The 54772-nt window shown below is 69.8% G+C and carries 56 protein-coding genes, 4 tRNA genes and 4 pseudogenes (2 of these 64 cut by a window edge); 31 read left to right on the top strand and 33 right to left on the bottom strand.

Annotated elements, in window-relative coordinates; genetic code table 11:
• The 3 genes from pcaH to MTAB308_RS06110 all read right to left on the bottom strand — a co-directional run.
• On the bottom strand, positions 1 to 715 hold the 5' portion of the coding sequence (gene pcaH / locus MTAB308_RS06120) for a protocatechuate 3,4-dioxygenase subunit beta (protein ID WP_077098611.1). The gene continues 41 nt to the left of window position 1, outside the view; 715 of the gene's 756 nt are visible here — the first part of the coding sequence; it begins with the start codon at positions 713 to 715; its stop codon lies beyond the left edge, outside the window.
• Between the two features lie 165 nt (positions 716 to 880).
• On the bottom strand, positions 881 to 1366 hold the full coding sequence (locus MTAB308_RS06115) for a hemerythrin domain-containing protein (protein ID WP_077098610.1): 486 nt from the start codon (positions 1364 to 1366) through the stop codon (positions 881 to 883).
• Complete coding sequence (locus tag MTAB308_RS06110; RefSeq protein ID WP_077098609.1) at positions 1363 to 2301, bottom strand: Rieske (2Fe-2S) protein; 939 nt, start codon at positions 2299 to 2301, stop codon at positions 1363 to 1365. Before MTAB308_RS06110 ends, MTAB308_RS06115 begins: the two co-directional genes overlap by 4 nt.
• A gap of 245 nt (positions 2302 to 2546) precedes the next feature.
• Between MTAB308_RS06110 and MTAB308_RS06105 the strand changes: the two genes are divergently transcribed.
• Genes MTAB308_RS06105 through phtC form a run of 5 tightly spaced genes read left to right on the top strand, consistent with a single transcriptional unit; the run spans position 2547 to position 6141 of the window.
• Positions 2547 to 3884: an aromatic ring-hydroxylating dioxygenase subunit alpha gene (locus tag MTAB308_RS06105; RefSeq protein WP_425436197.1), complete on the top strand. Its 1338-nt coding sequence runs from the start codon at positions 2547 to 2549 to the stop codon at positions 3882 to 3884.
• A complete protein-coding gene (locus MTAB308_RS06100) occupies positions 3881 to 4399 on the top strand; it encodes a 3-phenylpropionate/cinnamic acid dioxygenase subunit beta (protein WP_077098607.1) in 519 nt (172 codons plus the stop codon). Before MTAB308_RS06105 ends, MTAB308_RS06100 begins: the two co-directional genes overlap by 4 nt.
• Positions 4396 to 4638, top strand: coding sequence for a dihydrodiol dehydrogenase (locus tag MTAB308_RS06095; RefSeq protein WP_077098606.1), 243 nt, complete (start codon positions 4396 to 4398; stop codon positions 4636 to 4638). Before MTAB308_RS06100 ends, MTAB308_RS06095 begins: the two co-directional genes overlap by 4 nt.
• Positions 4622 to 5416: a 3-(cis-5,6-dihydroxycyclohexa-1,3-dien-1-yl)propanoate dehydrogenase gene (gene hcaB / locus MTAB308_RS06090; protein WP_077098605.1), complete on the top strand. Its 795-nt coding sequence runs from the start codon at positions 4622 to 4624 to the stop codon at positions 5414 to 5416. Before MTAB308_RS06095 ends, hcaB begins: the two co-directional genes overlap by 17 nt.
• Entirely contained in the window at positions 5413 to 6141 is a 729-nt protein-coding gene (gene phtC, locus MTAB308_RS06085; RefSeq protein ID WP_077098604.1) for a 3,4-dihydroxyphthalate decarboxylase, read from the top strand. Before hcaB ends, phtC begins: the two co-directional genes overlap by 4 nt.
• Here phtC and MTAB308_RS06080 read toward each other — a convergent pair.
• The gene (locus tag MTAB308_RS06080; RefSeq protein WP_077098603.1) at positions 6129 to 6704 is read right to left on the bottom strand and encodes a hypothetical protein; all 576 of its coding nucleotides are present in this window, start codon (positions 6702 to 6704) and stop codon (positions 6129 to 6131) included. The genes phtC and MTAB308_RS06080 overlap by 13 nt on opposite strands.
• Positions 6705 to 6821: 117 nt before the next feature.
• On the opposite strand from MTAB308_RS06080, the gene MTAB308_RS06075 reads away from it, so the two are divergent.
• Positions 6822 to 7658, top strand: a complete 837-nt coding sequence (locus MTAB308_RS06075) for a polysaccharide deacetylase family protein (protein ID WP_077098944.1) — start codon at positions 6822 to 6824, stop codon at positions 7656 to 7658.
• On the opposite strand, the gene MTAB308_RS06070 is transcribed toward MTAB308_RS06075, so the two are convergent.
• The 3 genes from MTAB308_RS06070 to MTAB308_RS06060 all read right to left on the bottom strand — a co-directional run bounded on the left by MTAB308_RS06070 (position 7646) and on the right by MTAB308_RS06060 (position 11270).
• On the bottom strand, positions 7646 to 8437 hold the full coding sequence (locus tag MTAB308_RS06070; protein WP_077098602.1) for an IclR family transcriptional regulator: 792 nt from the start codon (positions 8435 to 8437) through the stop codon (positions 7646 to 7648). The genes MTAB308_RS06075 and MTAB308_RS06070 overlap by 13 nt on opposite strands.
• A gap of 19 nt (positions 8438 to 8456) precedes the next feature.
• Entirely contained in the window at positions 8457 to 9530 is a 1074-nt protein-coding gene (locus tag MTAB308_RS06065) for a permease (RefSeq protein WP_077098943.1), read from the bottom strand.
• A gap of 102 nt (positions 9531 to 9632) precedes the next feature.
• The gene (locus MTAB308_RS06060) at positions 9633 to 11270 is read right to left on the bottom strand and encodes an acyl-CoA synthetase (RefSeq protein ID WP_077098601.1); all 1638 of its coding nucleotides are present in this window, start codon (positions 11268 to 11270) and stop codon (positions 9633 to 9635) included.
• A gap of 71 nt (positions 11271 to 11341) precedes the next feature.
• Here MTAB308_RS06060 and MTAB308_RS06055 point away from each other — a divergent pair, with 71 nt between their 5' ends.
• Both MTAB308_RS06055 and MTAB308_RS06050 read left to right on the top strand, forming a co-directional pair.
• Complete coding sequence (locus tag MTAB308_RS06055; RefSeq protein WP_077098600.1) at positions 11342 to 12181, top strand: SGNH/GDSL hydrolase family protein; 840 nt, start codon at positions 11342 to 11344, stop codon at positions 12179 to 12181.
• A complete protein-coding gene (locus MTAB308_RS06050; RefSeq protein WP_077098599.1) occupies positions 12178 to 12843 on the top strand; it encodes a DedA family protein in 666 nt (221 codons plus the stop codon). The genes MTAB308_RS06055 and MTAB308_RS06050 overlap by 4 nt, the downstream gene beginning before the upstream one ends.
• A gap of 11 nt (positions 12844 to 12854) precedes the next feature.
• Here MTAB308_RS06050 and MTAB308_RS06045 read toward each other — a convergent pair whose 3' ends face one another.
• Complete coding sequence (locus MTAB308_RS06045; protein ID WP_077098598.1) at positions 12855 to 13466, bottom strand: TetR/AcrR family transcriptional regulator; 612 nt, start codon at positions 13464 to 13466, stop codon at positions 12855 to 12857.
• Positions 13467 to 13618: 152 nt separating this feature from the next.
• Here MTAB308_RS06045 and MTAB308_RS06040 point away from each other — a divergent pair, with 152 nt between their 5' ends.
• Both MTAB308_RS06040 and MTAB308_RS06035 read left to right on the top strand, forming a co-directional pair.
• Entirely contained in the window at positions 13619 to 14062 is a 444-nt protein-coding gene (locus MTAB308_RS06040; RefSeq protein WP_077098597.1) for an anti-sigma factor antagonist, read from the top strand.
• Position 14063: 1 nt separating this feature from the next.
• Positions 14064 to 15179, top strand: coding sequence for a glutamate--cysteine ligase 2 (locus MTAB308_RS06035; protein WP_077098596.1), 1116 nt, complete (start codon positions 14064 to 14066; stop codon positions 15177 to 15179).
• On the opposite strand, the gene MTAB308_RS06030 is transcribed toward MTAB308_RS06035, so the two are convergent.
• Genes MTAB308_RS06030 through MTAB308_RS06020 form a run of 3 tightly spaced genes read right to left on the bottom strand, consistent with a single transcriptional unit; the run spans position 15166 to position 17714 of the window.
• Positions 15166 to 15936 carry a sulfite exporter TauE/SafE family protein gene (locus tag MTAB308_RS06030; protein ID WP_077098942.1) on the bottom strand — a complete coding sequence of 257 codons (771 nt, stop codon included), beginning with the start codon at positions 15934 to 15936 and terminating at the stop codon, positions 15166 to 15168. The two genes, MTAB308_RS06035 and MTAB308_RS06030, sit on opposite strands and share 14 nt — an antisense overlap.
• A gap of 36 nt (positions 15937 to 15972) precedes the next feature.
• On the bottom strand, positions 15973 to 16899 hold the full coding sequence (locus MTAB308_RS06025; protein WP_077098595.1) for a catalase family peroxidase: 927 nt from the start codon (positions 16897 to 16899) through the stop codon (positions 15973 to 15975).
• A gap of 17 nt (positions 16900 to 16916) precedes the next feature.
• Positions 16917 to 17714, bottom strand: a complete 798-nt coding sequence (locus MTAB308_RS06020) for an SDR family NAD(P)-dependent oxidoreductase (RefSeq protein WP_173842126.1) — start codon at positions 17712 to 17714, stop codon at positions 16917 to 16919.
• A 115-nt stretch (positions 17715 to 17829) separates the two neighbouring features.
• Here MTAB308_RS06020 and MTAB308_RS06015 point away from each other — a divergent pair, with 115 nt between their 5' ends.
• Both MTAB308_RS06015 and MTAB308_RS06010 read left to right on the top strand, forming a co-directional pair.
• A complete protein-coding gene (locus MTAB308_RS06015) occupies positions 17830 to 19371 on the top strand; it encodes a long-chain-fatty-acid--CoA ligase (protein ID WP_077098593.1) in 1542 nt (513 codons plus the stop codon).
• Positions 19364 to 20152 carry an MBL fold metallo-hydrolase gene (locus MTAB308_RS06010; protein WP_077098592.1) on the top strand — a complete coding sequence of 263 codons (789 nt, stop codon included), beginning with the start codon at positions 19364 to 19366 and terminating at the stop codon, positions 20150 to 20152. The genes MTAB308_RS06015 and MTAB308_RS06010 overlap by 8 nt, the downstream gene beginning before the upstream one ends.
• On the opposite strand, the gene MTAB308_RS06005 is transcribed toward MTAB308_RS06010, so the two are convergent.
• From MTAB308_RS06005 to MTAB308_RS05995, 3 genes are all read right to left on the bottom strand, one after another.
• A complete protein-coding gene (locus MTAB308_RS06005; RefSeq protein WP_425436194.1) occupies positions 20147 to 20974 on the bottom strand; it encodes an enoyl-CoA hydratase/isomerase family protein in 828 nt (275 codons plus the stop codon). The two genes, MTAB308_RS06010 and MTAB308_RS06005, sit on opposite strands and share 6 nt — an antisense overlap.
• Before the next feature lie 47 nt (positions 20975 to 21021).
• The gene (locus tag MTAB308_RS06000) at positions 21022 to 21315 is read right to left on the bottom strand and encodes a hypothetical protein (protein WP_077098590.1); all 294 of its coding nucleotides are present in this window, start codon (positions 21313 to 21315) and stop codon (positions 21022 to 21024) included.
• Between the two features lie 133 nt (positions 21316 to 21448).
• Positions 21449 to 21520, bottom strand: a tRNA-Val gene (locus tag MTAB308_RS05995).
• 176 nt (positions 21521 to 21696) lie between these two features.
• On the opposite strand from MTAB308_RS05995, the gene MTAB308_RS05990 reads away from it, so the two are divergent.
• From MTAB308_RS05990 to MTAB308_RS05980, 3 genes are all read left to right on the top strand, one after another.
• Positions 21697 to 21769, top strand: a tRNA-Gly gene (locus MTAB308_RS05990).
• Positions 21770 to 21798: 29 nt separating this feature from the next.
• Positions 21799 to 21872: transfer RNA gene (locus MTAB308_RS05985), tRNA-Cys, on the top strand.
• Positions 21873 to 21886: 14 nt separating this feature from the next.
• Positions 21887 to 21961, top strand: a tRNA-Val gene (locus MTAB308_RS05980).
• Between the two features lie 43 nt (positions 21962 to 22004).
• On the opposite strand, the gene MTAB308_RS29200 is transcribed toward MTAB308_RS05980, so the two are convergent.
• The 3 genes from MTAB308_RS29200 to MTAB308_RS05970 all read right to left on the bottom strand — a co-directional run bounded on the left by MTAB308_RS29200 (position 22005) and on the right by MTAB308_RS05970 (position 23233).
• Positions 22005 to 22148 (bottom strand): hypothetical protein, encoded by a 144-nt coding sequence (locus tag MTAB308_RS29200; protein ID WP_173842124.1) that lies wholly within the window; start codon positions 22146 to 22148, stop codon positions 22005 to 22007.
• Between the two features lie 123 nt (positions 22149 to 22271).
• Positions 22272 to 22580 (bottom strand): hypothetical protein, encoded by a 309-nt coding sequence (locus MTAB308_RS05975; protein WP_077098589.1) that lies wholly within the window; start codon positions 22578 to 22580, stop codon positions 22272 to 22274.
• A 152-nt stretch (positions 22581 to 22732) separates the two neighbouring features.
• Positions 22733 to 23233, bottom strand: coding sequence for an Rv2253 family sensor-like surface protein (locus MTAB308_RS05970; protein ID WP_077098588.1), 501 nt, complete (start codon positions 23231 to 23233; stop codon positions 22733 to 22735).
• 220 nt (positions 23234 to 23453) lie between these two features.
• Between MTAB308_RS05970 and MTAB308_RS05965 the strand changes: the two genes are divergently transcribed.
• Positions 23454 to 23732 carry a hypothetical protein gene (locus MTAB308_RS05965; RefSeq protein ID WP_077098587.1) on the top strand — a complete coding sequence of 93 codons (279 nt, stop codon included), beginning with the start codon at positions 23454 to 23456 and terminating at the stop codon, positions 23730 to 23732.
• A 6-nt stretch (positions 23733 to 23738) separates the two neighbouring features.
• Here the strand turns inward: MTAB308_RS05965 and MTAB308_RS05960 are convergent, their stop codons facing one another.
• Entirely contained in the window at positions 23739 to 24908 is a 1170-nt protein-coding gene (locus MTAB308_RS05960) for a glycosyltransferase (protein ID WP_077098586.1), read from the bottom strand.
• 89 nt (positions 24909 to 24997) lie between these two features.
• Between MTAB308_RS05960 and MTAB308_RS05955 the strand changes: the two genes are divergently transcribed.
• A complete protein-coding gene (locus MTAB308_RS05955) occupies positions 24998 to 25924 on the top strand; it encodes a cation diffusion facilitator family transporter (protein WP_077098585.1) in 927 nt (308 codons plus the stop codon).
• Here MTAB308_RS05955 and MTAB308_RS05950 read toward each other — a convergent pair.
• Both MTAB308_RS05950 and MTAB308_RS05945 read right to left on the bottom strand, forming a co-directional pair.
• Positions 25918 to 26796, bottom strand: a complete 879-nt coding sequence (locus tag MTAB308_RS05950; RefSeq protein ID WP_245831286.1) for an alpha/beta fold hydrolase — start codon at positions 26794 to 26796, stop codon at positions 25918 to 25920. The two genes, MTAB308_RS05955 and MTAB308_RS05950, sit on opposite strands and share 7 nt — an antisense overlap.
• A 56-nt stretch (positions 26797 to 26852) precedes the next feature.
• Entirely contained in the window at positions 26853 to 27479 is a 627-nt protein-coding gene (locus MTAB308_RS05945) for a hypothetical protein (RefSeq protein WP_077098941.1), read from the bottom strand.
• 105 nt (positions 27480 to 27584) lie between these two features.
• Between MTAB308_RS05945 and MTAB308_RS05940 the strand changes: the two genes are divergently transcribed.
• Complete coding sequence (locus tag MTAB308_RS05940; protein WP_083746442.1) at positions 27585 to 28607, top strand: methyltransferase; 1023 nt, start codon at positions 27585 to 27587, stop codon at positions 28605 to 28607.
• Between the two features lie 6 nt (positions 28608 to 28613).
• Here MTAB308_RS05940 and MTAB308_RS28830 read toward each other — a convergent pair.
• The 4 genes and pseudogenes from MTAB308_RS28830 to MTAB308_RS05920 form a co-directional block, all read right to left on the bottom strand.
• Positions 28614 to 28865 (bottom strand): annotated as a pseudogene (locus tag MTAB308_RS28830) (DUF732 domain-containing protein); the annotation flags it as partial.
• 121 nt (positions 28866 to 28986) lie between these two features.
• On the bottom strand, positions 28987 to 29925 hold the full coding sequence (locus MTAB308_RS05930; RefSeq protein ID WP_077098583.1) for a cytochrome c oxidase assembly protein: 939 nt from the start codon (positions 29923 to 29925) through the stop codon (positions 28987 to 28989).
• Positions 29926 to 30403: 478 nt separating this feature from the next.
• Positions 30404 to 31888 (bottom strand): alanine/glycine:cation symporter family protein, encoded by a 1485-nt coding sequence (locus MTAB308_RS05925; protein ID WP_077098582.1) that lies wholly within the window; start codon positions 31886 to 31888, stop codon positions 30404 to 30406.
• 114 nt (positions 31889 to 32002) lie between these two features.
• A complete protein-coding gene (locus MTAB308_RS05920; protein ID WP_425436193.1) occupies positions 32003 to 32335 on the bottom strand; it encodes a DUF732 domain-containing protein in 333 nt (110 codons plus the stop codon).
• Positions 32336 to 32433: 98 nt separating this feature from the next.
• Between MTAB308_RS05920 and MTAB308_RS05915 the strand changes: the two genes are divergently transcribed.
• The 3 genes and pseudogenes from MTAB308_RS05915 to MTAB308_RS05905 form a co-directional block, all read left to right on the top strand.
• A complete protein-coding gene (locus MTAB308_RS05915) occupies positions 32434 to 33183 on the top strand; it encodes a Clp protease N-terminal domain-containing protein (RefSeq protein WP_077098581.1) in 750 nt (249 codons plus the stop codon).
• A gap of 21 nt (positions 33184 to 33204) precedes the next feature.
• Positions 33205 to 33714, top strand: coding sequence for a hypothetical protein (locus MTAB308_RS05910; protein ID WP_077098580.1), 510 nt, complete (start codon positions 33205 to 33207; stop codon positions 33712 to 33714).
• Positions 33702 to 34196, top strand: a pseudogene (locus MTAB308_RS05905) (GNAT family N-acetyltransferase); the annotation flags it as partial. The gene MTAB308_RS05910 and the pseudogene MTAB308_RS05905, both read left to right, overlap by 13 nt.
• Here MTAB308_RS05905 and zapE read toward each other — a convergent pair.
• Positions 34180 to 35272, bottom strand: a pseudogene (gene zapE, locus MTAB308_RS05900) (cell division protein ZapE). The pseudogenes MTAB308_RS05905 and zapE overlap by 17 nt on opposite strands.
• A gap of 3 nt (positions 35273 to 35275) precedes the next feature.
• Here zapE and MTAB308_RS05895 point away from each other — a divergent pair.
• The 4 genes from MTAB308_RS05895 to msrB are packed head-to-tail and all read left to right on the top strand — an operon-like array spanning position 35276 to position 39363.
• A complete protein-coding gene (locus MTAB308_RS05895; RefSeq protein WP_245831284.1) occupies positions 35276 to 36019 on the top strand; it encodes a pyrimidine reductase family protein in 744 nt (247 codons plus the stop codon).
• A 14-nt stretch (positions 36020 to 36033) separates the two neighbouring features.
• The gene (locus tag MTAB308_RS05890) at positions 36034 to 37593 is read left to right on the top strand and encodes an alpha/beta fold hydrolase (protein WP_077098577.1); all 1560 of its coding nucleotides are present in this window, start codon (positions 36034 to 36036) and stop codon (positions 37591 to 37593) included.
• 19 nt (positions 37594 to 37612) lie between these two features.
• Entirely contained in the window at positions 37613 to 38941 is a 1329-nt protein-coding gene (aftC, locus tag MTAB308_RS05885) for an arabinofuranan 3-O-arabinosyltransferase (protein ID WP_077098937.1), read from the top strand.
• Positions 38942 to 38952: 11 nt separating this feature from the next.
• On the top strand, positions 38953 to 39363 hold the full coding sequence (gene msrB / locus MTAB308_RS05880; protein ID WP_108637237.1) for a peptide-methionine (R)-S-oxide reductase MsrB: 411 nt from the start codon (positions 38953 to 38955) through the stop codon (positions 39361 to 39363).
• Positions 39364 to 39427: 64 nt separating this feature from the next.
• Here the strand turns inward: msrB and MTAB308_RS05875 are convergent.
• The 5 genes and pseudogenes from MTAB308_RS05875 to hemE form a co-directional block, all read right to left on the bottom strand.
• A pseudogene (locus MTAB308_RS05875) lies at positions 39428 to 40276 on the bottom strand (endonuclease domain-containing protein).
• 107 nt (positions 40277 to 40383) lie between these two features.
• A complete protein-coding gene (locus tag MTAB308_RS05870) occupies positions 40384 to 41091 on the bottom strand; it encodes a class I SAM-dependent methyltransferase (protein ID WP_077098936.1) in 708 nt (235 codons plus the stop codon).
• 44 nt (positions 41092 to 41135) lie between these two features.
• Entirely contained in the window at positions 41136 to 41831 is a 696-nt protein-coding gene (gene hemQ, locus MTAB308_RS05865) for a hydrogen peroxide-dependent heme synthase (protein ID WP_077098575.1), read from the bottom strand.
• A gap of 5 nt (positions 41832 to 41836) precedes the next feature.
• The gene (locus tag MTAB308_RS05860) at positions 41837 to 43201 is read right to left on the bottom strand and encodes a protoporphyrinogen oxidase (RefSeq protein ID WP_077098574.1); all 1365 of its coding nucleotides are present in this window, start codon (positions 43199 to 43201) and stop codon (positions 41837 to 41839) included.
• Positions 43198 to 44271, bottom strand: coding sequence for a uroporphyrinogen decarboxylase (hemE, locus tag MTAB308_RS05855; protein WP_108637236.1), 1074 nt, complete (start codon positions 44269 to 44271; stop codon positions 43198 to 43200). Before hemE ends, MTAB308_RS05860 begins: the two co-directional genes overlap by 4 nt.
• A gap of 64 nt (positions 44272 to 44335) precedes the next feature.
• Between hemE and MTAB308_RS05850 the strand changes: the two genes are divergently transcribed.
• The 3 genes from MTAB308_RS05850 to MTAB308_RS05840 all read left to right on the top strand — a co-directional run bounded on the left by MTAB308_RS05850 (position 44336) and on the right by MTAB308_RS05840 (position 47113).
• On the top strand, positions 44336 to 45142 hold the full coding sequence (locus tag MTAB308_RS05850; RefSeq protein ID WP_077098572.1) for an enoyl-CoA hydratase/isomerase family protein: 807 nt from the start codon (positions 44336 to 44338) through the stop codon (positions 45140 to 45142).
• Positions 45143 to 45306: 164 nt separating this feature from the next.
• The gene (locus tag MTAB308_RS05845) at positions 45307 to 45843 is read left to right on the top strand and encodes a DUF3000 domain-containing protein (RefSeq protein WP_245831317.1); all 537 of its coding nucleotides are present in this window, start codon (positions 45307 to 45309) and stop codon (positions 45841 to 45843) included.
• Position 45844: 1 nt separating this feature from the next.
• Positions 45845 to 47113 (top strand): HRDC domain-containing protein, encoded by a 1269-nt coding sequence (locus MTAB308_RS05840; RefSeq protein ID WP_077098570.1) that lies wholly within the window; start codon positions 45845 to 45847, stop codon positions 47111 to 47113.
• Here the strand turns inward: MTAB308_RS05840 and dxs are convergent.
• Positions 47110 to 49023 (bottom strand): 1-deoxy-D-xylulose-5-phosphate synthase, encoded by a 1914-nt coding sequence (gene dxs, locus MTAB308_RS05835; protein ID WP_077098569.1) that lies wholly within the window; start codon positions 49021 to 49023, stop codon positions 47110 to 47112. The two genes, MTAB308_RS05840 and dxs, sit on opposite strands and share 4 nt — an antisense overlap.
• 184 nt (positions 49024 to 49207) lie before the next feature.
• Here dxs and MTAB308_RS05830 point away from each other — a divergent pair, with 184 nt between their 5' ends.
• Positions 49208 to 49651 (top strand): CBS domain-containing protein, encoded by a 444-nt coding sequence (locus tag MTAB308_RS05830; RefSeq protein WP_077098935.1) that lies wholly within the window; start codon positions 49208 to 49210, stop codon positions 49649 to 49651.
• Positions 49652 to 49668: 17 nt separating this feature from the next.
• Entirely contained in the window at positions 49669 to 50958 is a 1290-nt protein-coding gene (locus tag MTAB308_RS05825) for an ArsB/NhaD family transporter (protein WP_077098568.1), read from the top strand.
• Between the two features lie 7 nt (positions 50959 to 50965).
• On the opposite strand, the gene MTAB308_RS05820 is transcribed toward MTAB308_RS05825, so the two are convergent.
• Together MTAB308_RS05820 and MTAB308_RS05815 are read right to left on the bottom strand one after the other, a co-directional pair.
• Entirely contained in the window at positions 50966 to 52147 is a 1182-nt protein-coding gene (locus MTAB308_RS05820) for a class I SAM-dependent RNA methyltransferase (protein ID WP_077098567.1), read from the bottom strand.
• Positions 52144 to 54138 (bottom strand): APC family permease, encoded by a 1995-nt coding sequence (locus MTAB308_RS05815; protein ID WP_077098566.1) that lies wholly within the window; start codon positions 54136 to 54138, stop codon positions 52144 to 52146. Before MTAB308_RS05815 ends, MTAB308_RS05820 begins: the two co-directional genes overlap by 4 nt.
• Positions 54139 to 54267: 129 nt before the next feature.
• On the opposite strand from MTAB308_RS05815, the gene MTAB308_RS05810 reads away from it, so the two are divergent.
• Positions 54268 to 54772: the 5' portion of a potassium channel family protein gene (locus tag MTAB308_RS05810; protein ID WP_077098565.1), read on the top strand. The gene runs 179 nt beyond the window's last position; the window shows 505 of its 684 coding nt (coding positions 1–505); its start codon is at positions 54268 to 54270; its stop codon lies beyond the right edge, outside the window.

Below are 54772 nucleotides of genomic sequence, written 5' to 3'. Positions count from 1 at the left end.
CCACGATGTCCCAGCGGTAGCCGGTTGCGTACTCCGGCTGGGTGACGCCGTGGTCGTAACGGGCGATCAGGCGCCCTCGGGCGGCGGGATCGGGAATCGATTGGAAGATCGGGTCCAGGTCGAACAGCGGGTCGCCAGGGAAGTACATCTGGGTGACCAGGCGTTGCGTGAAAGCCGTTCCGAAGACCGAGAAGTGGATGTGCGCGGGGCGCCAGGCGTTGCGGTGATTGAGCCACGGATAGGGGCCGGGCTTGATGGTCAGGAAACGATAGGAGCCGTCGGGCCCGGTGAGGCAGCGGCCCGCGCCGACGAAGTTCGGGTCCAGCGGGGCCGGGTGCTGGTCGCGTTGGTGGCGATACCGGCCGCTCGCGTTGGCCTGCCAGATCTCGACGAGCTGTCCGGCCACCGGCGCCCCGGCGTCGTCGAGCACCCGCCCGGTCACGATGATCCGCTCCCCCAGCGGCTCGCCGGGATGGCCGACCGTGAGGTCGGCGTCGAGCGGGCCGACCTCGTGGCTGCCGAAACAGGGTCCCTCGAGTTCGAGCTCGTCCGGGTCGACGACCAGCGGGGGCCGCGTGGGGTGGCGCAGGGCGGTGCTGCGGTAGGGCGGGTAGTCGAGCCGCGGCTGCGTCGGGTCCCCGGCGGCCCCACCCCGGCCCAGGGCGGCCATCTCCGCCGTGATGTCCTCCTGGGACGCGACAACCTCGGCGCTCATCAGCCGTGAGGCTACTCCCGATCACGCGGCCAACCCCCCGTTAGCCGCGTGATGTCGTCCGCCAGGGCCGACGGTGGCGACCCGTCCCTCAGCTCCGCGGGCGTACCCCACGCGCCCGGTCCCCCGCAAGCGGGAGGTGCCCCAGCGCCGCGCTTGCGATCGCCGCTAAAGCCCGCGTACCAGCGCCGCCCGGCCCTTGGTGCGCATCCGATGCAGCGCGGAACCGCGGTATTGCTCCATCTTCGCGGCCATCTTGTTGCCCAGTTCCTCGAGCTCGGCTTCGGTGATCTTCACCTCGGGCGGCGCGGGAATCAGGTCGCGCTCCTCCTCGTCGGCGTGGGCCTCGAGCACCGTCTTGAAGGAGTTCCATTCGTCTTCGTAGCCCGGCGCGCTCTGCGGCGTCTTGAGTAGCACGGAAAGCTGGTCGACCACCTGGCGGTGCTCGGCGTGGGCGACCGCGATCAGCTTGGTGGCATCCTTGAGCGCCGGGTAGTACAGGTCGTCCTCGATGCGGAAGTGGATGTCGAGCTCGACCAGAAAGTCGTCGAAAAGGGCATGCCGCTCTTCGCTGTTCACCGGCGCCTCGCTGATCTTGCGGCCCAGCCCCTTGATCACGATGTGGTGCTCTTTCAACACGTCATAGGCGTTCACTTCGCTACCTCCTCGGCACGCACCTCAACCATTCCGTCGACCAATCTGGCCTCATAGCGCGGCAACGGGGCCGCCGCGGGCCCGCGCAAGACCTCCCCCGATTCGGCCGCGAACCACGATCCATGCCAGGGGCACACCACGCGGCCGCGATCCACCCAGCCGTCGGACATCGGGGCCGCCAAGTGCGGGCAGAACTCACCGAATGCCGACACCTGTCCCGGGTTCGTCTGGCACACAACCAATCCCACGCCGTCGACCTCGACGCGCACCGGCTTGCCGTTCAGCGAGGCCGCGGGCAGCACCGGGGTCCACTCGGTGGTGCGCAGCCGCTCGCCCGACTGGTCGATGCCGACGCCGGACTCGAACACCAGGGCCCCGCCGAGGTAGCTGCCGCCCAGGGTGATGGCGTAGCCGAGCGCCGTCAGGCCAATGCCGCGGCCGTGCCGGCCGTGGCGGCGGTCCCGCCAGGACTGCGCGTAGAGCGCCGTGGCGGCCAGGTTCACCAGCCCGTGCACCAGCCCCACCCGGCGGTCCTCGGAGTGGGTGTGCTGCCAGTCGGTGGTGCCGGTGATCGCCGAACCGATGCTGGCCAGGATCCCCACCCCCAGCGCGCGGGTGGCGAACCGCGAAGCATCGCGGACCTCGCTGGGCCGCTGGCCGGGCAGCAGGCTGAGCGCGTCCAGCGCCACCGTCGTGCCCAGCGCCCCACTCGTCAGCGATGCCAACGGCGGATGGACCGGATGCCCGAGCCAGACGCCGTGCAGCGCGTTCATGACGGTGTTGCGCGCACCGCCCAGCCCGTTGTAGCCGAAGCTGAGCAGGTGCTCGAATCGATAGCTGGGCCGATCCAGCCACTCCTGCCGCCCGATTGCTGACAGCACGCGCGGTCCGAGTTCCCGCAACCGAACGCCGGCCCCCCGGGTCCGATCCACCATGACACCGTCCTTCCTCAGCTGCAGAGCCAAATGACAGCAATGCACGCAAACTCGGCGCCAATCCCCGTGTTACCTCGCGCTCACATGCGCACGGGATCCGACGTGACCACCGTAGCCGCGCGCCGTGAATACGCGGTTGTCAGCCACCTGTGAATTAGCCAAAAGGATGCTCCGAGGTCGCTGATCGTCGGCATTGACCAGGCGGGCCGGGTGCGGGATTCTTCTTAACGGAATATAGTTCTGTAGTGCAGAGGACGCCCGTGACGGATCTTCGTAACGTTCTTGACCACGTTCGTCAGGGGCTCATCCCCGCCCACATCTACAACGACCCGGAATTGTTCGGGCTCGAGCGTGAGCGACTGTTCGGCCGGGCGTGGACGTTCGTGGGCCACGAATCGGAGATCCCGCACGACGGTGACTATGTGGTGCGGCGGGTTCTCGACGACTCCTTCATCATCACCAATTCGAATGGCCACCTCCGCGCATTGTTCAATATGTGCCTGCACCGCGGCATGCAGCTGTGCCGGGCGGAGCTGGGCAACGCCTCCAATTTCCGCTGCCCGTACCACGGTTGGTCCTACCGCAACGACGGCCGGCTCGCCGGGCTGCCTTTCCACCGCGAGGCCTACGGCGGCGACGAGGGGCTACCCCGAAGCGGTCAAAGCCTGCTTCCGGCACCGAATTTCGCGAGTTACAACGGGCTGATGTTCCTCAGCATGGACCCGGCCGCCGAGCCGCTGGAGGACTTCCTCGGCGACTTCCGGTTCTACCTGGATTTCTACACCAAGCAGAGCGCCGGCGGGCTGGAGGTGCGGGGCCCGCAGCGCTGGCGGATCAAGGCGAACTGGAAGATCGGCGCCGAGAACTTCGCCGGCGACATGTACCACACCCCGCACACGCACGCGTCGATCGTCGACATCGGCCTGTTCCGCGAGCCAAAAGCCCAGAAGCGCAAGGACGGAGCGACCTATTGGGCGGACCGCGGCGGGGGGACCACCTACAAACTTCCGCCCGGCGACTTCGACGAGCGGATGCGCTACGTCGGCTATCCCGACGAGATGATCGGCCGGATCAAGGAGGCCTGGACGCCCCAGCAGCAGCGGGTGGTCGGCGAGGACGGGTTCATGATCTCGGCGGCCACCTGTTTTCCGAACCTGAGCTTCGTGCACAACTGGCCCAAGGTCCACGACCGCGATGATGAGGTGCTGCCGTTCATCTCGATCCGGCTGTGGCAGCCCATCAGCGAGAACGAAACCGAGGTGTGCTCGTGGTTTGCGGTCGACTCCGCCGCTCCCCCGCAATACAAACGTGATTCCTACAAGGCATATTTGATGTGCTTCGGTTCCACCGGGATGTTCGAACAAGACGACGTGGAGAACTGGGTGTCGCTGACCACCACCGCGGGCGGTTCGATGGCGCGCCGCCTGCTGCTCAACAGCCGGATGGGGTTGCTTGCCGACGATCGCCCCGTCGTCGAGGCGCTGCCCGCCGAGACGTTTCACGGGCCCGGTCGCGCGCAGGTCGGTTACAACGAGCACAACCAGCGCGCGCTGCTCGGACTGTGGGCGGACTATCTCTCATGAGAAAAGCCTTGCCATTCGGCGATATTCGCCACCTGGAGGCGCACCAGTTCCTGGTCGACGAGGCCTACCTGCTGGACGCCCAGCAATACCAGGAGTGGCTGGATACGCTCACCGATGACATCCGCTACGTGATGCCGGTCCGGGTCACGACGGCACGCGGCGCGGGATTCGACACCTCGCCGGGAATGGCGCACTTCGACGAGGACAAGTACTCGTTGACCCAGCGGGTCGCGCGCTTCGCCACCGAGCACGCCTGGACCGAGGACCCGCCGTCGCGGCTGCGGCACTTCATCACGAACGTGCGGACTTTCGCTTGCGATGACGAAGCACACCTGGTGGTCGAATCGGCCGAGCTGCTGTTTCGCAGCCGCGGCGACGTCAACGAGAGCGCACTGGTGTCCTGCGGCCGCGAGGACCTGCTGCGGCGGTGTGGGGATCGCTGGAAGCTGGCCCGCCGCACCATCTTCGTCGACGAATCCGTCTTGCGGATGCAGAATTTGGCGGTGTTCCTGTGAGCGAATCCATCACGGTGGCAAACGAATTCGCCGAGGTCGAGGTGCGGCGGGTGGACACCCGCAACGGGTCGCGGCTGCTGATCAGCGCCCCCAAAACCGGGCGGTCTATCAGCCTGGACGCGCTCGAACTGGAGGCCCTGACCTGGCAGAACGCCCGCACGCTGGCGACCATGGTCGGCAGGTGCGGCGCGCCGCTGCTGCCCGACGAGGCGGAGGACGGCGATGACCGGATGGCTTGAGGGCAAGCGCGCCCTGATCGTCGGCGCCGGTTCGGGGATCGGCCGCGCCGTGCTGGACGCGTTTCGCGCCGAGGGCGCCAAAGTCGCCGCCCTGGAACGGGATCGCGGCAAGTGCGAACGGCTGCGCGGCGAGTTGCCGGGTGTCCCCGTGATCGACGGCGACGCCATCACCCGCGAGACCAACGAGCGCGCCGTCGCCGCCGCGGTGGAGGCCTTCGGCGGGCTGGACACGCTGGTCAACTGCGTCGGAGTCTTCGATTTCTACCGGGGCATCGGCGATATCGACGCCGGGGCGCTCTCGCCCGCGTTCGACGAGATGTTTCGCACCAACGTGCTGAGCCACCTGCAGTCGGTCAAGGCGGCCCTCCCCGCGCTGCGGGCAGCGAGCGGGTCGTCGATCGTCTTGTGCGAGTCCACGTCGTCGTACCAGCCCGGGCGCGGCGGCGCGCTCTACGTGTCGTCGAAGTTCGCCGTCCGCGGGCTGGTGGCGACGCTGGCTCACGAACTCGCGCCGCAGATCCGGGTCAACGGCGTGGCACCGGGCGGCACGCTCAACACCGACCTGCGCGGACTCGCCAGCCTGGGCCTCGACGGCGTCCGCCTCGACGACACCCCCGACCGGGAGCGCGACATGGCGGCGCGCACCCCGCTGGGCGTCGCGCTCACCGCCGCGGACCACGCCTTCAGTTTCGTCTTCCTGGCCTCCGACCGGTCCCGCGGCATCACCGGCGAAACCGTCCACGCCGACGGCGGATTCGGGCTGGGCGCACCGCGATGACGCGCCTCGACGAGCAACGCGCCCTGGTGGCGCTGGGCTGCCGGGTCGCCGCGGCGCGCGGCCTGGTCGACGGCGTGCTCGGTCACCTGAGCCTGCGCGTCGACCACGAGCGCCTGCTGGTGCGGTGCCGAAGCGACACCGACTCCGGGGTGGCGTTTACCCGGCCCACCGACGTCCGGCTCGTCAGGTTCGACGGAACGGCCGGCGCCCCAGGCGAACTCGACGGCTACCGGGTGCCCAACGAGCTGCCCATCCACGTCGAAACCCTGCTGTCCAACCCGGCCCACCGGGCGGTCGCGCACCTGCACCCGCCCGCCGTCGTCGCCGCCGATCTTGCCGGCATCGCGATCCGGCCGATCTACGGGGCCTACGACATTCCCGGCGCGTGGCTCGCGCGCGGCGGCGTGCCGGTCTACGAACGCGCGGTGCTGATCCGCAACGCACGGCTCGGCAAGGACATGGTGGCGGCGATGTCCGGCCGGCCGGTGGTGGTCCTGCGCGGGCACGGGATCACCAGCGCGGCAGGCACTATCGAGCAGGCCGTGTTGCAGGCGATCAGTGTCGACGCGCTGGCGCGCATGTCGCTGCGGGTTCGCGCGGCCGGCGGCACGCTGCGCGACATCGACGAACGGGATTGGGATGACCTGCCGGACTTGGGATCCGGCCTCAATTCCGAGGCCGCCTGGCGGCACGAGGTCGCCCGCTTGGGCGATCAGCCGGATTGACCCTGCGAACCGTCGGCGCCGTGGCCGCCGGCCGTGCCGGTGTTTCCGCTGCTTGTTAGCCCCGTGCCGGGCGTGCCGGCGCCGCCGCCGTTGACCCCGCTGCCGCCGGCACGCCCGTTGCCGCCGGCCCCACCGGCGCCGCCACCGCCGGCGACCCCGCTGCCGCCTCCGGTGGCGGCGGAGCCGCCATCGACGCCGTCGCCGCCGTTGAAGCCGAAGGAATCGCCCGCGGTGCTGTTGAAGGTGCTGGAGCCGGGAGTGCCGTTGGCCGCCTGCCCGCTGACGACGGGGTTGACGCCGTTTGCCCCGGCCAGGCCGGTACCGCCCTGGCCCCCGACACCGCCGGCGCCGAGCAGCGTCGCGCTGCCGCCGTCGCCCCCGCGCCCGGGAAGGCCGCCGTTGATGAACAGGCCCGCGCTGCTGCCGCCGCCGCCCGCCTGGCCGGCGCCGCCCGAGCCACCGTTGCCGCCGATGCCGATCACGATGGCATTGCCGCCGGTGCCGCCGTTCGCGCCGCTGCCCGCGGCCACGTTGGCGCCGTCGCCGATCAACGGGCGCCCCACCAGGGCCTCGCGCCGCCCGTCATATCGGCGAATGCCGTTAAGTCACAGGTTCATCTCCGGCGCGCGCCACGCCACCGGGCCGGCGGGTGCCGGGATTAACCTGCCCGGGTGAGCGAACTGGACCGGCGGCGCTTCCTGGTCGCCGTGGCCGCGACCGTGGCGGTCACGGGCGTCTCGTGGTGCTCGGCGGGCGGACCCAAGGAGACGGTGGCCCGCGCCGAGGTTCCCGGCTCCGCGCCGAGCCCGGCCGCTCCTCTGCTGCCGCCGTTGCTGTCGCCCCCCGACCGGGCATCGCGAGTCCTGCTGCCCGGGGGCACGGTGCTGACCAAGCTACCGGGCAACGGTGATCTGTTGGCGTGGACGGTCGATGACGGCGCGGACGCCGAGGTGGTGCGGCTCTACACGCAATTCGCCAAGGACACCGGCGTGCGGCTCACCTATTTCGTCACCGGCTCCTATCGCTCGTGGACCGAGCATGCCGCCTTGCTGCGGCCGCTGGTCGAATCGGGACAGATTCAGCTCGCCAACCACACGTGGACGCATCCTGACCTGACGAAACTGTCGGCGAGCCAGGTCGCCGACGAGCTCAGCCGCACCGCCGCGTTCCTGCGGAACACCTATGGTGTGGACGCCGCCCCTTACTTCCGGCCGCCGTATGGCCATCACAACGCCGAGGTGGACCGGGTGGCCGCCGAATTGGGCTACCAGGTTCCGACCCTGTGGAGCGGTGACCTACGGGATTCCGCGGCGCTCTCCGAAGACCAGATCGTCAGGATGGCGCTGCAGGCCTTCACGCCGCAGAACATCGTGATCGGCCACCTCAACCACCCGGCGGTCACCCGCGTTTACGGGCAGCTGGTCGACGTCATCCGGGCGCGCAAGTTGCGCACCGTCACCCTCAACGACGTCTTCCTGCGGCCGGAGATCCCGTACCGGACGTCTCAGCCGAGCTGATCGCCAATCTCCTTGGCCGCCTTGATAAGTGTGGCCGCCACGGCGGGGTGTTGGGTGCTGTCCAACCGGTTCTGCGGTGCCGCCGCGTTGAGCGCCAGCCGCAGGCCCGGGGCGCGGGTGGGGATGGGCACCGCGACCGAGGCGACGCCCTCCTCGCTCTCCTCGCGATTGACGGCGTAGCCCCGCTCGCGGACGCGGGACAGCTCGGCCTCCAATTCGGTGCGGCTGCCGATCGAGTGGGGGGTGACCCGCTCCAACTCCTCGACCGGAAACAACTGGCACAGTTCGGCTTCCGCGAGCTGTGCCAACATCACCTTGCCCGTCGAGGTGCAATGCGCCGGCATGGTGCGTCCCAGCCGGGAGGCCACCCGGACCGCGGCCGGGCCCTCGACCGCGGCCACGAAATGGACGTTGGCGCCGTCGAGCATCCCGACGTGAATCGTCTCCCGCAGTTGTTGGCTGAGGCCGCGCATGATCGGCGCGGCGGTTCGCTGAATGTCGAGGCGCCCGAGGATCGCAAACGCCACGCCGGTCAGCGAGGGACCGGGCAGGTACGCCTTGGACATCGGGTCTTGCCGGACGAACCCGCGGTAGTTCAGCATCGCCAACAGCCGATGCGCGGTCGACGGCGCGACACCCAGGTATCGGGTGGCCTCGGTCAACCGGATCTCGGGCCGCTCCCCCAGCAGCAGCAGGAGCTTCAGCGCGTTGTCGACCGACTCGATCGGATACTGGGGCGCAAGCGAATCGGCGGCGTCCTGCTGCCTCTTGTTCGCCATGACAGTGACGGTACCGCCATTAGAGCGCGCTCAGGACCGTCGCGCCGACTAGGCCCGACACCATCACCGCGAAAGTTGTGGCCGCGGTGGCCTTCCATCCGAGGCTGCGTGCGACCATCGCCGCACCCGGGGCGCTGACCGCAGGGAGGGTGATCAGCAGCGCACCAAGCGTTCCCGTCGAGGCCCCGAGCAACGCCAGCCCCTGCAGGATCGGGATCTCCGCCGCTGTCGGGATGACGATCAGCGTGCCGACCGCCGCCGCGAGGACGACGATCAGCAGGCCGTGGTGCGGGAATCCGGTCAGGGTCAGCAGCCAGCCGCGAAACGCCCCGACCAGGAGCACCATGACCGCGTACTCGGGCAACAGAAATAGGCACAACCGCAGCAGCGCCCGCATGAAGACGCCGGGCCTCGCCGCCGGCTCGCCGTTGCCGGAAGGGGCGACTTCCTCGGCGGGCGGTCGCCCGCCGCCCCCGGTGACCAGCCCGACCGTCGCCGCCACACCAACCACGGCGGCGACGCCGACCACCAACCTGGTCACCGCCCACTGCCACGGGGCCACAAACGCCAAGAACACCAGCACCGCGGGATTCAGCAATGGATTCCCGAGCCAGTAGGCGACGGCGGCGACGCGCCCGACCCCGTTGCGCCGCAACGTGACCGCCACCGGGGCGGCGCAACACGTGCACATCATCGACGGCATGCCCACGACCCCGCCGGCCAGCGCGCTCGAGATCACGCGGCGCCGGTTCAACGCACGTGGCAACCACGATCGCGGCAGCAACGCCTGTACCGACGCGCTGATCAGCAGCGCCACCAGCAGCGCCTGCCAAATCGACAAGAAGTAGGCGTGAAAGAACGTCGTCGCGGCGTGCCAGGTGGGACCGTCCCCGCTGCGCACCCCGCCGATGGTGAGGATGTTCGACGCCGACCAGCGATGCGTCCGCCGGGCGCGCAGGGCTTTGGCCGCGTAGGGCATCCACTTGGCCCACATCAGCCCCGCCACGAACACGGCCAGCGTCACGGCGGCACCGAGTGCGACGGCCGCGCGGCCCGGTGTGCGAATCGCGTTGACATTCAATTGCGCGGCCACGGCCACCGAGGCTAACGCAATTGCCACACAGTCACGGCGGGGACAGGGCACACGCCATATCCTCCCCCGGGAGGCCATCGTGTCGGGTGAGGCGCCGCGGGCTCAACCGCCCTGTGCCGCTTGCGTTTTCGCCCAGCGGTAGTCGGCCTTGCCGGACGGCGAGCGCTGCAGCCGGTCGCAGAAGACGATCGCCTTCGGCAGTTTGTACCGCGCGATATGGCGGGCGGCCTCGGCGATGATGCTGTCGGCATCGACGGACACCCCGTCGGAAAGCTGGACGAGCGCGACGACTTCGTTGCCCCACCGGGTGCTGGGCCGGCTCGTCACCACGACGTCGTACACGTCGGGGTGCTCGGCGATCGCGGCCTCGACCTCCTCGGCGAAGATCTTCTCCCCGCCGGAGTTGATGGTGACCGAATCGCGGCCGAGCAGCTCGATCTGGCCGTCGGCGTGCCAGCGGGCCCGGTCCCCGGGCACCGAGTGGCGGATGCCCTCGATCACCGGGAACGTGCGCGCCGTCTTGTCCGGGTCGCCCAGATAGCCCAGCGGTATCGGCCCCTGCTGGGCCAGCCAGCCAATCTCCTCGTCGCCCGGCGACAGGATCCGGGTCAGGTCCTCGCTGACCACCACCGCCCCGGGGTTCGGGGCGAAGCGGCCGGTCGCGCTCTGCAGCCGGCTGGAGGCCTGCATCATCTGCGCGCCGGATTCCGACGCCCCGCCCGCGTCCAGAACAGTCACCTGCGGCAGCAGCTCGACGAACCGCTGCTTGAGCGGGGCGCTGAGCGCGGCCCCACCGGTGACCAGCGCCAGCAGCCCGGACAGGTCGTAGTCGCCGGCCTCGAGTTCGTCGGCCAACGGCCGGCCGAACGCGTCGCCGACCATCGACAGCGACATCACCCGTTCGCGGCTGGCCAGGGCCAGCGCCTCGGCCGGATCGAAGTAGGTGGTCGTCGGCGCCATCACGAACGGCCGGCCGCCGCACAGGCTGATGAAGGCCGCCCACTGGGCGGCGCCGTGCATGAGCGGCGCCAGGGTCATCGAGCCCGGTCCCTCCAGCCGCGACCGCTCGACGATCTCCTCCAGGCTGCCCACCACCTCACCGGTGCCCAGCGCGCGCCCGCCCATGGCGTTGACATAGATGTCGTGCTGCCGCCACAACACCCCCTTGGGCATGCCGGTGGTGCCGCCGGTGTAGAGCACGTACAGGTCGTCCGGCGACGGCACCACGTCGAGCGGCTCGTCGGACACCGAGCCGAGCAGGTCCTCGTAGCGCACCGCCCCCGGCAGCGGGTCGTTGCCCGACCCGTCGTCGACGTGGATCAGCCGCACCGGGCCGGCCATCCTGACCAGCGCCTCGGCCAGCGTCGGCGCGAACCGCGCGTGATACATGACCACGTCGGCGCCCGCGTTGCCGAGCAGGTACACCAGCTCGTCGGCGACGTAGCGGTAGTTGACGTTGAACGGGGCCACCCGTGCCCCGTAGGCGCCGAGCATCGCCTCGAGGAATTCGTTGCAGTTCGCCATGTACAGCCCGAGGTGGCTCTGGCCCGACTCGTACGGCGCCAGCTCCGCGCGTTCGCGACGCGCACCCAGCCCCCACCCGTGCAGCGCGCGGGCGAACCGGCGGGCACGTTCGGCGGTTTGCGCGAACGTGAGGCGCCGCTCGCCGAACACGATGCAGTCCCGGTCGGGGTTGGCCGCGGCGACCGCGCCGAACACCTGGGCAAGGTTGAATTCCACAGACTCTCCTCACGGCGAACCAGCGTCACGCTACAACGACGGAAGCCCGATCACCGGTTAGTCTCGGCATCGTGTGCGGGGCTACCCAGACCGGATACTGCCGATACGTCGCCATCGGGGACAGCCAGACCGAGGGGTTGTGGGACGGTAACGACGCGATCGGCTGCCTCGGGTTTGCCGACCGGCTCGCGGCCATGATCGACGCCCGCTACCCCGGTTTGCAGTACGCCAACCTGGCGATCCGCGGCAAGCTGGTGGCCGACGTGCTGCGCGAACAGGTTCCGCCGGCGCTGGAGATGCGACCGGATTTGATCACCGTGTGCGTCGGCATGAACGACGTCATCCAGCCGGGAAACTCGTTCGGTCGCGCCCTGGACAAGCTCGAGCAGGTGTACGCCGCGCTCGCCGGATCGGGCGCGACGGTGGTGACCACCACCTTCCCCAACGTCGCGCAATTCCTCCCGCTCGGCCGGCTGGTGTCCGGGCGGCTCACCCGCATCAACGAGGCGATCCGGGCGGCCGCCGACCGATACGACTTCAGGCTCGTCGACCTCTACCACGCGGCCTCGATGCGGGACCTGGACACGTGGGACGTCGACCGCGTGCACGCGTCCACCAAGGGGCACATCCTGTTCGCCGCGGCGGCCGCCGAAGCGCTCAATTTGCCCGGCAGCAACCATGATTGGGCCGAGGCGAGCGGCAGCCCGACGCGCCTGTCGTTTCAATCGCGCACGTACGGCCAGCTGCGCTGGACGCAGCAGAAGTTCATGCCGTGGGTCTGGCGGCGGCTGCGCGGCATGTCGTCGGCCGACGGGCGGGTGCCCAAGCGCCCGCGACTGGAACCCGTCAGCACGCCGAGCGCGGAGATTACGGCGCGGTTCGTGCGGCGGTCGGGCATCCTTGACCCATGAACGTGGAGGCTTTGCTGCAGTCCATCCCACCCTTGCTGGTGTACCTGGTGGTCGGCGGCGTGGTGGGGATGGAAAGCCTCGGCATTCCCCTTCCCGGCGAGATCGTGCTGGTCAGCGCGGCGCTGATGTCGTCGCATCACGACCTGGCCGTCAATCCGATCGGGGTCGGCGTCGCCGCGGTGCTCGGCGCCGTGATCGGCGACTCGATCGGCTACGCGATCGGGCGGCGGTTCGGCATGCCGCTCTTCGACCGGCTGGGCCGGCGCTTCCCCAAGCACTTCGGGCCCGGGCACGTCGCGCTCGCCGAAAAACTGTTCAACCGCTGGGGAGTTCGGGCGGTGTTCTTCGGCCGGTTCATCGCCCTGCTGCGGATTTTCGCCGGTCCGCTGGCCGGCGCGCTCAAGATGCACTACCCGCGGTTCCTGGCGGCCAACGTCTCCGGAGCCATCTGCTGGGCGGGCGGCACCACCGCACTGGTGTATTTCGCCGGCATGGCCGCCGAACGCTGGATGGAGCGGTTCTCCTGGGTGGCGCTGGTCATCGCGATCGTGTGCGGCCTGATCGCCGCGTTCGCGTTGCGCGAGCGCACGTCGCGGGCCATCGCCGAACTCGAGGAAGAGCACTACCGCAAAACGGGCACCACGGCCGCCGACGCCGCCTGAGGTCTTGACGGTTAACCCACCGCCTCACCGATGTCCTCCGGCCGGTGCTCCTCGATGAGCGCGCAGGCCATCTTGCGGGCGCGCAGCGCGGCGTCGACGTCGCCCACGGCCGCGAGCACGATCGCGCCCTTCATCAGGATGTGCCACGACGAGGCGAAGTCCTCGACGTCGATGAGCCCCGCCGCGACGGCGCGCTCCCGCACGATGTCGCGGACGTGGTCGATGTGGACGATGCAGGCCTGTCCGGCCGGGTGACCGGGCCCCAACTCCAGCAAGACGTTGATGAACGAGCAGCCCTCGTAGCCGTCGCGGAGCTGAAACCAATCGTGCATGACGTCGAAGATGGCCAGCAACTGTTCCTCGGGTGTGGCGCCGCGGAGCCGTGACTGCTCCTCGATCAGGCCGTGCGTCCACACCTGTTCGCGCCGCTGCAGCACGGCCAGGACGAGATCGTCCTTGGTCGCGAAATGCCGGTAGAGGGTGGCCCTGGCCACGCCGGCCCGCTCGATCACCTCGTCGGTGCCGACCGCGCGGATCCCGCGCCGGCTGAAGAGCTCATAAGCCGCGGCCAGGATCCGCTCTCGGGCCGAGCCGGCCGGCGGCGAGACATCGTGGCTGGTCATACGGGCCTTACCATACTCTTAACCGGCGGCAGGTAGACAGACCGCCCTGTCTCGTTATACAAAAGAGATTCGCACGTCGCGAAGAATTCGTCTTAAGTCAGCAGGACGGGCACCATCCCGACGCCAAGCGTCGGTCGATTAGGGGGTCCATCATGAGTCCGGTTATCGCTGCGGAAACGATGTCCAGCCCACCACCTCTCACACTCAGCACGCGGCTGGTCTACCAGCTGGGCGATCCACACAGCACGCTGCGGGCGACCACCGACCGCAATGGCGCGGCGGTGCTCATCAACGCCGGCGGCGAGGTCGACGCCTGCAACGAGCACACCTGGCGCCAGCTGGTCAGCGAGGCCGCCAGCGTGGTCATTGCGCCCGGGCCCTTCGTGGTCGACGTCACCGGGCTGGATTTCATGGCCTGCTGCGCCTTCGCGGTCCTGGCCGAGGAGGCGCACCGGTGTCGAGACCGCGGCATCGACCTGCGCCTGGTGAGCCACGAGCCGATCGTCGCGCGAATCGTCGACGCCTGCGGGCTCAACCGCGTCCTGCCTATCTACCCAACCGCGGACGCCGCGCTCGCGTCGGCCGCGCGCTGGTGAGCTGACCGACTCCCCACGCTCCGGCCCAACTTTCGCGCCCACCGTCGGTGTGGAGGAGGAGTTCCTCCTCGTTGACCCCCGGACGGGCGAACCGGCCCCCCGCAACGCCGACGTGGCCGAGGAGGCGAAGCGCCGGGGCGTCGAGCTGCAGCTGGAACTGAGCAGCTGCCAAGTGGAGACGACCTCCAGCGTGGCAGCGACCAGCGCGGAACTCGCCGAGGAACTCACCCGGCTGCGGGGTGCCGCGGCGGGGGCCGCCGAGGCCGCCGGTGTCCGGCTGCTCGCCTCGGGGCTCCCACCCGCCACGCCGCACGAGTTTCCCGTCACCGACACCCCGCGCTACCGGCGGATCGGCGCCGAATTCGGGATGATCGCCCACGAGCAGGGCATCTGCGGATGCCACGTCCACGTGCAGGTGCCCGACCGCCCGGCCGCCATCCACGTCAGCAACTGGCTGCGGCCGTGGCTGCCGTCTTTGCTTGCGCTGTCGGCCAATTCGCCGGTGTACCGCAACGCCGACAGCGGCCACGCCAGCTGGCGCAGTATCCTGTGGCGGCGCTGGCCGGCCGCCGGGCCGCCGCCGTACTTTCCCTCGCCCGACGACTACGACCGCGCGGTGCGCATGCTGGTCGACACCGGGGTGATCCTGGACGGGGACATGATCTATTGGGACGTGCGCCCGTCGGCGGAGTTCCCGACGGTCGAGGTCCGGGTCGCCGACGTGCCGGCCACGGTCGACGAGACCGTGCTGCTGGCCACGCTGATCAGGGCCGCGGTGATGACGGCGCTCGACGCCCGCGACGACGGTGACGTGCTGGGGCGCCTGCCGCCCGGCGCGCTGCGGGCGGCGTACTGGAAGGCCGCCCACGACGGGCTCGCGGGGCACGCGCTCGATTTGATCCACGGCCGCGGGGCGGTGCCGGCTCGCGAGCAGCTGGGCGCGCTGGTGCAACGGGTGCGCCCGGCGCTGGAAGCGCTCGGCGAATACGACCGCGCGGCAACGGAACTCGATCGCGTCGTCGCGCGCGGCAACGGGGCGATGCGGCAGCGGCGGGCGTGGCAACAACGCCACGATGTGCTGGACGTCGTCGCCGAGGTCACCGTCAGGCCACACTGAGCAGGCGGTAGAGCCCGATCAGCCCGACCACCACGATGGTGGAGCGCAACGCGGTCGGCGAGAGCCGGCGGCCATAGCGCGCCCCGACCAGCCCACCGATCAGCGAGCCGACCGCGATGAGCCCGGCCACCGGCCAGCTGATCCGGTGAAACGCCACCAGCGAATAGCTCACCGCCGCAACGACGTTCACCAACAGCGTGAGCAGGTTCTTGGCCGCGTTCATGCGCTGCACCGACTCGGGCAGCAACGCCCCCATCATGCCGACCATCAGGATCCCCTGCGCGGCGGTGAAGTAGCCGCCGTACACGCCGACCGCGAACGTCCCGACCACCAGCACGGCCATCCGACCTAAAGTGATGTGCTCGCGGGAACGTCCCGCTTCTTCGGCGCGCCGGGCGGCCCACGACTGCAGCTTCGGCCCGACCACCACCAGCACCAGCGCGAGTACCAGCAGCCCCGGCACGATCGCGGCGAACACCGTCGCGGGCAGATGCAGCAGCAGGAAGGCCCCGAGCACCGCGCCGGCCAGCGACGCGGGGATCTGCCACCGCAGCCGGTTCCATTGCCCGGCCAGCTCGGCGCGGTACCCCCAGGTGCCCGAGACGCTGCCCGCCACCAGGCCGACCGCGTTCGACATGGTGGCGGTGACCGGTGGATAGCCCAGGGCGACGAGCGTCGGGAACGTGATGAGGGTGCCCGATCCGACGAGGGCGTTGATGGCGCCGGCGCCGAACCCGGCCAGGGCGATCAAAACCATATGGGAGAGCAGCACTTCCGCAGAGCTTAGCCCCCGTCAGATGTGAGGCGCCTCGGGCCCGCGGTCCACGCCCGTGCGCAGCTTGACCGACGCCGAATACGCAAGGCTGCGGAAGCGCAGCACCGGATCGTCGGAGGGCTCGATGCCGTCGGTCACGCGCATCGGGTCGAACACGACGATGTCGCCGCCGTGCTCGCGCTCGGCGTCCAGCCCGGTGATCTCCAGGGTGCCGGCGGTGACGAGCTGTGAGCTGCGCCACGGCGCGGACGGGTCGACCGTCGAGTCGTCGGGCCCGGCGATCTGCGCGCGCAAGTCGAACCGCACCGGGCCGCCGGCGAGGCGCGCGTTGAGCTCGTCGGTGAGGAAGTCCGGGCCGTCGAACCCTTGACCCTGGACGGCCTTGCCGGCCGCCTCGGGAACCCAGTGGTAGCGAACGAATCTGGCGCTCCCGTCGGCGGCGATCCAGCGGAAGGCGTGCAGGCCGTGGTACTCGATGGTGGCGTAGCTGGCCGGGACCTTGTTGGCCTCGCGCAGGATCGGCAACGCGCCGAGCAGCCGCGGGTGGGTCAGGAAGTACTTGGCCATGCGCAGCGGTGCCGTCGGGCCGGGCCGCATCGCCTTGAGCAGGTCGACGAACCCGTCGGGCGTGCTGGAGACGAACAGCCGGGCGGTCTGCGCCGACACGTCGGTGGTGGACCCGTCGGGCAGCGACAGCTTCACCGCCATCCCCCGCACCCCGGGCAGGCCGTCACGCTGCTTCGGGTTGCCCGAACCGTTGGAGAAGCGGATCAGCGCCGGGACGGTCGAGCCGTCGAGGTGCTTGGCGCGCGACAGCCCGGACGCCTCCGGGGTCGCGGTGAACGTCCCGCGGTACAGCGTGCCTTTGGCGTGCAGCGCGCGACTGCCCGGTTGCGCGCCGCCGGTGCCGCGGATCGCGTCGATCGCCTCGTCGGGAGTGACCATGCGCGGATCTTACGGCGCTACTGCGGGAAGCCGAAGAGTTTGACGACACCGTGATCGCGACCGGCGGTGTAGCCGCCGTCGACGGCGATGGCCTGGCCGCTGACGAACGACGCGTCGGGAGACAGCAAAACCGCCGCCATCGCCGCCCCCTCCTCGGGCCTGCCGAGCCGCTGCAACGCGTGCTCTTCGGTGATGGAGGCCAGCGGTCCCTCCATCCCGGGCAGCCCGAAAACGTTGTGGGCCATCGGGGTTTCGATGAAACCGGGGCAGATGGAGTTGGCGCGGATGCCGCTCGGCCCGTAGTCGAGCGCGATGTTCTTGGTGAGCAGAACGACACCGCCCTTGGCCGCATTGTAGGAACTGCCGCCCGCCGTGCCCTCCAGGCCTTCGATGCTGGCGACGGTGACGATCGAACCGCGTTCGCCATCAACGCGGGGTTGCTCGATCATCCTGGCCAGGGCCGCCTTGACCACCAGGAAGGTGCCGGTGAGGTTGATGCCGATCACCCGGTCCCATTCTTTGCGGTCGAGCAGGTGCACGGGGCCGCCCCCGGCCACACCCGCCGCGTGGAAGAGCCCGTCGAGGCGGTCGGGCACCGCGGCCAGCACCGCGGCGATGGCGGACTCGTCGGTGACGTCTGCGGTCACGAAGTGGAAGTCGGCACCGAGATCGGGCGGCGCCGCCACGTCGGCGCCGATGACGGTGCCGCCCTCGGCCAGCAGCCGCCGCGCGGTGGCCAGGCCTATGCCCGACGCCGCGCCCGTCACAACGAAGGTCCGAGAACGGGCGCGATCGGCGTTGACCATGGCAGTCATGGTGGCACACCGACTCTCGTGTGCGCCCACGGCGTTGATAGTGCGCGTGTGGCGGAAAAGCGGCCCAACCTCCTCCCCTGCCGCACTCGCAAAGCCCTCAGGGCACACTCGGTGTGTGGAACAGACTGACACCGATGCCTCGACCGACACGCTCGCCGGGTTCGTCGAGCGGCACGCTCGGCGGCGGCCCGACGACGTCGCGATGCGCTTCGGCGATCGGCAGTGGTCGTGGGCCCAGTGGGCGGCGCGGATTCGGCGCGCGGCCGGGGCGCTGCGCGACGCCGGCGTGCGGCGGGGCCAGTGCGTGGCGTTCCTGGACAAGAATCACCCGGCCTGCCTGGAAATTCTCTTCGCCGCCGCGTCCATCGGCGCGGTGACCACCGTCGTCAACTGGCGCCTGTCCGGCGACGAGCTCGCCCACGTGCTCGACGACAGCCGCCCGCGGTTGCTGTTCGTCGGCGCCGAACTGCGCACGGCGGTCGACGGGCTCCCCGGCATCGAACGGGTGGTCGTTGTCGACGACGAGTACGAATCCCTGCTCGCCGCCGCCTCCCCCGTGCCGGCCGAGGACGTCGACGAGAGTGAGACCGCGCTGGTGATCTACAGCTCCGGCACCACGGGGCGCCCGAAGGGTGTGCTGCTGAGCCAGCGGGCGCTGGCCAACCACGCGGCCAACCTCGCGCCGGCGTTCCCGTTCGGCGACGGCGACGCAAACCTGGTGTGCATGCCCCTTTTTCACGTCGGCGGAATCGGCTATGCGCTGTTCGGCATTCGGGCGGGTGCGCCGACGATCATGACCCGCGAGCCCGACGCAGCCGCTTTGATCGGGGCGGTGCGGGATGGCGCGACGCACGCGTTCTTCGTGCCGCCCGTGATCGCGCGGTTCCTGGATGCCGGCGAGGCGGCGAGCGCGGCGCTCGCGGGCCTGCGCTACATCGTGTACGGCGCCGCCCCCATGCCGTTGCCCCTGCTGCACCGCGCGCTTTCGACGTGGCCCGAAACCAACTTCGTCCAGGTGTACGGGCAGACCGAGCTGTGCGGGGCGGTCACCGCGCTGAGCGACGATGACCACCGCGACCCCGAGCGGCCGCGCTTGCAGCTGTCGGCCGGAAAAGCCGTGCTGGGCTGCGAGATTCGAGTCGTGCATCCGGAGACGGGTGAGGTACTGCCCGTCGGGGAGCCGGGCGAGATCTGGGTGCGCAGCAACCAGAACATGACCGGCTACCTGAATCGGCCCGAGGCGACCGCCGAGACGATCACCGCCGACGACTGGGTGCGCACCGGCGACATCGGGCGCCTGGACGCCGACGGCTACGTCTACGTCGAGGACCGGCTCAAGGACATGATCATCACCGGCGGTGAGAACGTCTATGGGCCGGAGGTCGAGAGCGTGATGATCGAGCACCCCGCCGTCGCCGACGCCGCGATCATCGGCGTTCCCGACGACTACTGGGGCGAGTCGGTCAAGGCGATCGTCGTGGCTGCCGACGAGGTCGACGCGAACGACATCATCGCGTTCTGCCGCCGGCACCTGGCCGGCTACAAATGCCCGCGGACGGTCGATTTCGTGCCGTCGCTCCCCCGTAACCCGAGCGGCAAGATCCTCAAAAACGCGCTCCGCGAACCGTTTTGGCAAGGCCGGGGGCGCAATGTTTGACGCACGACGACGCGAATTCGCGATCACCGTGCTGGGTGGCCCGACGACCGTCGTCGATATCGCGGGCCGCCGCCTGGTGATGGACCCGACCTTCGATCCGCCCGGCGAGCACGCCTACCTGACCAAGCTCACCGGCCCCGCGGTGGGCGCCGACGAACTCGGCCCGGTGGACGCCGTGTTGATCAGCCACGACCAGCATCCCGACAACCTCGACGACGACGGCCGGCGGATGGCGCTGGCGGCCCCGCTGGTTCTCACCAACCCCGGCGCCGCCGCCCGGTTGGGCCCGCCGGCGGTCGGCGTGCCGGCCTGGCAGTCCTACGACCTGCCGGGCGGGTCGGGTCTCCTTGCGGCGCAGGCCGTTCCGGCCGTGCACGGCCCGGCCGACGGGCAGCGTGACGCCGGCGGCCACGTCAATTGCGAGGTGACGGGGTTCGTGCTGTCCGGGCCCGGCCTGCCGACGGTGTACCTCAGCGGTGACAACGCCTCGATGAGCGCGGTCAAGGACGTCGCCGACCGGGTCGGCGCGATCGACATCGCCGTGCTCTTCGCCGGGGCGGCCCGCGTGCCGGCCAAGGAGCGGGGGCGGCCGTTGACGCTGACGTCGGCGCGCGCGGCCGCGGCGGCCGAGGTGCTGGGCGCCAAGGTGGTGATCCCGGCCCACGTCGACGGCTGGGCCCATTTCAGCGAGGGCGCCGACGAATTCGCCGCGGCCTTCGATGCCGCCGGGATCGGCGACGTGCTGCGCGTCGCCCCCCACGGCGAGTGGATCGACCTATAGCCGTCCCTCGGCGCGCAGCTCCGGATGCACCCAGTCCGGCGAGCGCCGCTCCTTGAACGCGCGGAAGCCCTCCCGGGCCTCGGCGTCGGTGAGGCTGGCGGTCATGCCGATGCGGTCATACAGGCCGAGGTAGTTGTCGATGCTGGACTTGATCACGCCGCGGGCGCGCGGCGCGGTCCGGCAGGCCTGCGCAAGCAGGTCTTTGGCCGCGGCGAGCAGTTTCTCGTGGGCCACCACCCGGGTGACCAGGCCCCAGTCCAGGGCCTCGGCCGCGGTGAGCACCCGCCCGGTGAACATCAGGTCGCGGGTGCGGACCGGCCCGATGAGGCGGGCCAGCATCTGGCTGTAGTAGGTGTCGGCGTAGCCGCGGAACAGCTCGGGCACGCGGAACGTGGCCCGCTCGCTGACCACGGACAGGTCGCTGCACAGCGCGATCTGCATGCCGCCGCCCTGGCACAGCCCGTTGACCGCGGAGACGACGGGCTTGGCCGACGTCCGCACGGCGTCGAACGGCGTGACGTCCATGCCCAGCGCCGAGCCGAAGGTCATCCAGTCGTCGGTGCCTCCCCCGCCGCCCATGTCGCCGCCGGGCGCGAAGATGTCGCCGGTCCCGGTGATCAGCAGCCCGGCCAGGTCGGGATCCTCGTTGAGGCGCCCTACGGCGCAACGGATTCCGAAGTACATCGCCGGCGTGAACGCGTTCTTGGCTTCCGGGCGATCGATCGTGCACACCGCGATCGGCCCCTGGCGCTCGAACCTCAGGTACGGTGTGCCCAGCCAATCGCCTTCGGGAGGGCGGGGACCGCTGTCCGGTGTCGCCACGGGGCTCCTCTCGTCGCGCAACATCGCGCCCCCAGACTGTAACGCCCCTATGCGTACTGCAGCGTCGCGGTTCGGATGGTCTGCGCGACGTCGTCGACGAGACTGGCGAGTTGGTTCTGCAGGGCCGTGGTCGCCTCGGCTACGGATTTGTCGCAGAAGCGGCAGTGAATCGTGAACTGGGGCTGGTCCTGTTCGTCCGGCCAGAACCGGCGGGTACCGACTTGGGCGCCGGGGTCGTATTGGACCGCCTGATGCGGGGCTTCCTTGAGGATCCTGCCCACGGGGTGGCGCTGCGGGCATTCGAGTTTCAGCACGCCGATCCCCTCCTGGTTGGCTGCCATCGTCCACCGTCCTTACACACTGAAGAGCTGTCGGGTTAGGAGTAGTCGATCACGAAATCGCGGGGGGTGCTCGGGCTTCGACTCGGGTGCACATGCCGGCTGAAAAATTGCGCCTGCCGTGCAGGGATTCCGGTGGTCCCGGCTGGGATCGAACCAGCGACCTTCCGCGTGTGAAGCGGACGCTCTTCCACTGAGCCACGGGACCGGCGCCAAGGGGCGAACGGTGTCGAAGGGTAGCACGAATCGCACCGCGCCTAACTCGCCGCGTGCGTCGCCGGGCGCGCTAGCCTAGAGCGGCAACGTCACCAAGAGATTTGTGCGGTCCCGCTCGATTGGACTATCGTCGTCCTTCGCAACGGGCGACGATCTCGCCCGTTGCGCGCGGACGTAGCGCAGTTGGTAGCGCATCACCTTGCCAAGGTGAGGGTCGCGGGTTCGAATCCCGTCGTCCGCTCGAAGGTGCAAGTGGCATCAATCCCCAGCGGTGGAGTGGCCGAGTGGTGAGGCAACGGCCTGCAAAGCCGTGCACACGGGTTCGATTCCCGTCTCCACCTCCAGATTTGACCCCCCGGCGCGATTAGCTCAGCGGGAGAGCGCTTCCCTGACACGGAAGAGGTCACTGGTTCAATCCCAGTATCGCGCACCAGAGTATTCGCAGGTGGGCTATGGTTTCGAACCCCGGTGCCCGCTCACCAACCCCACTCGTCATCGTCCAGCACATCGACGGTGAGATCGTTGTCGGCGGCCCCTTTCGTCCCGTAGAGGAAGGTCAGCATGGTCCGGTCGTCATCGAGGGGTTCGGTCGCTACGACGGTCGCGTGCCCGATCTTCATGCGGATCCTGTCCCCGGGCTTCAATTCGCCAACGCGTCTAAGGGGCACGCTCAACCATCAACGCCAGTGGAACCGCGAATGCGCAGCCGCCGCGTTGGCGCGACACCGTCGCGTTCGCCGGGCCTATGGGTTCTCCTCGATGACGCACTGCACAATCGCGTCGGCGGCGCGCTGGTCGAATCCCATCCCCGCCACTTTCTGAGCCTCCGCCGCCGGGGAAACCCCAGACTTGAGATCCTGCTGGATGAGCCCGACTCGGTTCATGTTTTGCGGGTCGGGTTCGGTTAGCGGAAGTTGCGTAATGTTGGCCACGCAGCGCCGATAACCGCTGAGGTCGGCGTGTGCGGACGGCGCCCCCAGCGGCAAAAGCGGGGCGATGACCAGGGCCGCGTTGGCCACGCCGACCGCGGCGGCGACATGAGTGAAACGCATGTTCGGATAATATCGCCGAACCCGCCGCAAGCAAAGGGCCATTCAACACAACCGCGCGGTCAAATACGTTGCTACGCAGAGCAATCCGTCAGGCGAATTGCGTTGGGCCGCAATGCTTCGCGGGTTTGCTGACGATCGGAGCCGAAAGCGCCTCAAACCCGGTCGGCCGTCATGTACTCCTCAATCCAGCCCTGGCACGCGCCGCTCGAGATGTCAGCGTGCATGACGCCGGACAACGAGCCGTTGGGTTGGGGCGTGTAGCGCACCTCGGCATGGGCGGGATTCCATTGAATCGTGGTGTCGGGCATCATGCAGTCCCACTGGAAATCGCTGTCTTGCTTCCAGGACGACCCGTCCCAGGTGAATTGGACCGGCTGCGGAACCGTCGGGTTGGTCGGCGGAGGGCCGCTGACGATCGTGGCGACACACTTGCCGTTCGAGCAGCTCGAGCGGAACCCGTAGGTCACGGTGTGCTGCACCTCGGGGTCACCGACGGCCATGCTGGTCCCGGACTTCGGGGCGACCATGAACGTGACCGCGTACTGGCCGTTCCAGGAGGGGTTGTCGGCGAAGGCGGTAGGGGCAAGCGACAGGGCGATGACGAGCGGCGCGGCGCCGACACCGACAAGTCCGCACAGACCGGTTGGGGCCATCGGTTTCTCCTCTGGGTCCGCAGCAACGGTGGGACGGAAGCGCCAGCTTCTTGGAGGTGTACCCAATCTGTCACCTTAAGCCGCGTTCACACGCCGCCGGGCAAGTACAAGGAATTCGCAAGTGGTCGGCGCTAACGTTCCCCCCGAGCGCGTCGAAGAACGCTTTCGAGTGGATGCGGCACGAGGCGACGCGGCACAAGAACAGGGAGGAGAAGACAGCGTGAGCAACAAAGTGATGCGGGCGGTCGCCGGGGCGCTGCTGTCCGGCGCCGTCGCCGCGGTCGGCGTCGGGCTGTCCGCCGGTACCGCCCAGGCGATCTGCGACCCGATCTGCCACCACCAATGGTGCCCCGGGCAACCGTTACCGAATTCCAGCGAACCGATCGGTTGGGACAGAAACGTCTGTCACGACTGGTATTACGCGCCCGGGCCCGGCAGCCATGTCATCGAGGGAGTGCCCGCGCCGGGGCCGGGAGGCAGCGGCTTCCCACTTCCATAGGCCGGCTCAGCCGGCGCGGGCGGCGTCCTCCAACAGATCAGCGGCGCGGGCAACGCTGTCGACGGACCGAGTTACCCGACCGGCCAGCTCGCGGGCGCGGCCAGCGTAGCCGGGCGCGAGGACGCGGCGCAGGTCCGCGACCAGCGTCTCCTGGGTGGTGGCCCCGAACTGCCGCCCGAAACCGACCCCGAGTCGCTCGAGGCCGGCGGCCCAGAGGGGCTGGTCGAGCCAGAGCCACAATGCCAGCGCGGGGATGCCGGCCCGCAGCCCCGCCGCCGTGCTGCCGGCGCCGCCGTGGTGAACCACCGTGCGGCAGGCCGGCAGGACGGCCGCGTGGTTCACCCCCTCCACCACCTTGAGGTGGTCGAAACGCGGAACGTCGGCGAAGTCATTGGGACCGCTGCAGATCAGCGCCCGCTCCCCCAGCTGTGCGCAGGCCGCGCCGACGATGGCGACGAGGTCGGCGGCGGCCGAGATCGGCGTGCTGCCCAGGCCGAGGCAGATCGGCGGCGTCCCCTCCGCGATCCACGCCAGGACCTCCTCGTCCGCGTCCGTCGGTGACTCGAGCGTCAGCGCGCCGACGAAGGGCCGCCGGCCACCGGATTGCACCCAGTCGGCGGCCGGTCCGGGCAGGCAAAGCTCGTCGTAGGCCTGGATTTCCAGTGGGGTGCCGGAGGATTCCGCCGACTCCGGCAAGCCGAGCGCCCGACGCTGGGCCGCGGCCACTTCCCTCGTCAGCCCCGAATACAGCGCCCCACCGGACAACAACCGCGCCGGGAAGAAGTGCAGCGCGGCCAGCGGGATGCCGCGGTACTCCGCGACGGCGGCGGCAACCTCCTGCTCGTTGATGCCCGCCAGCAGCAGGTCGGCGCCCTCGGCCAGCGACGTGAGCGTCGCGGTCTTGTCCGTCCAGACCCGCGTGAGATGTTCCATGACCGCGGGCACGGCGCTGATCGGGTTGCCAGCCGTGCGGACGACTTGAGCGGCCGAGTCCATTTGCTCCCGCGTGTCCGGCCCGTAGGCGACCGCGGTGACCCCCGCCGCGTCGACGAAGGCCATCTTGTCGGGCGAGACCGCCATCCGCACGTCGTGCCCCCGGCGCAGCAGCTCCCGGCCGACGGCGGCGCAGGGTTCGACGTCGCCCCGGCTTCCGTAGCCGGCCAGCACGAACTTCACCGGCGGAACCGTAGCATTGAAGTCGTTGCGGCACAGCGCTGCCCGCGGTCGGCTTGAGCCCCAACGCTCTTGGGGGCATATTAGTTGGCATGCATGCGATCAGCGGAGTCCGCGACCCGGCGGCGAGTTTCCCCCTCGACACGGTGACAGACGACGCGCACGAGCGTCGCCAGGCCAACCGCGCCGTGGCGGTCAGCGCCGCCGGCCTGGCCCTGACCGGCCTCGTCGAACTGGCCATCGCGCTGGTGTCGGGATCGGTGGCACTGCTCGGCGATGCGCTGCACAACCTGTCCGACGTTTCGACCAGCGCCCTGGTGTTCGTGGGTTTCCGGGCGTCCCGCAGGATCCCCACCGAACGCTACCCCTACGGCTACGAGCGCGCCGAAGACCTCGCGGGAATCGGTGTGGCGCTCGTGATTTGGGGCAGCGCGGCCGTCGCCGGGTTTGAGAGCGTCACCAAGCTGCTGCGTCACGGCGCCACCGGGCACCTGGGCTGGGGCATCGCCGCGGCGGCCGCCGGCATCGCGGGCAACCAGCTGGTGGCGCGATACAAGCTGGCGGTGGGCCGGCGGATTCGCTCGGCGACCATGGTGGCCGACGCGAAACATTCCTGGCTCGACGCGTTGTCCTCGGCCGGGGCGATGCTGGGCCTGATCGGCGTGGCGATCGGCTGGGCGTGGGCGGACGCGGTCGCCGGAATCGTCGTCACCGCGTTCATCTGCCACGTCGGCTGGGAGGTGACGGCCGACATCGCGCACCGGCTGCTCGACGGCGTCGACCCCGAGATCATCGCGACGGCCGAGACGGCGGCCGCCGCGGTTGCCGGTGTGATGCACGCGCACGCCCGCGCGCGCTGGACCGGGCGGACCCTACGGGTCGAGGTGGAGGGCTTCGTCGACCCGAAAACCCCGCTCGCAGAGGCCGATCAGATCGGTCGCAGCGTGGCGGCCGCGCTGGCGCCACGGATCCCCGAGATGCACAGCTTCACCTGGAGTGCGCGCGCCGCGACTCAGTGAAACGATTCGACGACCTCGATCAGCTCATCGGGCGCTTCCCAATTCAGTAGGTGGCCGGCGTCGGGCACGCTCACCAGCCGCGCCCCGGGGACACCGTCGGCAAGCCGGCGCGAATGACTTTGCGGCGTGGTGCGATCCGCGGTGCCGACCATGACCACGGTCGGCACCCGTATTTCGCCGAGCCGCGGGTATCGATCCTCCCGCGAGAAAGCCCGCACGATCGGCAGCAGGGGCCCGTGCTCGTCCAGGTGTTGGTTGAACGCCTCCATGAAGACCGACACCATCGCCGGCGACGGGCGCGCCCCGCACTGCGCGGCACCGAACAGCGCGGCGACGGTCGGGTTGCGCACGAGCGATTGCAGGATGCCGAGTTGCAGCAGCGGGATCTGCAGCCGGTTCTGCGGGGCGCCGTCCAGGATCCGGCCCGCCCACGTCGCGAACAACACCAGCCCGCGCAACCGGCGCGCCAGGTCGGCGTGGTCGAGCACCGCACGGATGCTGACGAATCCGCCCATCGAGTGGCCGACGAGCACGCCGTCGTGAACGTCGAAATGCTGGAGGACCGCGGCGAGGTCGGCCGCCATGGGTTCGGATCCGATTCCGTCGGAGCCAAGGGTGGAGCGCCCATGGCCGCGCTGGTCGAAGGCGATGACGCGAAACCCCCGCGCCTGCAGCTCGTCCCACACCAGATTCCACTCGAGGACGCGGGCGGTGTAGCCGTGGACGAGGATCACCGGCGGCCCCTGCCCCGCGGCCACAGCGCTGAGCACCGTGCCGTCCGGGCGCTCGATGAGGACGTGCTCACCCTCCGGCTCCGCCGTAAGCCGTTCGCGCGGAAAGGGATCCGGGTTGCGTCGTATCCGGGCCGCCACCGCCCGCGCGCCGCCCCAGCCCAACAGCCCGGCCGCGCCGAGCGCCGTGACGGCCTTCAGGAGGGCAGCCCGCTCTTGATGGCCGCGTCCTGCTTCTTCGCGAGGTCGAGAACGAAGTCCGGTTGCAGCGCATCGTTTGGCGCGCTTTCGAATTCAAGGACCGTGAAGACCTTGCCCTCGGTGAACATCACGATCGCCTTCGACTTCGAGCCGTCCGGCGACGGGCCCACCGCCAGCTGGCCGCTGGTGCCGACGTCGGCCGGCGTCGGGGCGGCCTTGACGCTGAGCTCCTGAATCCCCTTGGCGCTCTGGTCGAGCGCCTGCGAGGCCGCGCCGGCGTCGGCATAGACGTAGATGGTGTCGTCGATCTTGCGGTTACCGCCCTGATTCATGAACACGCCTTCTGTTCCCGCCGGGTTGGGCACCGGCAGCGTCTGGAACAGGGTGAAGGTGTCGCCGGGCACCACGATGTCGGTCGGCTTGATCAGCAGGTTGCTGTAGTCGGAGGGCTGCGCGGCACCGGTGCTCGACGTCGGTGACGCGGCCGACGACGACGCGGCGGAGGTCGACGTCGCCGACGACGTTGACGACGCCGGGCCCGACGACTTGTTGCTGCCGCAGCCCGCGACGCCGACGATCAGGGCGCTCGCCACCAGGCCGGCTGCCATCACCGATACCTTCATCACCATTTGGCTCCTTCGGGCGCGGTCGGCAGGCGCCGACGTCTCGGCGCAACATAGCGGACCGCCGCGGCCTTGGCCACCCGAGACACGTGGGAGACTCCGCACATGACTTCACCCGACGGAACGACCGCTTCCCCGGCGGAGGTAATGCAGGAGCTGATCCTCGCCGCGTGGGTTTCGCAGGGCATCACCGCCGCCGCCGACCTTCGCGTCGCGGACGCGCTGTCCGCGGGACCGCTGCCGCTCGACGAATTGGCCGGCAAGGTCGGGGCCGATCCCGACGCGCTGGGCAGGCTGCTGCGGGCCCTGATCGGCCAAGGCATCTTCGCGCGACGCGACGACGGCCGCTACGAGCTGACCCCGATGGCCGAGCTGTTGCGCTCCGATGCCCCGGTGTCCATGGCGCCGATGGCGCGCTTCATCGGCGCGCGGCAACACCGCGAGCATTGGAGCCTGCTGACGGAGGCGATCAAAACCGGGACCTCGGTCGTTCCCGGACTGCGCGGCAAGGAATTCTTCGACTACCTCGGCGACGAGCCCGAGTTCGGCCAGATCTTCAACGACGCCATGACGGGCATGTCCGGGTTGTCGATCGGACCCGTCGTCGAGGCCTACGACTTCACCCGGTTCGCCACCATCGTCGACGTCGGCGGCGGCCACGGCCGGCTGCTCGCCGCGATCCTGGCAGCGGCACCCGACGCCCAAGGGGTGCTGTACGACCTGCCCGAAGTGCTCGCGGGCGCACCGGCGCTGCTGCGGGAAACCCATGCCGAACGGGTCCGGCTTGCCGAGGGTTCATTCTTCGACAGCGTCCCGACCGGCGCCGACGCCTACGTTCTCAAGCACATCATCCACGACTGGGACGACGACGCGTCGCTGCGGATCCTGCGGAACGTGCGGTCGGCCGCCCCCGCCGGCGCCGCGTTACTGCTCGTCGAGACCGTCATCCCCGAAGACGACAGCGGGTCGATCGCCAAGTGGACGGACATGGAGATGCTGATCGTCAACAATGGCCGCGAACGCACCGCCACCGAGTACCGCCGCCTGTTCGATGCGGCCGGATTCGAGATGGTCGGCGTGGTCGACACCGCCTCGCGGTTCAGCATCATCGAGGGCCGCGCGGTTTAGCCGGGGCTAATCGCCGGCCGCACCCTCGGGTTTGGGGCCGCGACCTTCGCCGGTGATGTACTTGGGGCAGTAGGCACCGAGGGCGATCACCGTGAATTTGGCCGCGCCATTTTCGCTGAACCCGTTGCGCTGCTGAAGGTTCCCGATGATTTCGTCCTCGGACGATCCGGTGTCCTCCAACTGGCACAGCGTCTTGGCGGCCGATATCGCGGCGTTGGGATCCTGGTAGGTGATTCCGGCGAATCTGAGCGCGGCGAGGAAGTCGGCGTCGGTCGCCGGATCGGTGGTGGGGTCTTGGTCGGCGTGCGCCCCCCCCCCGCAGCACTTTCATGACCTCGTGATCGTCCCAGACTCGCGGCGGACCCGCATCCCGGGCGGGCTAGCCGCGCCGGAACCGTTCGCGCAGCTCGGGGTCGTTCTCCCACCACAATCCCGACTGCGCGGCGGCTTCGCCCTGATCCGCTTCCGCCGCGTCCAACTCGGCGTCGACCTCAACCGCGTGCGCCTTTTCGTCGCGGGACAGCGCGCGCATCAGCAACAGGACGAACGGCCAACCGACCAGGTCCCCGAGGATCCAAACGACGCCGGCGCCGATCGTCTGGTCGAGCCGCTGATCCGGCCCCCACGAGCGGTGCAATGCCGCGTAGTACGCCGCACCGATCAAGGAACCCTGCCAGATGACCAAACCCAGCACGCCGTCGCCAAGCGCCTCGGCGACCGTGATGAGCAACGAGATCGCCTGGGGGTACCTGCGGGGAACGGGATCCGCTTGCAGTCGAGCGTAGAAATAACCAAAACCGATGGCCACCAACATGATACGCGTGGTTGCGCCGATCCATTCGTGGTCGAGGGACGCCGGGTACCAGGGTGTGAGGTAGAGCAGCCACGGCGTGCCCAGCATCGCCAGCGACGTGGTCAACGGATGGGCGAGCACGCGCGCGAACCGGGTCGCCAACAGCCGGTCGACGCGGTCGCGCCCGGCCGAGTCGAGCGCGTCGCGCACCACGGTGACCGGCTTGCCCTGCGCCAGGAAAAACGGCGCGACGTAGAGCAGCACCAGCACCTGCAGTGCGCGCATCCAGAACAGGGCGTAGGCGTAGGCGCCGACCGCGCTCATGGTCGCCAGCGCCCACAGCGCGACGCCGGTCCCAAAACAGCCGACCTGCGCGGGCCCGACCGGTCGCTCCACGCTTCGGCCCCGCCGGTAACACCATGCATATGTGGTGGCCACCACCACAATGACCGCTGCGGAGACCAGGTCCAGACGCCAGGTCTGGACCAGGGCGGCCCACGTCAGCGGCCCCGGATCGGCGCGCATGACCACATAGCCTATTGCCGCGAGTCGCCGCGGCAACGGGCGCGACGGCCGGCCACCGGGCTGGTTCGTCGGAGCTGACCGAACGCCGCCAGTCGTTCGCCGCGGCGTCGCCGGCGAGGCTCCCGTGTAGATTGGTTGGTAGGCCGTTCGTGTTGGGCCTGCCACCTTGGGCATTTTGTCCGCAGATGAGCAGCTCAGAACCGATCGTGCTGCTCTCGACAGATCAACGTTTTCGCCCAAACCCACCAATTTAAGGACCCCGCCCGATGAATTCATCGGATTTGTTTTCACATCGCTACGAGCCCGAGGTTGTGGCCGACAGCGATCGTGACCCGGAACCGACTCAACTTCCCGTCTTTTCGGATCGCCCCGCAACGGATTACTCGGCCAAGCCGCCCCGCTGACGCGTGGGCCGCATCGTGAGCGAGCCAGCCTAGCGAAAGCCCTTGCGCGTCAGCGCTTCTTGGCCCGGCGTCGGCTAAGCCGCCGGCCGGCTCATCCGCAAGGACTCGGGCAGGGCGCCGACCGGGCGGCGCTCCGGGATTTCCCAGATGTCGCCGTCGAGATCACCGGGCAGCCCGGCCGCGCTGGCGACGAAGACCGGCATCACGCCCCGAGCGGACTGCCGCTGAAAATCGCGCACCGCCGCGAACGCCCACTTGCCCAACAGGCAGATCGCGACCAGGTTGGCGATGGCCATCAGCGCCATCGCGAGATCGGCGAGCGCCCAGACCACCGTGAGTTGAGACATCGCGCCGAAGACGATGGCCATGAGGGTCACGACTTTCAGGACGTTGATCGCCAGGTGGCGGCCGCCCAGGAAGAACAGGTTGGCCTCGGCGCAGACGTAATTGCTGAGCACCGAGGCGAACGCGAAGACGAAGACGACGGCCGTCATCAGCACCGTGGTCCACGATCCGAGGCCGACGGCGATCGCCGACTCGGTCAGGCTCGCCCCGGCCACCGCTCCGGTGTGGGCCGGATCGTAAACGCCAGGGCCCGACATCAGCACGATGAACGCGGTCGCCGTGCAGATCACCATGGTGTCGACGAACACGGCGAGCGACTGAATCAGCCCCTGCTCCACCGGATGGGACACCGTCGCCGTGCCCGCGATGTTGGGCGAACTGCCCATGCCCGCCTCGCAGGCGAACAGCCCGCGCTTCACCCCGGTCAGCATGGCCGTCGCGATGCCGCCGGCGAAGCCGCCCGCCAGCTGGCGGATTCCGAACGCGCCGCCGACGATCTCCTCGATGACGGCCGGCAGTGCCGTGATGTTGACCGCCACAATGGTCAGCGCCAGCAGCGCATACATCACCGCGACGACCGGGATGATCAGTTCGGCGACCTTGGCGACCCTGCGCACCCCGCCGAACAGCACCGACCCGGCCAGCACCGCCAAAGCCGCTGTCGTCCAACCGACGTCGACGCCGTGCGACGACTTCAACACGCCGCTGATCGCGTTGGTCTCCACCATGTTGAACGCGGTGGAGAACGCCACCACCAGTAGCACGGCGAACAAGACGCCGCCCGTCCGCGAGCGCAGGCCGCGCTGGATGTAGAACGCCGGGCCGCCACGGAAGGCGCCGTCGGCGGAGCGGACCTTGAAGATCTGGGCGAGCGTGGCCTCGATCAGCGCCGTCGCCATGCCGACCGCGGCCACCACCCACATCCAGAAGATCGCGCCGGGCCCGCCGACGGTGAGGGCGATCGCGACGCCGGCGATGTTCCCCGTACCCACCCGCGAAGCAAGGCCGACGCAGAAGGCCTGAAAAGAGGAGATCCCACCGTCTTGGCGGTGGGATCTGCGGAGCTGGCGAAGCATGCGGCCGAAGTACCGGATCTGAATGAATCGGGTGCGCACCGTGAAATAGATGCCGACGCCAAGAAGCAGGTAAACGAGGACGTGGCCATTCAGGGCATCGCTCAGCGGGTCGATCAGTTGCGCCTGAACGAAGTCCAAATCGCGTCCTTAGCTGGGCCGTTGTTTGACAGCAGCGTAAATGCGAAATGTTGACGACAGGTTTCGTTAACCGGGCGTTGGCGGACGGGTATGTAAAAAACCGATGACGGGGCGTTATGCGCCGCCGTCGACCTTCGTGCTGGTGACCGGCAGGGATTGGGGGCAGTACACGTTGGCCGCGATCGCCGTGAACCTGGCGGCGTTGTCGCCGTGCAGTCCGGGGTTCTGCGACTGGACGGTCTTGACCACGTCCGCCATCTGCGTGCCCCTGCCCACCGCCTGGCACACCCATCGTCCGGCCCCGATGGCCGCGCCCGGGTCCGGAAAAGTGATGCCCGCCGCGCGCAGCGAGGCGAGGAAGGCGTCGTCGTCGTAGTCTGCCCGCGCCGGACCGGCCAGGCCGACCAGGGCGGCGAGGCTGATCATCGTCAGGAGCAGCGGTTTCACGGCCCACTGATCGTCGCAGAAGGAGGGCTGTTTCGCACCCCACATCGGCGTCAACCTGAGGTTGACACGATCGCTATCGTCAACCTAGTGTTGACGGCATGTCCGAACCGACGCCGATCGCCTATCCCGTCCGCCTCGACGAGCTGATCAACACGATCAAGCGGGTGCACCCGGACGTGCTCGACCAGCTCGCCGACGCCGTGCTGGCCGCCGAGCATCTGGGCGAGATCGCCGACCACCTGATCGGGCACTTCGTCGACCAGGCCCGCCGCGCGGGGGCATCGTGGACCGACATCGGCAAGAGCATGGGCGTCACCAAACAGGCCGCCCAGAAGCGGTTCGTCCCTCGCGCCGAGGCCACCACGCTGGACCCCGAACAGGGCTTCGGGCGCTTCACGCCGCGGGCGCGCAGTGCGGTGGTGGCGGCCCAGAACGCCGCGCACGAAGCCGGCAACGGCGAGATCAGGCCGGACCATCTGCTGCTCGGTGTGCTCAGCGACCCGGCCGGGCTGGCCACGCTGCTGCTGCAACGGCAGAAGGTCGACATCGAGGCGCTTCGGGCCGCCATCACCATGTCCATTGCCGCCCTCCCGGCGGCTGCCGAACCGCCCGAGCTCATCCCGTTCAGCGGGCCCGCGCGCAAAGCGCTCGAACTGACCTTCCGGGAGGCGCTTCGGCTGGGCCACAACTACATCGGCACCGAACACCTGCTGCTGGCGCTGCTCGAACTCGAGGACGGCGCCGGGCCGCTGCACCGATGCGGGGTCGACAAGGACCGGATTGACGACGATGCCGCGGCGGTGCTCGAAGCACTGGCCAGCGGCAAGAACCCCTCCCCCTCCCCGTAGCGTGTGTGCGATCATGCGAGGATGCACCGCTGGCTGATCGCCTTGTCTGTCTTGCTGGTTGCGGCCGCGAACCTCGCGGCGCCGCGCGCGTGGGCCGGCGACGCGCCGATCGGCCACATCGGTGACACCTTGCGGGTGGACACCGGCACCTACATCGCCGACGTCACCGTCAGCAGCGTGGCCCCGTGCGACCCACCCCCCGGATTCGGCTATACCCGCAGCGGCGTGCCGATCAAGAGCTTTCCCGGCAGCACCCCCAACCGCGCCGACGTGACGATCCGGGCGATCCGGGTGCCCAATCCGTTCATCATGGCGACCGAATTCGCCTTCGACGGAGTGACCCCGTTCGCCGACGCCTACACACCGCGCGCCACCGACGCGCCCGACGCGCTGGACAACGTGCTCGTCAACGCGCCGAACGGGGCGATCGTGCGCGGCGGGGTGTATTGGGACGCCTACCGCGACCCGGTCTCGACCGTCGTCCTGCTGGACAAGAAGACGGGCACCCACCTCGCCCAATGGAATCTCTGACGCTCGCGACGGGCTCGGTCGACGCCGGGGAGCTGGCCGCCGTTGCGGCGCAAACCTTTCCGCTGGCCTGCCCGCCCGCGACGGCTCCCGAAGACATCGCGTCGTTCATTGACGCCAACCTGTCGGCGGAGCGTTTCGCCGACTACCTGGCCGATCCGGACCGCGCGGTCATCACCGCGGCGCGGGGCGGCCGAATCATCGGCTACGCCATGCTCATTCGTGACGCGACCGACGACGCCGCCGAGCTGTCAAAGATCTACGTGCTGGCCGAGCATCACGGCGGCGGGGTCTCGGGGGCGCTGATGGAGCTGGCACTGGCCACGGCCGAGGGGTGGGGCGCGCGGCGCGTGTGGCTGGGCGTCAACCAGGCGAATCAACGCGCACAACGCTTTTACGCCAAGAGCGGTTTTACGATCAGCGGCACCAGGACCTTTCGGGTGGGCAGCCGTACCGAGAACGATTACCTCATGGTTCGCGAGCTCGGGTCAGCGCCACCAGCCGTGACGTCGCCCGCAGATACTTTTTTCGATAGCCGCCCGCCAGCATCTCCTCGCTGAAGATGCTGTCCAGCTTGGCGCCCGAGGCCACCACCGGGATGCCGGCGTCATAGAGCCGGTCGGTCAGCGACACCAACCGCAGCGCGACGTTCTGGTCGTCGATGGCGTGCACGCCGGTGACGAACACCGCCGTCACGCCCTCGATCAGCGCCAGGTACCGCGACGGGTGCATGGTGGCCAGGTGCGCGCACAGCGCGTCGAAGTCGTCCAGCGTCGCCCCGTCGACCCGTGCCGCGCGCGCAGCCACCTCCTCGTCGGACGGCGGCTGCGGCGCCGGCGGCAGGCCGCGGTGCCGGTAGTCGGGCCCCTCGATTCGCACGGTGGTGAAAATGCTTGCCAGCGTGTGGATCTCGCGAAGAAAATCCTGGGCGGCGAAGCGGCCCTCGCCGAGTTGCTCGGGCAGCGTGTTGGAGGTCGCGGCCACCGACACGCCCCGCTCGACCAACGACGACAGCAGCCGGGAGATGAGGGTGGTGTTGCCGGGGTCGTCGAGTTCGAACTCGTCGATGCACACCGCGGTGTAATCGGCCAGCATCTCAATGCATTCGACGAACCCGAACACGCCGGCGAGCTGGGTGAGCTCACCAAAGGTGCCGAACGCCTTGGGAGTTGGTGATTCCGGTCCCCCGCCGGGCAGCTGGTAATAGGCCGAGGCGAGCAGGTGTGTCTTGCCCACGCCGAAGCCGCCGTCGAGGTAGAGGCCGACCCCGGGCAGCACGGCCCGCCTTCCGAACAGTTTGCGGCGGCCGGCCCGGTGCTCGACCGCCCGCCGGCAGAAGTCCTGACAGGCCTGGACGGCGGCGGCCTGGGTCGGCTCCGCCGGGTCCGGGCGATAGCTGGCAAAGCTCACGTCGGCGAACGTTGGCGGCGGCCGCAATTGGGCGATGAGTCGCTCCGGCGACACACTCGGATGCCGGTCCACCAACCGCGGCACGGGGCCTGCCGCATCGGCAGAGGTGGACCCGTGCATGCACCGAACTGTAGCGACGTGCTGCAATCAAGCCATGCTGACGCTGCTCGGGTCCGCCCGCGACCTCGACGACGGCGAACTTTCCCGGCTCTACGGATATCCGGACAGCGACGGCACCTGGCTGCGGGCGAACTTCATCACCAGCCTCGACGGCGGCGCCACCGCCGACGGCAGCAGCGGCGCGATGGGCGGCCCGGGCGACCGGCACATCTTCAACCTGCTGCGCGAACTGGCCGACGTGATCGTGGTCGGCGCCGGCACGGTGCGCATCGAGGGATACTCCGGCGCGCAGCTCGCCGTCGCGCAGCGACAGGAGCGGCAGGCCCGCGGGCAAAGCGAGGTCCCGCCGCTGGCGGTCGTCACCGGCTCGGGTCGCCTCGAACCGGACCTGGCCGTGTTCACCCGGACCGAGGTGCCGCCCCTGGTGCTCACCTGCGCGGCGGTGGCCGAGGAGACCCGAAGCCTCATCGGGGACCGGTGCGAGGTCGTCGACTGCTCCGGCGACGATCCCGGCAAGGTCGACGAGGTTGCCCTGCTGGGCGCGCTCGCGGCGCGCGGCATGCGCCACATCCTGACCGAGGGCGGACCGACGCTGCTCGGGGCGTTCATCGAGCGCGACCTGCTCGACGAGCTGTGCCTGACGATCGCGCCGTATCTCGTCGGCGGGCTGGCGCGGCGCATCGCGGCGGGCCCGGCCCAGGCGATGACCCGGATGCGCCGTGCCCACCTGCTCACCGACGAGGCCGGCTACCTTTACGGCCGCTACGTCAAGGCCTAGCTACTGTGGTCGGCATGAGGCGGCAGATCGCATCGGCCACGGTGCTGCTCGCGGTGACCGCGCTGGTGGCCGGCTGCGTTCCCGGCCTGGCCGCGGACCCGCGCTTCGCGACCGACTCCGGCGCCCGCCCGCAGGGCGTGGCCCCGAGCAAGCCGCCCCCCAGCGGTCCGCCGCCGATCGCGGCGCCCAAGAACGACCTGGCCTGGCGCGACTGCACGTCGAAGGTCTTTTCCGACGCGGCCGTCCCCGCGGCGCCGGGCGTGCAGCTGGATTGCGCGACCTACGACAGCGACCTCGACCCCGTCAACGGCCAGGGCGGAAGCCTGACCATCGGAGTGGTGCGCGCCCGCTCGAACCAGACGCCGCGCGACGCGGGACCGCTCGTCCTCACCACCGGCTCGGACCTGCCGTCGTCCACACAGTTGCCCGTGTGGCTGGCCCGGGCGGGCAGCGACGTGCTGCAAACCCACCCCGTCGTCGCCGTGGACCGGCGCGGCCTGGGCATGTCGAGCCCCATCGACTGCCGCGACCAGCTCGACCGCCAGGCGATGCGCGACCAGGCGCAATTCCAGGCGGGCGACGACCCGGTCGCCAACCTCTCCGACATCTCCAACACCGCCACCACGAACTGCACCGACGCCGTCGCCCCGGGGGCGTCCTCCTACGACAATTCGCACGCCGCCTCCGACCTCGAGCGGCTGCGCACGCTGTGGGACGTGCCGGCGGTCGCGCTGATCGGGGTCGGCAACGGCGCCCAGGTGGCGCTGGCCTACGCCGCGTCGCGGCCCGACCGGGTCGCCCGGCTGATCCTCGACTCCCCGATCGCCCTGGGCGTCAACGCCGAAGCGGCCGCCGAGCAACAGGTCAAGGGCCAGCAGGCCGCGCTCGACGCGTTCGCCGCCCAGTGCGTCGCCGTCAACTGCGCGCTGGGCCCCGACCCGAAGGGCGCCGTCAGCGCGCTGCTGGCCGACGCGCGCGGCGGCAAGGGACCCGGTGGCGCCTCGGTGGCCGGGGTCGCCAACGCCATCACCACCGCGTTGGGCTTCCCGTCCGGCGGCCGCGTCGCCGCCACGACGAGCCTGGCCAACGCGCTGGCCGCCGCCCGCTCCGGCGACGCCAACCAGCTGAACAACCTGATCAACCACGCGTACGCCGTCACCGACTCGGACGGCCAGTTCGTCAGCGCCTGCAGTGACGCCATCAACCGCCCCACCCCCGACCGAGTGCGCGAGCTGGTCGTGGCGTGGGCCAAGCTCTATCCGCAGTTCGGCACCGTCGCCGCACTCAACTTGGTCAAATGCGTGCACTGGCCCACGATCCCGCCGCCGGCCCCGCCGAAAAGCCTCAAGGTCGACGTCCTGGTGTCGGGCGTGCAGAACGACCCGATCGTCGGCACCGAGGGGGTCGCTCAGACGGCGGCCACCATCATCAACGCCAACGCGGCCAGCAAGCGGGTGATGTGGCAGGGCATCGGTCACGGCGCCAGCATCTACTCGCCCTGTGCGGTCCCGCCGCTGATCGGCTACCTCAACAGCGGCAAGCTGCCCGGTACCGACACCTACTGTCCCGCCTGACACTTCGCGGCTCGTGCCGGTGTACGGTGCGCTGGTGACCGCAGCTGACTCGACCCGAACCGGCCTGCGCGACGGGATCCTGGCCGCCTTTCGTCCCCGCACCGGCGCCCCGAGCACCGCGACGATACTGCGCTCGGCGCTGTGGCCGGTGGCCATCATGTCGGTGCTGCACCGCAGCATCGTGCTCACCCTCAACGGCAACATCACCGACGACTTCAAACCGGTGTACCGCGCGGTGCTGAACTTCCGGCACGGCTGGGACATCTACAACGAGCACTTCGACTACGTCGACCCGCACTACCTGTACCCGCCCGGTGGCACGCTGCTGATGGCGCCCTTCGGCTACCTGTCCTTCACGCCGTCGCGCTACCTGTTCATCCTGATCAACACCGTGGCCATCCTGCTGGCCTGGTATTTGTTGCTGCGCCTGTTCAAATTCACGCTGTCCTCGGTGGCCGCGCCCGCGCTGCTGCTGGCCATGTTCTGCACCGAGAGCGTGACCAGCACGCTGGTGTTCACCAACATCAACGGCTGCGTGCTGCTGGCCGAGGTGCTGTTCCTGCGCTGGCTGCTGGACGGCAAGGTCGGGCACCAGTGGTGGGCCGGCCTGGTCATCGGGCTCACGCTGACGCTCAAACCGGTGCTCGCGCCGCTGCTGTTGCTGCCGCTGCTGAACCGCCAGTGGCGCACGCTGGTGCCCGCGGTCGTCGTCCCGATCGCCATCAACGCGGCCGCGTGGCCGTTGGTCAGCGACCCGATGGACTTCGTCACCCGCACGATGCCCTACATCGGGGGCGTCCGCGACTATTTCAACAGCTCGATCGAGGGCAACGGCGTGTACTTCGGGCTGCCCACGTGGTTGATCGTGTTCCTGCGGGTGCTCTTCACCGTGCTGGCGATCGCCGCGTTGTGGCTGCTGTACCGCCACTACCGCACCCGCGACCCGCTGTTCTGGTACGCCAGCTCGTCGGGCGTGCTGCTGCTGTGTTCCTGGCTGGTGCTGCCGCTGGCCCAGGGCTACTACTCGATGATGCTGTTCCCGTTCCTGATGACCGTGGTGCTGCCCAACTCGCTGATCCGCAATTGGCCGGCGTGGCTGGGCATCTACGGCTTCATGGCGCTGGACGACTGGCTGATTTACCGCTACATGAGGTATGGCCGCGCGCTGCACTACCTGAAGATCACCTACGGCTGGTCGCTGCTGCTGATCGTCGCGTTCACCGTGCTGTACTTCCGCTATCTGGACGCCAAGGCCGAGAACCGGCTGGATTCCGGGATCGACCCGGCGTGGCTGACGGCCGAGCGGGAGCGGCGCGGTGATCGCGAGAGCGCTAGCGTGGACGCATGACATCCCCCGACTTGTCGCGCCCCAAGGTGCAGCTGTCCGACGACGAGTGGCGCCGAAAGCTGAACCCGCAGGAGTTCGAGGTGCTGCGCCGCGCCGGCACCGAGCGGCCGTTCACCGGCGAGTACACCGACACCAAGACCGAGGGCGTCTACCAGTGCCGGGCCTGCGGCGCCGAATTGTTCCGCAGCACGGAGAAATTCGAGTCGCACTGCGGCTGGCCCTCGTTCTTCGACCCCGCGAACTCCGACGCGGTGATCCTGCGCCCGGACCACTCGATGGGCACGACGCGCACCGAGGTGTTGTGCGCGAACTGCCACAGCCACCTGGGCCACGTGTTCGCCGGCGAGGGCTACCCCACCCCGACCGACCAGCGCTACTGCATCAACTCGATCTCGCTGCGGCTGGTGCCGACGGGCGGCTAGCCCCACTTCCCGTTCCGCGACATATAACCAGTTGCGACGACACGCCGACGCGCATCGCAACCGCTTATGTCTCGCGGCATCCGCGGCCGATGAGTGCGTCGCGCACGCGTCGCACGACGTCCGCCGGCGTGTCCTCGGCGATCACCCTGATCACGATCCAGCCCAGTGCTTCGAGCCTGCGTATCCGCCACTGGTCTCGGGCATACTGGCGGCGGTCGGTGCGGTGCTGGTCACCGTCGTACTCGGCGGCCACTTTGTATTTCTCCCAGCCCATATCGAGGACGCCGACGGTTCGTCAGTTCTCATTCACCGGTATCTGTGTCTCGGGAGCCGGCAGCCCGGCATCGATCAGCAAGAGGCGCAGCCACGTCTCCCTGGGCGACGCGGCACCCGCATCGATCAGCGGAAGCGCCCTGCGTAGCCGCCGCAGGCCGCGCGCACCCGGGTACCGCTTGGCCAGCAGCCACACCTGTCCGACGCGAAACGGTGTCGCCCGCATCAGGGCGTCGAGTCGCGCCACCGCCTCGCCCGTGGGCAATTGCCTGGCCAGGTCGAACGCCGTGCGCGCAACGGTGGTCACCGGCAGACCTACGGCGCGGGTGACCTCATCCCGCTGAACTCGCTGATTACGGGTGATCACGCCGGCCGGAGCGTGCTGGTTGCGCCAGATCAACTCGATGGGGACGTCGTCGTCGATCCAGCGCGCGCCGTGCAGCGCCGCCGCGGCCAGGCCGGCCACGACACCGCGTCGCCCCGACCACAGCCACGCCGCAACCGATCGCGTTCGCAGCGACGGCGTCGCGCACTCCGCGAGAAAGACATCGGGATAGATCGCGCGAAACCGTTTGCGCAATCGGTAGGGACTCAGCCGCCCCTGCCGCACCGCCTCGCTGCCGATGAACACCTCGTCCACAAACGGAAGACGTCGTTACCCGGCGGCGGGATCCCCCAGACATCAACCGTTGCGACACGTCTCGGCGTGTCGTCGCAGACGTTTATGTGTCGCGACAAGCCGGGAGGCTAGTCCACCCTCGTCGCGTGAACCTCCCAGAACGGGGCGTGCACCCGGCCCCCCTCCAGCCACGGCTCCATCGCCCGGAAGCGGTCCAGCAGCGCCTGCGCCTGGTCGGCCGTGTCCGGGTTTCGCGCGGCCATCATCTCGATCGTCTGGGTGCTCATGTTGACCAGATAGGTCGTCGGGCCGAGGTAGGTGATCTCCCACCCGCCGACTGGAAGCACCTCGCGAAAGTCGTCCTCGGACAACGACCGCATCATTTTGAAGCCGTTGACGTCGTGCTCGCCGAATTCGAACATGTACAGCCGCGCCCCCGGCTTGGTCGCCCGGCGCAACGCCTGCACGTACGCGTGCTGCAGGTCCTGGTCGGTGCTGAAGGTGTGATAGAAGGCGCAGTCGACGACCGTGTCGAACCGGTTGTCGAATCCCTCCAGCTTGGTGGCGTCGGCCAGCTCGAAATTCACTGATACACCGGCCTTTTGGGCGTTTTCGCGAGCCCGTTCGAGGGCGCCGGCCGAACCGTCGATGCCGGTCGCCGAGTAGCCCTTCGAGGCGTAGTAGATCGCGTGGTGGCCGGGACCGGTACCCGGGTCGAGCACCTCGCCCTTGACCGCGCCCAGCGCGACCAGCCGCCGCACCACCGGCTGCGGGCCGCCGATGTCCCACGGCGTGGCGGCGGGCAGGCCGTGCGACGTCCGGTCGTCGCGGTACATCTCCTCGAAGCGGGCGGGATCGGTCGGGTCGAAGGGTGCGGTTGTCACGGCAGCGCCGCCACCAACTGCTCGACCGGCACCCGGGGCCCGGTGAAAAACGGCGTCTCTTCGCGGGTGTGGCGGCGCGCGTCGGTGGCGCGCAGCTCACGCATCAGGTCGACGATGCGGTCCAGTTCGGGGGCCTCGAAGGCCAGGATCCATTCGTAGTCGCCCAGGGCGAACGCCGGGACGGTGTTGGCGCGGACGTCCTTGTATTCGCGCGCGGCCATGCCGTGCTCGGCGAGCATCCGGCGGCGTTCCTCGTCGGGCAGCAGATACCACTCGTAGGACCGCACAAAGGGATACACGCAGATGTAGGCGCCGGGCTCCTCGCCGGCCAGGAACGCCGGGATGTGGCTCTTGTTGAACTCGGCGGGCCGGTGCAGCGCGACGCTGCTCCACACCGGCGCGCTGGCCCGCCCCAGGGTGGTGGTGCGCCGGAAGTCGGCGTAGGTGGCCTGCAGCGCCTCGATGCGTTCGGCGTGGGTCCAGATCATGAAATCGGCGTCGGCGCGCAGCCCCGCCACGTCGTAGAGGCCGCGCACCACGACGCCGCGCGCCTCCTGCTCCTTGAAAAACCGGGCCGCGTCGTCGATCACGGCATCGCGCTCGTCTCCGAGCTCGCCGGGCCGCACGGAGAACACCGAGAACATCAGGTAGCGCAACTGCGAGTTCAGGGCGTCGTAGTCGAGTTTGGCCATGGCTCCTATCGTGCCACTTCCGCGCGCAGTGCCTCGATCGCGCGTCCGGCCGCCCCGACGCACGCGGGCACCCCGATCCCGTCGAGATAGCTGCCGGCCACCGCCAGCCCCGGCGGCAGCCCGGCCCGCAGCTCGGCGACGACGTCCGCGTGGCCGGGACCGTACTGCGGCATCGCGTCGATCCAGCGCTGGACCCGGGCGTCGACGGGGTCGACGGTCAGCCCGAACACGTCGACCAGGTCGCTCAGCGCCCAGCCCAGCAGTTCGTCATCGGTGCTGCCGGCGGCTGAATTTTCCGGGTCGTCGCCTGCCCGCCCGAACGACAGCCGCAGCAGCTGGGTGTCGCCGCGGGTCCCCCATTTGCGCGACGACAGCGTGATCGCCTTGGCGCGCAACGGTTCCCCGCTGGCCGCCAGCACGCCGGAGCAGTGCGGGAACGCGGTGTCGGCGGGCACCGCGAGCGCCACCACCGCCGACGACGCGCTCTCGATCCGGCGCGCGGCGGCGGCGGTGCGCGGCGCCACCTCGGCGACCAGCGCCGCCAGCCGAGGGGCCGGGATGGCCAAGACCACCGCGTCGGCGTGCCAGCCTGCGCCGGTGTCGTCGAGCAACGCCCAGCCCGGCCCGGCGGGTTCGAGCCGTTGCACCGCGGCGCGCACCCAGCGCGGCCGGGCGCGCGCGACGAGCTCGTCGATCAGCACCCGGTAGCCGCCGTCGATCGCCCCGAACACCGGCGCGCCGGTGTTCGGGGGCAGCCCGTTGGCGACGGCCTCGGTCAGGCTGGTGGCCCCGCGGTCCAGGGCCGCCGCGACGCTGGGGGCCGCCGCGCGCAGGCCGATGGTCGCCGCGGAGCCCGCGTACACCCCGCTCAGCAGCGGATCCACCGACCGGGCCACGACCTGCGGGCCGAACCGCTCGCCGACCAGTTCTGCCACGGCGGGATCGCTGCCGGGCCGCCAGCCCAAAGGGCGGCCGGGCTCGGCGTCGATGCGTGCGACCGTCGCCGCGTCGACCAGTCCGGCCACCGACGCGGACGACGCCGGGATCCCGACGACGGTTCCGGTGGGCAGCGGGTGCAACCGCCGCTGGCTGTAGATCAGCGGCCGGGCGCCGGTGGTGGCCAGCTGTCGATCCGACAGGCCCAGCTCGGCCAGCAGCGCCGGCATCTCGGGCCGGCGCAGCACGAACGCCTCGGCGCCCACGTCCATCGCCTGCCCGCCGACCCGCTCGGTGCGCAACACGCCGCCGAGCCGGTCGGCGGGCTCGAACAAGGTGATCGTCGCGTCGTCACCGGCGACCGCGCGCAGCCGGTATGCCGCCGTTAGCCCCGAAATACCGCCGCCCACAACGCAATACGAGCGGACCGTCATAGCGAGTGGACCAGAGCAACCAGGTCGGTCAGGATGGCGGGATCGGTCTCGGGCAGCACCCCGTGGCCCAGGTTGAACACGTGGCCGGTCGCGCCGGCGTCGACCGCGCGGCGCCCGTCGTCGATGACGGCCCGCGCGCTGCGTTCGACCACCGGCCAGCCCGCCAGCAGCACCACCGGATCGAGGTTGCCCTGCAGCGCCGTGCCGGGCTCGACCCGGGCGGCGGCGTCGGCCAGCGAGGTGCGCCAGTCCACCCCGACGACCGTGGCCTGCCGCGGCTTCATGCCGCATTTCAGCGCCGACGACATCGCGCCCAGCAGTTCGGCGGTCCCCACCCCGAAATGCGTCATGGGCACGCCGTAGTCGGACAGCGTGGCGAACACCCTCGAGCTGTGCGGCAGCACGTAATGGCGGTAGTCGGCCAGCGACAGCGTCCCCGCCCACGAGTCGAACACCTGGATCGCGTCCACCCCGGCCTCGAGCTGCCCCCGCAGGAACGCGATGGTGAGGTCGGTCAGCTTCGACATCAGCGCATGCCAGCTGTGCGGCTCGGCCAGCATCATCGCCTTGGTGCGGGCGTGGTTGCGGCTGGGGCCGCCCTCGACGAGATAGGACGCCAGCGTGAACGGCGCCCCGGCGAAACCGATCAGCGGGACGTCGCCCAGCGCCCCCACCAGCAGCGAGACCGCCTCGCTGATCGGCGCAATCGCTTGAGGCTCAAGGGGTTTCATCGCTTCGATGTCGGCGTCGCTGCGCACCGGGTGGGCGATGACCGGACCGACGTCGGCGACGATGTCCAGTTCGACGCCGGCGGCCCGCAGCGGCACCACGATGTCGGAGAACAGGATCGCCGCGTCGACGCCGTGGCGGCGCACCGGCTGCAGCGTGATCTCGCAGGCCACCTCGGGCTCGAAGCAGGCCGCCAGCATGCTGTGCCGCTCCCGCAGCGCCCGGTATTCGGGCAGCGAGCGCCCGGCCTGGCGCATGAACCACACCGGCACGTGGGCGGGCTTGCGTCCGCTGGCGGCGGCCAGATACGGCGACTCGGGCAGGTCACGGCGGGCACGCACGGGGGTGTTCATCAGCCTCAATGCTGCCACGAGTGCCGATCGGCGCTTGCGTAACATCGAACCCGTGCCGATCAGCTACGACGAGTTCCCCAGCCTTCGCTTCGAACCCGCCGAGAACGGCGTGCTGACCCTGGTGCTCGACTCCCCCGGGCTGAACTCCGTCGGGCCGCAGATGCACCGCGACCTCGCCGACGTCTGGCCGGTGCTCGACCGGGACCCCGCCGTGCGCGTCGTCCTGGTCCGCGGCGAGGGCAAGGCCTTCTCCTCCGGCGGCAGCTTCGACCTGATCGACGAGACCATCGGCGACTTCGAGGGCCGGATCCGCATCATGCGGGAGGCCCGCGACCTGGTGCTCAACATGGTCAACTTCGACAAGCCCGTCGTCTCGGCGATCCGGGGCCCCGCCGTCGGCGCCGGCTTGGTGGTGGCGCTGCTCGCCGACATCTCGGTGGCGGGCCGCACCGCGCGGTTCATCGACGGGCACACCAAGCTCGGGGTGGCCGCGGGCGACCACGCCGCGATCTGCTGGCCGCTGCTGGTCGGCATGGCCAAGGCCAAGTACTACCTGCTCACCTGCGAAACCCTGCTGGGCGAGGAGGCGGAGCGCATTGGCCTGGTCTCCACCTGCGTCGACGACGACGACGTGCTGGCGACGGCCACCCGCATCGCCGAGGACCTGGCCCGGGGCGCGCAAAACGCCATCCGCTGGACCAAGCACAGCCTCAACTACTGGTACCGCATGTTCGGCCCCACCTTCGAAACGTCGCTCGGGCTGGAATTCCTCAGCTTCGGCGGGCCCGACGTCCGGGAGGGTCTCGCCGCGCACCGCGAAAAACGCCCGGCCCGATTCGACGCGGGAACCGCCCCCTGAGCAGGCAGTATGGCCTCCTGCGGGCCCCGGTGAGCGCTGGTAACGGCTTGGTCGCGACGGGCGCGAAATGCGGCGCGCCTGTTTCGGCGTGTCGGGTGATGGGTCTAGCGTCGAACGCTGTGACGTCAGCTGAACCGGCCCCCTTCCGCGAGGCGGTCGTGGCGATGAACGCCGTCGCCGTGCGGCCGGAGATCGAGCTGGGCCCGATCCGTCCGCCGCAGCGCCTGGCGCCGTTCAGTTATGCGCTGGGGGCCGAGGTCAAACACCCCGACCTCGAGATCGTCCCGGAGCGGTCCGAGGGCGACGCGTTCGGCCGGCTGATCCTGCTCTACGACCCGGACGGCGCCGACGCCTGGGACGGGACCATCCGGCTGGTCGCCTACATCCAGGCCGACCTCGACCCCACCGAGGCCGTCGACCCGCTGCTGCCGGAGGTGGCGTGGAGCTGGCTGGTCGACGCGCTGGAATCGCGTCTCGAGCGCACCACCGCGCTGGGCGGTACCGTCACCGCCACCACGTCGGTGCGCTACGGCGACATCTCCGGGCCGCCGCGCGCCCACCAGCTCGAACTGCGGGCGTCCTGGACGGCGACCACCCCCGAAGTCGGCGCGCACGTCGAGGCGTTCTGCGAAGTGCTGGAGCACGCCGCGGGCCTCCCGCCGACCGGGGTCACCGACCTGAGCTCGCGGTCACGCGCCTGACATGGGCGAACCGGCGACCCCTGGGCCCGGCGCGCCACCCGAAGCCACCCCGCTACCCCACCCGGCCGACGGGGTCCCCGACCTCGCGGTGACCGTGCGTGAGATCGAGGCGGCGGCACGGCTCCTTGACCGCGGGCGCGGGCCCTTCGCGGTGGACGCCGAGCGGGCGTCGGGTTTCCGCTACTCCAACCGGGCCTACCTGATCCAGATCCGGCGGGCGGGGGCCGGCACGGTGCTCATCGACCCGGTCAGCCACGGCGCCGACCCGCTGACGGCGCTGCGGCCGGTCGCCGAGGTGCTGGGCTCCGACGAGTGGATCCTGCATTCGGCCGATCAGGACCTGCCGTGCCTGGCCGAGGTCGGCATGCGGCCCCCCGCGCTGTACGACACCGAACTCGCCGGCCGGCTGGCCGGGTTCGACCGGGTGAACCTGGCCACCATGGTCGAGCGGCTGCTGGGGTTCGGGTTGGCCAAGGGTCACGGCGCGGCGGACTGGTCCAAGCGCCCGCTGCCCGCCGAGTGGCTCAACTATGCGGCCCTGGACGTGGAATTGCTGATCGAGCTGCGCGCGGCGATCGCCGAGGTGCTGGCCGAGCAGGGCAAGACCGGTTGGGCCGCAGAGGAATTCGACTACCTGCGCGACGCGGGCGCCAGGGAGCTGCCCCCGGCCGTACGGCGCGAGCGCTGGCGCCGCACGTCGGGGATCCATCGCGTGCGCGACCGGCGCGCCCTCGCGGCGGTGCGCGAGCTGTGGGCGGCGCGCGACCGCATCGCGCAGCGCCGCGACATCGCGCCGCGCCGCGTCCTGCCGGATTCGGCGATCATCGACGCCGCGCTCGCCGACCCGAAGACCGTCGAGGAGCTCGTCAAGCTGCCGGTGTTCGGCGGGCGCAACCAGCGCCGCAGCGCGGCGGTCTGGCTGGGGGCGCTGGAAGCGGCCCGGCGGACCCAGGATCCGCCGGAGGACGCCGAGCCGCCGAACGGGCCGCCGCCGCCGGCGCGGTGGAGCAGGCGCAAACCGGAGGCCGCGGCGCGGCTGGAAGCGGCCCGCGCCGCGCTGGGCGACGTGTCGGAGCGGGTGGGGGTCCCGACGGAAAACCTCGTCTCGCCCGACCTGGTGCGACGGCTGTGCTGGGACTGGGCGGGCGCGCCCGACGCCGAGGAGGCCGTCGACGCATTCCTGCGCGCCGGGCAGGCCCGGGCCTGGCAACGGGAGCTGGTGGACCCGGTGCTGGCCCGGGCGTTGCAGCCGCCGGAGCAAACCGACTAGTCGAGGTGCTCCCGGATCTCGGCCTCGGCCACCGACGAGCCCAGCGCCGCGACCCAACCGGTGACGCGACGGGCCACGTCCTGATCGGTCAGGCCCAGATCGGCGAGGACCTCGCCCCGCGACGCGTGGTCGTAGAACCGCTGCGGCAGCCCGACGTCGCGGCACGGCGTGTCGATCTCCGCGCGCCGCAGCGCCGCCGACACCGCCGACCCCCCCCCGCCGTTGACGCCGTTGTCCTCGAGGGTGACGACCAGCTTGTGCTGCGCCGCCATCTCCAGCACGCCGTCGGCCACCGGCAACACCCAGCGCGGGTCGATCACCGTCACCCCGATGCCCTGGTTGTGCAGCCGCTTGGCCACCGCCAGGGCCATCGGCGCGAACGCACCGACCCCGACCAGCAGCACGTCGTGGTTCAGCCCGTCGGCCGGCAGCGCCAGCACATCGACACCCCCGCGCCGCTGAAGGGCCGGAATGTCTTCGCCCACATCGCCTTTGGGGAACCGTATCGCAGTCGGACCGTCGTCGACGTCGAGCGCCTCGCCGAGTTCCTCGCGCAGCCGGGCCGCGTCGCGGGGCGCGGCCACCCGGATACCGGGCACGATGTTGAGCAACGACAGGTCCCACATGCCGTTGTGGCTGGCGCCGTCGTTGCCGGTGACCCCGGCCCGGTCGAGCACCATGGTGACGGGCAGCTTGTGCAGCGCCACGTCCATCATGATCTGGTCGAAGGCCCGGTTGAGGAACGTCGAATAGATCGCCACCACCGGGTGCATGCCGCCCATCGCCAGGCCGGCCGCCGACGTCATCGCGTGCTGCTCGGCGATGCCGACGTCGAACAGGCGGTCCGGGAACTGTTGCCCGAACGCGGTCAGCCCGGTGGGGCCGGGCATCGCGGCGGTGATGGCCACGATGTCGCGGCGCTTGCGCGCGTAGGCGATGAGCGCGTCGGAGAAGGTCGCCGTCCAGCCCGGGCCGGCGATCTTGGTGGCCAGGCCGGTGGCCGGGTCGATGACGCCGCAGGAATGCATCTGCTCGGCCTCGTCGTCCTCGGCCGGCGCGTAGCCCATGCCCTTGCGGGTGACGACGTGCACGATCACCGGCCGCCCGAAGCCCCGCGCGTGGCGCAGCGCGGCCTCCACCGCACGCTCGTCGTGGCCGTCGACCGGGCCGACGTACTTCAGGCCCAGGTCGGTGAACAGCAGCTGCGGCGAGAGCGAGTCCTTGATGCCAGCCTTGACGCTGTGCATGAAGCGGTAGGCGATCTGGCCGAACAGCGGCAGCGAGCGCACCGCGTCGCGACCCCTCTCCAGCATGTGCTCGTAGGCCGGCTGCAGCCGCAGCGTGGCCAGGTGGTCGGCGACCCCGCCGATGGTGGGCGCGTAGCTGCGGCCGTTGTCGTTGACGACGATGATCACCGGCCGGTGCGAGGCGGCGATGTTGTTCAGCGCCTCCCAGCACATGCCGCCGGTGAGCGCGCCGTCGCCGACGACGGCCACCACGTGCCGGTTGCGGTGACCGCTCAGCTCGAACGCCTTGGCCAGCCCGTCGGCGTACGACAGCGCGGCGCTGGCGTGGCTGGACTCCACCCAGTCGTGTTCGCTCTCCGCGCGCGACGGATACCCCGACAGGCCGCCCTTCTTGCGCAGGCTCTCGAAGTCGTGGGAGCGGCCCGTCAGCATCTTGTGGACATAGGCCTGGTGGCCGGTGTCGAAGATGATCGGGTCGTGCGGCGAGTCGAACACGCGGTGCAGCGCGAGCGTCAGCTCGACGACGCCCAGGTTGGGCCCCAGATGCCCCCCGGTGGCAGCCACCTTGTGGATCAGGAACTCGCGAATCTCGCTCGCCAGATCCCGGAGCTGCTGTTGGGAGAGGTACTGCAGATCAGCGGGCCCGCGGATCTGTTCCAGCATCCCGTCAGTCTACGCAGGACCGCCGCACAGATCAGTGTCCGCGACGAGACTTTGGTAGCCTCGGACCGCGGTGCGCCGGGAAGCCTGGTCGGCAAGTTGTCCCCTCGTGTCCCCGACCCCGGAGTTCGCCGTGATCCTCGCCGTCGACCGCCCCGCGTCGACCGGGCGGCCGTATCGTCGCACTATGCGCGCCGAGCAGATCGCCGAAGACTTTCCGATCGTCAGCATCGACGGTGAGGCGCTGGACGCCGCCCGGTTGCTCGCCGAGCACCGGCTGCCGGGCCTCCTGGTCACCGATGCGTCGGGAAATCCCTACGCGGTGCTGCCCGCCTCCCAGGTCGTCCGTTTCATCGTGCCCCGCTACGTGCAGGACGATCCCTCGCTGGCCGGGGTGCTCAACGAATCGACGGCCGACCGCTGCGCGGAGAAGCTGAGCGGCAAGAAGGTGCGCGACGTGCTGCCGGAGCACCTGCTCGACGTCCCACCCGCCGACGCCGACGACACCATCATCGAGGTGGCGGCCCTCATGGCGCGGGAGCGAAGCCCGCTCGTCGCGGTGGTCAAGGCCGGCAAGTTGATCGGGGTCATCACGGCATCACGTGTGCTCGAGGCGGCGCTACGGCATTGATTCCCATAGGTGAATAGATGAGCGTCGTCGCGATCGTCGTGTTCGTCGTCGCCTACGCGCTGATCGCCAGCGACCGCGTCAACAAGACCCTGGTGGCGCTCACCGGTGCCGCGATCGTCGTCGCCTTGCCGGTCATCAATTCCGATGACGTCTTCTACTCCCACGAGACCGGAATCGACTGGGACGTCCTCTTTTTGCTGCTGGGCATGATGATCATCGTCAGCGTGCTGCGCCAAACCGGTGTGTTCGAGTACGTCGCGATCTGGTCCGCCAAGCGCGCCCGCGGTTCCCCCCTGCGCGTCATGATCCTGCTGGTGCTGGTCACCGCCATCGCCTCGGCCCTGCTCGACAACGTCACCACGGTGTTGCTGATCGCTCCGGTGACCCTGTTGGTGTGCGACCGGCTGGCGATCAACGCGGCGCCGTTCCTGATGGCCGAGGCGTTCGCGTCGAACATCGGCGGCACGGCGACGTTGATCGGCGACCCGCCCAACATCATCATCGCCAGCAAGGCCGGCCTGACGTTCAACGACTTCCTGATCCATCTGGCGCCGATCGTGATCATCGTGCTGGTCGTCCTGATCGCGTTGCTGCCGCGCCTGTTTCGTGGTTCCTTCGCCGTGGACCCCGAGCGGGTCGCCGACGTCATGTCGCTGGAGGAGAAGGAGGCGATTCGCGATCGCAGGTTGCTCGTCGCGTGCGGCGTCGTGTTGCTGGCGGTGTTCGCCGCGTTCGTCGGCCACTCGGCGCTGCACATGGCGCCCTCCATCGTGGCGATGCTGGGCGCCGGCATCCTGATCGTGGTGTCGCGGCTGGAGCACGCCGATTACCTGTCCAGCGTCGAGTGGGAGACGCTGCTGTTCTTCGCCGGGCTGTTCATCATGGTCGGGGCGCTGGTCAAGACCGGCGTCGTCAAGCGGCTGGCGCATCTGGCGATCACCGCCACCGGCGGCAACACCTTGTTGGCGACCATGGTGATCTTGGCCGCGTCGCTGGTGATCAGCGGGGTCGTCAACAACGTTCCCTACGCCGCCACGATGGCGCCGGTCGTCGCGGACTTGGTCCCGGCCCTAGGAGACCACGTCAATCCCGGCGCCCTGTGGTGGGCCCTTGCGCTCGGCACCGATTTCGGCGGCAACCTCACCGCCGTCGGCGCCAGCGCAAACGTCGTCGTGCTCGGGATCGCCGCGCGCGCCGACAATCCCATCTCCTTCGGGGAATTCACCCGCAAGGGCGCGATCGTCACGGTGATGTCCGCCGGGCTTTCCGCGGCGTATCTCTGGTTGCGCTACTTCGTCTTTGGCTGAGAGGTGGTTAACGGGTCAGCAGCGCAACGGATTCGGTGTGATGGGTCAGCGGGAACGCGTCGAACACCTTGATCTTCTCGACCGCATAGCCGTTCGCGCGATACAGGCCGATGTCGCGCGCGAAAGACGCTGCCTCGCAACCGATGTGCACCACACGCGGCACCCCGGCGGCAGCCAGCAGGTCGATGATCTCGCGCCCCGCACCGGCCCGCGGCGGGTCCAGCACCGCAACCGCGGCCGCGTCGCGCTGCGCGGTCAGCGCCCGCCGGACCGAGTCGGTGACGACGTCCACCTGGGGCAGGTCGGCCAGCGCGGCGCGCGCGGCCCGCGTCGCCGAGCGCGAGGTGTCGACGGTGACCACCCGCCCCGAGGACCCCACCGCGTCACCAAGCGCGGCGGCGAAAACCCCCGCGCCGCCGTAGAGATCCCACACGGTCGCGCCCGCGCCGGGCTGGGCCCAATCGACCACCAGGGCGCTGTAGACGCGCGCCGCGTCCCGATGCGCCTGCCAGAACGCCGTGACCGGCGCCCGCCAGCTGCGCGCGCCCACCCGCTGCACCGCCTCGTAGCCGCCCTCGACCACCGTGGTCTGGATCCGCCGGCCGTGCCGTAGGGCGCACACGACGTGGCGCTCGCCGTCGTCGTCGACGGCGACGTGCAGCTGCGCGCCCGGCGGCCACCGCGCCCCGGAGAGTCCATCCAGCATGCCGGGCGGCAGCTGCGCACAGCGCAGGTCGGTGACCAACTCGTCGCTGTGGTAGCGGTGGAAGCCGGGCCGACGATCCTCGCCCACCTCCAGCCGGACCCGGGTGCGCCAACCGGCGGGCCCGGCATCCGAAAGCGGTTCCGCCTCGCCGCTCCAGTCATGCCCGCCCAGCCGGGACAGCTGGTTGGCGACGACTTGGGCCTTGAGCACCCGGGCCGCCTCCGGGGTGGCGAACGCCAGATCGCAACAGCCCGCGCCGTCGGCCCCGGCGATCGGGCACAGCGACGCGACGCGGTCGTCCGACGGCTCGATCACCTCGACAACCTGGGCGTGCCAATAGGAATCGCGCTCGGAAGTGACCCGCACCCGCACCCGTTCGCCGGGCAGCGCGTAGCGCACGAACACGACCCGGCCCTCGTGGTGCGCCACGCAACTCCCCCCGTTGGCCGGGGGGCCGGTGACCAGTGTCAGTTCGGCGCTCAATCGAAGATGCCGCGACGGGCGTCGCCGGGCGCCGCGTGCGGGTGGAAGGCCTTGAGTCGTTCCGACGAATTCAATTGCCAGGGAACCGAAGTCACCATCACGTTGGGCATGAATAGCAACCTGCCCTTGAGCCGCAGCGCGCTTTGGTTGTGCAGCACCTGCTCCCACCAGTGGCCCACCACATACTCGGGGATGAACACCGTCACCACGGTGCGCGGCGACTCCTTGCTGACCCGTTTGACGTAATCCAGGATGGGACGGGTGATCTCGCGGTACGGCGACGCAATGACCTTGAGCGGCACGCTGATATCGCTTTCCTCCCACCTGTGCACCAGCTCGCGGGTTTCGGCGTCGTCGACGCTGACCGTGAGGGCCTCGAGCGCGTCGGGACGGGTGGCGCGCGCGTAGGCCAGCGCGCGCAGGGTCGGCAGGTGCAGCTTGGACACCAGCACCAAGGCGTGGTTTCGGCTGGGCAACACCACGTCGTGCTCGGCCGCCTCCTGCTCCTCCAATTCCCGGCTTACCGTGTGGTAATGCCGGTGGATCATCTTCATGACGATGAACAGCAGGCTCATCGCGAACAGGGCGATCCACGCCCCCGCGGCGAACTTGGTGACCAGGACGACCAACAAGACCGCGCCGGTGGAAAGCAATCCGACCGTGTTGACCACCCGCGAGCGCATCATCTTGCGCCGCGCCCGCGGATCGGTCTCGGTGCGCAGCAACCTGGTCCAGTGCCGGACCATGCCGATCTGGCTCAGCGTGAACGAGATGAACACGCCGACGATGTACAGCTGGATCAGCGCGGTGACCTCGCCACGGAACGCGATGATCGCCAGCAGGGCCGCCCCGGACAAAAACAGGATTCCGTTGGAGAACGCCAATCTGTCACCGCGGGTGTGCAATTGGCGCGGAAGGTAGCTGTGCTGCGCCAGGATCGAGCCGAGCACCGGGAAACCGTTGAACGCGGTGTTGGCCGCGAGCACCAGGATCAGCGCGGTCACCGTGGCGATCAGCAGGAACCCGATGTGAAAGCTGCCGAACACCGTCTCGGCCAGCTGCGCGACCAACGTCTTCTGGTAGTAGTTCGGGGGGGCGCCGGTCAGCTGCCGCGCGGGATCCTCGACGAGCTTGACCCCGATGTTCTCGGCCAGCACGATGATGCCCATCAACAGCGTGACCGCGATGCCGCCCAGCATCAGCAAGGTGGTGGCCGCGTTGCGCGATTTGGGCTTCTCAAATGCCGGCACGCCGTTGCTGATCGCCTCGACGCCGGTCAGCGCCGCGCACCCCGAGGAGAACGACCGCGCCACCAGGAAAGCCAACGCGAAGCCGACGATCTGGCCGTGCTCGGCGTGCATCTCGAAACCGGCCGATTCCGCGCGCAGCGGGTTGCCGAGCACGAAGATCCGGAACAGGCCCCAGCCGATCATCACCAGCACACCGATGATGAACGCATAGGTCGGAATGGCGAACGCCAGCCCGGACTCGCGGACGCCGCGCAGGTTCAGCGCCATCACCAACAGGATCGCGGCGACGCAGAACCACACCTTGTTCTGGGCGACGACGGGTATCGCCGAGCCGATGTTCGACATCGCCGACGCCGTCGAAACGGCAACGGTGAGAACGTAATCCACCATCAGGGCGCTGGCCACCACGAGGCCTGCGGTGTCGCCGAGGTTGGTGGTGACCACCTCGTAGTCGCCGCCGCCCGACGGGTAGGCGTGCACGTTCTGCCGGTAGCTGGCCACCACGACCAACATGACCCCGGCCACGGCCAGGCCGATCCACGGTGTCAGCGCGTACGCGCTCACCCCGGCCACCGAGAGCATCAGGAAGACTTCCTCGGGCGCATAGGCCACCGAGGACAACGCATCGGAGGCGAACACCGGCAAGGCGATCCGTTTGGGCAGCAGGGTGTGACTCAGCCGGTCGCTGCGAAACGGCCGGCCGATCAGCAGCCGGCGCGCAGCGGTCGAAAGTTTGGACACGAGAGCCAAGAGTAAGCCCACCCGGGCTTGGTAGCGTTTCGTAGGCAACAATGTTGCGGACGGACCGAATCGGCTGGCCAGCCCGGATTGCCGATTGAACAGCACAGGACGCAGCCGAGAGGACCCCAAGTGCGCGTGGTGGTGATGGGTTGCGGCCGGGTGGGCTCTTCGCTGTCCGACGCGCTCTCCCGCATCGGCCATGACGTGGCCGTCATCGACCGCGACAGCACCGCCTTCAATCGGCTCAGTCCCGAGTTCTCGGGCGAGCGGGTGCTGGGCCAGGGATTCGACCGGGACGTGCTGCTCAGCGCCGGCATCGAGGGGGCCGATGCGTTCGCCGCGGTGTCGTCGGGGGACAACTCGAACATCATCTCGGCCCGGCTGGCGCGGGAGACCTTCGGCGTGCAGCGCGTTGTCGCCCGGATCTACGACGCCAAGCGCGCCGAGGTCTACGAGCGCCTCGGCATCCCGACGATCGCCACGGTCCCCTGGACCACCGACCGCCTGCTCAACACCCTCACCCGGGAGAGCGAGACCGCCAAGTGGCGCGATCCGACCGGCACCGTCGCGGTGGCCGAGGTCGATCTGCACGAGGACTGGGTGGGGCACCGGGCCACCGACCTGGAGCAGGCCA

It is taken from the genome of Mycobacterium terramassiliense, from assembly GCF_900157385.1.
GTDB lineage: Bacteria > Actinomycetota > Actinomycetes > Mycobacteriales > Mycobacteriaceae > Mycobacterium > Mycobacterium terramassiliense.
Note: the sequence above shows the minus strand (reverse complement) of the source record. Positions and strands in the feature narration are given on the sequence as shown.

What these genes read in the sequence shown, in the direction of transcription:
- MTAB308_RS05970 (WP_077098588.1), bottom strand. Translation starts at nt 23,233, where the DNA reads ATGGCCCCAACCGGTCTGTGCGGACTTGTCGGTGTCGGCGCCGCGCCG.
- hcaB (WP_077098605.1), top strand. Translation starts at nt 4,622, where the DNA reads ATGACCGGATGGCTTGAGGGCAAGCGCGCCCTGATCGTCGGCGCCGGT.
- MTAB308_RS05830 (WP_077098935.1), top strand. Translation starts at nt 49,208, where the DNA reads ATGCGCGCCGAGCAGATCGCCGAAGACTTTCCGATCGTCAGCATCGAC.
- MTAB308_RS06100 (WP_077098607.1), top strand. Translation starts at nt 3,881, where the DNA reads ATGAGAAAAGCCTTGCCATTCGGCGATATTCGCCACCTGGAGGCGCAC.
- MTAB308_RS05955 (WP_077098585.1), top strand. Translation starts at nt 24,998, where the DNA reads ATGCATGCGATCAGCGGAGTCCGCGACCCGGCGGCGAGTTTCCCCCTC.
- MTAB308_RS06045 (WP_077098598.1), bottom strand. Translation starts at nt 13,466, where the DNA reads ATGACCAGCCACGATGTCTCGCCGCCGGCCGGCTCGGCCCGAGAGCGG.
- MTAB308_RS06010 (WP_077098592.1), top strand. Translation starts at nt 19,364, where the DNA reads ATGTTTGACGCACGACGACGCGAATTCGCGATCACCGTGCTGGGTGGC.
- MTAB308_RS05910 (WP_077098580.1), top strand. Translation starts at nt 33,205, where the DNA reads ATGCACCGCTGGCTGATCGCCTTGTCTGTCTTGCTGGTTGCGGCCGCG.
- MTAB308_RS06020 (WP_173842126.1), bottom strand. Translation starts at nt 17,714, where the DNA reads ATGACTGCCATGGTCAACGCCGATCGCGCCCGTTCTCGGACCTTCGTT.
- MTAB308_RS06070 (WP_077098602.1), bottom strand. Translation starts at nt 8,437, where the DNA reads ATGGCGAACAAGAGGCAGCAGGACGCCGCCGATTCGCTTGCGCCCCAG.
- MTAB308_RS05840 (WP_077098570.1), top strand. Translation starts at nt 45,845, where the DNA reads ATGGGCGAACCGGCGACCCCTGGGCCCGGCGCGCCACCCGAAGCCACC.
- hemQ (WP_077098575.1), bottom strand. Translation starts at nt 41,831, where the DNA reads ATGGCCAAACTCGACTACGACGCCCTGAACTCGCAGTTGCGCTACCTG.
- MTAB308_RS06025 (WP_077098595.1), bottom strand. Translation starts at nt 16,899, where the DNA reads ATGGTCACTCCCGACGAGGCGATCGACGCGATCCGCGGCACCGGCGGC.
- MTAB308_RS06030 (WP_077098942.1), bottom strand. Translation starts at nt 15,936, where the DNA reads ATGGTTTTGATCGCCCTGGCCGGGTTCGGCGCCGGCGCCATCAACGCC.
- MTAB308_RS05930 (WP_077098583.1), bottom strand. Translation starts at nt 29,925, where the DNA reads ATGCGCGCCGATCCGGGGCCGCTGACGTGGGCCGCCCTGGTCCAGACC.
- MTAB308_RS05945 (WP_077098941.1), bottom strand. Translation starts at nt 27,479, where the DNA reads ATGAAGGTATCGGTGATGGCAGCCGGCCTGGTGGCGAGCGCCCTGATC.
- MTAB308_RS05895 (WP_245831284.1), top strand. Translation starts at nt 35,276, where the DNA reads ATGCTGACGCTGCTCGGGTCCGCCCGCGACCTCGACGACGGCGAACTT.
- MTAB308_RS06040 (WP_077098597.1), top strand. Translation starts at nt 13,619, where the DNA reads ATGAGTCCGGTTATCGCTGCGGAAACGATGTCCAGCCCACCACCTCTC.
- dxs (WP_077098569.1), bottom strand. Translation starts at nt 49,023, where the DNA reads ATGCTGGAACAGATCCGCGGGCCCGCTGATCTGCAGTACCTCTCCCAA.
- MTAB308_RS05890 (WP_077098577.1), top strand. Translation starts at nt 36,034, where the DNA reads ATGAGGCGGCAGATCGCATCGGCCACGGTGCTGCTCGCGGTGACCGCG.
- MTAB308_RS06050 (WP_077098599.1), top strand. Translation starts at nt 12,178, where the DNA reads ATGAACGTGGAGGCTTTGCTGCAGTCCATCCCACCCTTGCTGGTGTAC.
- MTAB308_RS05845 (WP_245831317.1), top strand. Translation starts at nt 45,307, where the DNA reads ATGAACGCCGTCGCCGTGCGGCCGGAGATCGAGCTGGGCCCGATCCGT.
- MTAB308_RS05940 (WP_083746442.1), top strand. Translation starts at nt 27,585, where the DNA reads ATGACTTCACCCGACGGAACGACCGCTTCCCCGGCGGAGGTAATGCAG.
- MTAB308_RS05975 (WP_077098589.1), bottom strand. Translation starts at nt 22,580, where the DNA reads ATGCGTTTCACTCATGTCGCCGCCGCGGTCGGCGTGGCCAACGCGGCC.
- MTAB308_RS06000 (WP_077098590.1), bottom strand. Translation starts at nt 21,315, where the DNA reads ATGGCAGCCAACCAGGAGGGGATCGGCGTGCTGAAACTCGAATGCCCG.
- MTAB308_RS29200 (WP_173842124.1), bottom strand. Translation starts at nt 22,148, where the DNA reads ATGAAGATCGGGCACGCGACCGTCGTAGCGACCGAACCCCTCGATGAC.
- MTAB308_RS05825 (WP_077098568.1), top strand. Translation starts at nt 49,669, where the DNA reads ATGAGCGTCGTCGCGATCGTCGTGTTCGTCGTCGCCTACGCGCTGATC.
- MTAB308_RS06110 (WP_077098609.1), bottom strand. Translation starts at nt 2,301, where the DNA reads ATGGTGGATCGGACCCGGGGGGCCGGCGTTCGGTTGCGGGAACTCGGA.
- MTAB308_RS05915 (WP_077098581.1), top strand. Translation starts at nt 32,434, where the DNA reads ATGTCCGAACCGACGCCGATCGCCTATCCCGTCCGCCTCGACGAGCTG.
- MTAB308_RS05860 (WP_077098574.1), bottom strand. Translation starts at nt 43,201, where the DNA reads ATGACGGTCCGCTCGTATTGCGTTGTGGGCGGCGGTATTTCGGGGCTA.
- MTAB308_RS05870 (WP_077098936.1), bottom strand. Translation starts at nt 41,091, where the DNA reads ATGTACCGCGACGACCGGACGTCGCACGGCCTGCCCGCCGCCACGCCG.
- phtC (WP_077098604.1), top strand. Translation starts at nt 5,413, where the DNA reads ATGACGCGCCTCGACGAGCAACGCGCCCTGGTGGCGCTGGGCTGCCGG.